The 53311-nt window shown below is 60.5% G+C and carries 66 protein-coding genes and 1 tRNA gene; 55 read left to right on the plus strand and 12 right to left on the minus strand.

Features of this window, described 5'->3' with window-relative positions:
- The 33 genes from FBR05_02940 to FBR05_03100 all read left to right on the plus strand — a co-directional run.
- A partial coding sequence (locus FBR05_02940) for an elongation factor Tu (GenBank protein ID MDL1871140.1) occupies nucleotides 1-115 on the plus strand: 115 nt, incomplete at its 5' end.
- Nucleotides 116-122: 7 nt separating this feature from the next.
- Nucleotides 123-440, plus strand: a complete 318-nt coding sequence (gene rpsJ / locus FBR05_02945; GenBank protein MDL1871141.1) for a 30S ribosomal protein S10 — start codon at nucleotides 123-125, stop codon at nucleotides 438-440.
- 11 nt (nucleotides 441-451) lie between these two features.
- Entirely contained in the window at nucleotides 452-1171 is a 720-nt protein-coding gene (locus tag FBR05_02950; protein MDL1871142.1) for a 50S ribosomal protein L3, read from the plus strand.
- 160 nt (nucleotides 1172-1331) lie between these two features.
- Complete coding sequence (gene rplD, locus FBR05_02955; GenBank protein MDL1871143.1) at nucleotides 1332-1964, plus strand: 50S ribosomal protein L4; 633 nt, start codon at nucleotides 1332-1334, stop codon at nucleotides 1962-1964.
- Between the two features lie 12 nt (nucleotides 1965-1976).
- Nucleotides 1977-2264: a 50S ribosomal protein L23 gene (locus FBR05_02960; GenBank protein ID MDL1871144.1), complete on the plus strand. Its 288-nt coding sequence runs from the start codon at nucleotides 1977-1979 to the stop codon at nucleotides 2262-2264.
- A gap of 45 nt (nucleotides 2265-2309) precedes the next feature.
- Nucleotides 2310-3140 carry a 50S ribosomal protein L2 gene (rplB, locus tag FBR05_02965; GenBank protein ID MDL1871145.1) on the plus strand — a complete coding sequence of 277 codons (831 nt, stop codon included), beginning with the start codon at nucleotides 2310-2312 and terminating at the stop codon, nucleotides 3138-3140.
- A gap of 62 nt (nucleotides 3141-3202) precedes the next feature.
- Nucleotides 3203-3484 (plus strand): 30S ribosomal protein S19, encoded by a 282-nt coding sequence (rpsS, locus tag FBR05_02970; GenBank protein MDL1871146.1) that lies wholly within the window; start codon nucleotides 3203-3205, stop codon nucleotides 3482-3484.
- Between the two features lie 2 nt (nucleotides 3485-3486).
- Complete coding sequence (locus tag FBR05_02975) at nucleotides 3487-3819, plus strand: 50S ribosomal protein L22 (protein MDL1871147.1); 333 nt, start codon at nucleotides 3487-3489, stop codon at nucleotides 3817-3819.
- Nucleotides 3820-3837: 18 nt separating this feature from the next.
- On the plus strand, nucleotides 3838-4530 hold the full coding sequence (gene rpsC / locus FBR05_02980) for a 30S ribosomal protein S3 (GenBank protein ID MDL1871148.1): 693 nt from the start codon (nucleotides 3838-3840) through the stop codon (nucleotides 4528-4530).
- A gap of 22 nt (nucleotides 4531-4552) precedes the next feature.
- Nucleotides 4553-4978, plus strand: coding sequence for a 50S ribosomal protein L16 (rplP, locus tag FBR05_02985; GenBank protein ID MDL1871149.1), 426 nt, complete (start codon nucleotides 4553-4555; stop codon nucleotides 4976-4978).
- Complete coding sequence (locus tag FBR05_02990) at nucleotides 4965-5174, plus strand: 50S ribosomal protein L29 (protein MDL1871150.1); 210 nt, start codon at nucleotides 4965-4967, stop codon at nucleotides 5172-5174. Before rplP ends, FBR05_02990 begins: the two co-directional genes overlap by 14 nt.
- Nucleotides 5175-5177: 3 nt before the next feature.
- Nucleotides 5178-5447, plus strand: a complete 270-nt coding sequence (rpsQ, locus tag FBR05_02995; GenBank protein ID MDL1871151.1) for a 30S ribosomal protein S17 — start codon at nucleotides 5178-5180, stop codon at nucleotides 5445-5447.
- Between the two features lie 3 nt (nucleotides 5448-5450).
- On the plus strand, nucleotides 5451-5819 hold the full coding sequence (rplN, locus tag FBR05_03000) for a 50S ribosomal protein L14 (GenBank protein ID MDL1871152.1): 369 nt from the start codon (nucleotides 5451-5453) through the stop codon (nucleotides 5817-5819).
- A gap of 1 nt (nucleotide 5820) precedes the next feature.
- Nucleotides 5821-6150 carry a 50S ribosomal protein L24 gene (locus FBR05_03005; protein MDL1871153.1) on the plus strand — a complete coding sequence of 110 codons (330 nt, stop codon included), beginning with the start codon at nucleotides 5821-5823 and terminating at the stop codon, nucleotides 6148-6150.
- 110 nt (nucleotides 6151-6260) lie between these two features.
- Complete coding sequence (gene rplE / locus FBR05_03010; protein ID MDL1871154.1) at nucleotides 6261-6752, plus strand: 50S ribosomal protein L5; 492 nt, start codon at nucleotides 6261-6263, stop codon at nucleotides 6750-6752.
- Nucleotides 6753-6826: 74 nt separating this feature from the next.
- Nucleotides 6827-7012, plus strand: a complete 186-nt coding sequence (locus FBR05_03015; GenBank protein ID MDL1871155.1) for a type Z 30S ribosomal protein S14 — start codon at nucleotides 6827-6829, stop codon at nucleotides 7010-7012.
- Nucleotides 7013-7031: 19 nt separating this feature from the next.
- The gene (rpsH, locus tag FBR05_03020; protein MDL1871156.1) at nucleotides 7032-7424 is read left to right on the plus strand and encodes a 30S ribosomal protein S8; all 393 of its coding nucleotides are present in this window, start codon (nucleotides 7032-7034) and stop codon (nucleotides 7422-7424) included.
- 6 nt (nucleotides 7425-7430) lie between these two features.
- On the plus strand, nucleotides 7431-7976 hold the full coding sequence (locus FBR05_03025) for a 50S ribosomal protein L6 (protein MDL1871157.1): 546 nt from the start codon (nucleotides 7431-7433) through the stop codon (nucleotides 7974-7976).
- 2 nt (nucleotides 7977-7978) lie between these two features.
- Nucleotides 7979-8335, plus strand: coding sequence for a 50S ribosomal protein L18 (locus tag FBR05_03030; GenBank protein ID MDL1871158.1), 357 nt, complete (start codon nucleotides 7979-7981; stop codon nucleotides 8333-8335).
- A gap of 18 nt (nucleotides 8336-8353) precedes the next feature.
- Nucleotides 8354-8839 carry a 30S ribosomal protein S5 gene (locus FBR05_03035; protein MDL1871159.1) on the plus strand — a complete coding sequence of 162 codons (486 nt, stop codon included), beginning with the start codon at nucleotides 8354-8356 and terminating at the stop codon, nucleotides 8837-8839.
- 4 nt (nucleotides 8840-8843) lie between these two features.
- Nucleotides 8844-9260 carry a 50S ribosomal protein L30 gene (rpmD, locus tag FBR05_03040; GenBank protein ID MDL1871160.1) on the plus strand — a complete coding sequence of 139 codons (417 nt, stop codon included), beginning with the start codon at nucleotides 8844-8846 and terminating at the stop codon, nucleotides 9258-9260.
- Between the two features lie 3 nt (nucleotides 9261-9263).
- The gene (locus FBR05_03045; protein ID MDL1871161.1) at nucleotides 9264-9725 is read left to right on the plus strand and encodes a 50S ribosomal protein L15; all 462 of its coding nucleotides are present in this window, start codon (nucleotides 9264-9266) and stop codon (nucleotides 9723-9725) included.
- A 23-nt stretch (nucleotides 9726-9748) separates the two neighbouring features.
- Nucleotides 9749-11050, plus strand: a complete 1302-nt coding sequence (secY, locus tag FBR05_03050; protein ID MDL1871162.1) for a preprotein translocase subunit SecY — start codon at nucleotides 9749-9751, stop codon at nucleotides 11048-11050.
- A gap of 3 nt (nucleotides 11051-11053) precedes the next feature.
- Entirely contained in the window at nucleotides 11054-11722 is a 669-nt protein-coding gene (locus tag FBR05_03055; protein ID MDL1871163.1) for an adenylate kinase, read from the plus strand.
- Nucleotides 11723-11749: 27 nt separating this feature from the next.
- Nucleotides 11750-12502, plus strand: a complete 753-nt coding sequence (gene map, locus FBR05_03060; GenBank protein MDL1871164.1) for a type I methionyl aminopeptidase — start codon at nucleotides 11750-11752, stop codon at nucleotides 12500-12502.
- A 59-nt stretch (nucleotides 12503-12561) separates the two neighbouring features.
- Entirely contained in the window at nucleotides 12562-12780 is a 219-nt protein-coding gene (gene infA / locus FBR05_03065) for a translation initiation factor IF-1 (GenBank protein ID MDL1871165.1), read from the plus strand.
- A gap of 22 nt (nucleotides 12781-12802) precedes the next feature.
- Nucleotides 12803-12916 carry a 50S ribosomal protein L36 gene (gene rpmJ, locus FBR05_03070; GenBank protein MDL1871166.1) on the plus strand — a complete coding sequence of 38 codons (114 nt, stop codon included), beginning with the start codon at nucleotides 12803-12805 and terminating at the stop codon, nucleotides 12914-12916.
- Between the two features lie 12 nt (nucleotides 12917-12928).
- Nucleotides 12929-13312 (plus strand): 30S ribosomal protein S13, encoded by a 384-nt coding sequence (gene rpsM / locus FBR05_03075; GenBank protein ID MDL1871167.1) that lies wholly within the window; start codon nucleotides 12929-12931, stop codon nucleotides 13310-13312.
- Nucleotides 13313-13333: 21 nt separating this feature from the next.
- Nucleotides 13334-13771 (plus strand): 30S ribosomal protein S11, encoded by a 438-nt coding sequence (rpsK, locus tag FBR05_03080; protein MDL1871168.1) that lies wholly within the window; start codon nucleotides 13334-13336, stop codon nucleotides 13769-13771.
- Nucleotides 13772-13849: 78 nt separating this feature from the next.
- Nucleotides 13850-14476, plus strand: coding sequence for a 30S ribosomal protein S4 (rpsD, locus tag FBR05_03085; GenBank protein MDL1871169.1), 627 nt, complete (start codon nucleotides 13850-13852; stop codon nucleotides 14474-14476).
- Nucleotides 14477-14505: 29 nt separating this feature from the next.
- The gene (locus FBR05_03090) at nucleotides 14506-15540 is read left to right on the plus strand and encodes a DNA-directed RNA polymerase subunit alpha (protein MDL1871170.1); all 1035 of its coding nucleotides are present in this window, start codon (nucleotides 14506-14508) and stop codon (nucleotides 15538-15540) included.
- Between the two features lie 14 nt (nucleotides 15541-15554).
- Complete coding sequence (locus tag FBR05_03095) at nucleotides 15555-16121, plus strand: 50S ribosomal protein L17 (GenBank protein ID MDL1871171.1); 567 nt, start codon at nucleotides 15555-15557, stop codon at nucleotides 16119-16121.
- 57 nt (nucleotides 16122-16178) lie between these two features.
- Nucleotides 16179-16703, plus strand: a complete 525-nt coding sequence (locus tag FBR05_03100) for a TlpA family protein disulfide reductase (protein ID MDL1871172.1) — start codon at nucleotides 16179-16181, stop codon at nucleotides 16701-16703.
- A 24-nt stretch (nucleotides 16704-16727) separates the two neighbouring features.
- Here the strand turns inward: FBR05_03100 and FBR05_03105 are convergent, their stop codons facing one another.
- Complete coding sequence (locus FBR05_03105; GenBank protein ID MDL1871173.1) at nucleotides 16728-17111, minus strand: aspartate 1-decarboxylase; 384 nt, start codon at nucleotides 17109-17111, stop codon at nucleotides 16728-16730.
- 42 nt (nucleotides 17112-17153) lie between these two features.
- Here FBR05_03105 and FBR05_03110 point away from each other — a divergent pair, with 42 nt between their 5' ends.
- Nucleotides 17154-17465 (plus strand): hypothetical protein, encoded by a 312-nt coding sequence (locus FBR05_03110; GenBank protein MDL1871174.1) that lies wholly within the window; start codon nucleotides 17154-17156, stop codon nucleotides 17463-17465.
- Nucleotides 17466-17485: 20 nt separating this feature from the next.
- On the opposite strand, the gene ptsP is transcribed toward FBR05_03110, so the two are convergent.
- Complete coding sequence (gene ptsP / locus FBR05_03115) at nucleotides 17486-19741, minus strand: phosphoenolpyruvate--protein phosphotransferase (protein ID MDL1871175.1); 2256 nt, start codon at nucleotides 19739-19741, stop codon at nucleotides 17486-17488.
- Between the two features lie 27 nt (nucleotides 19742-19768).
- On the opposite strand from ptsP, the gene FBR05_03120 reads away from it, so the two are divergent.
- The 3 genes from FBR05_03120 (at nucleotide 19769) to FBR05_03130 (ending at nucleotide 24171) form a co-directional block, all read left to right on the plus strand.
- Nucleotides 19769-20017, plus strand: a complete 249-nt coding sequence (locus FBR05_03120; GenBank protein ID MDL1871176.1) for a hypothetical protein — start codon at nucleotides 19769-19771, stop codon at nucleotides 20015-20017.
- 31 nt (nucleotides 20018-20048) lie between these two features.
- The gene (locus tag FBR05_03125; GenBank protein ID MDL1871177.1) at nucleotides 20049-23042 is read left to right on the plus strand and encodes a hypothetical protein; all 2994 of its coding nucleotides are present in this window, start codon (nucleotides 20049-20051) and stop codon (nucleotides 23040-23042) included.
- A 214-nt stretch (nucleotides 23043-23256) separates the two neighbouring features.
- A complete protein-coding gene (locus FBR05_03130; GenBank protein ID MDL1871178.1) occupies nucleotides 23257-24171 on the plus strand; it encodes a hypothetical protein in 915 nt (304 codons plus the stop codon).
- Nucleotides 24172-24216: 45 nt separating this feature from the next.
- Here FBR05_03130 and FBR05_03135 read toward each other — a convergent pair whose 3' ends face one another.
- Both FBR05_03135 and FBR05_03140 read right to left on the minus strand, forming a co-directional pair.
- A complete protein-coding gene (locus tag FBR05_03135) occupies nucleotides 24217-24690 on the minus strand; it encodes a hypothetical protein (GenBank protein MDL1871179.1) in 474 nt (157 codons plus the stop codon).
- 70 nt (nucleotides 24691-24760) lie between these two features.
- Nucleotides 24761-26275, minus strand: coding sequence for a hypothetical protein (locus tag FBR05_03140; GenBank protein MDL1871180.1), 1515 nt, complete (start codon nucleotides 26273-26275; stop codon nucleotides 24761-24763).
- A gap of 170 nt (nucleotides 26276-26445) precedes the next feature.
- Here FBR05_03140 and FBR05_03145 point away from each other — a divergent pair, with 170 nt between their 5' ends.
- Together FBR05_03145 and FBR05_03150 are read left to right on the plus strand one after the other, a co-directional pair.
- Nucleotides 26446-27966, plus strand: coding sequence for an FMN-binding glutamate synthase family protein (locus tag FBR05_03145; protein MDL1871181.1), 1521 nt, complete (start codon nucleotides 26446-26448; stop codon nucleotides 27964-27966).
- Nucleotides 27963-28337, plus strand: coding sequence for a DoxX family protein (locus tag FBR05_03150; protein MDL1871182.1), 375 nt, complete (start codon nucleotides 27963-27965; stop codon nucleotides 28335-28337). Before FBR05_03145 ends, FBR05_03150 begins: the two co-directional genes overlap by 4 nt.
- Here FBR05_03150 and FBR05_03155 read toward each other — a convergent pair.
- From FBR05_03155 to FBR05_03165, 3 genes are all read right to left on the minus strand, one after another.
- Complete coding sequence (locus FBR05_03155; GenBank protein MDL1871183.1) at nucleotides 28267-29067, minus strand: DUF2071 domain-containing protein; 801 nt, start codon at nucleotides 29065-29067, stop codon at nucleotides 28267-28269. The genes FBR05_03150 and FBR05_03155 overlap by 71 nt on opposite strands.
- Nucleotides 29068-29172: 105 nt before the next feature.
- Nucleotides 29173-29598, minus strand: a complete 426-nt coding sequence (locus FBR05_03160; protein ID MDL1871184.1) for a hypothetical protein — start codon at nucleotides 29596-29598, stop codon at nucleotides 29173-29175.
- A gap of 50 nt (nucleotides 29599-29648) precedes the next feature.
- A complete protein-coding gene (locus tag FBR05_03165) occupies nucleotides 29649-30761 on the minus strand; it encodes a hypothetical protein (GenBank protein MDL1871185.1) in 1113 nt (370 codons plus the stop codon).
- A 308-nt stretch (nucleotides 30762-31069) separates the two neighbouring features.
- On the opposite strand from FBR05_03165, the gene FBR05_03170 reads away from it, so the two are divergent.
- The 10 genes from FBR05_03170 to FBR05_03215 all read left to right on the plus strand — a co-directional run bounded on the left by FBR05_03170 (nucleotide 31070) and on the right by FBR05_03215 (nucleotide 42006).
- Entirely contained in the window at nucleotides 31070-31555 is a 486-nt protein-coding gene (locus FBR05_03170) for a VOC family protein (GenBank protein MDL1871186.1), read from the plus strand.
- 471 nt (nucleotides 31556-32026) lie between these two features.
- Nucleotides 32027-32365, plus strand: coding sequence for a hypothetical protein (locus FBR05_03175; GenBank protein ID MDL1871187.1), 339 nt, complete (start codon nucleotides 32027-32029; stop codon nucleotides 32363-32365).
- Nucleotides 32366-32501: 136 nt separating this feature from the next.
- Entirely contained in the window at nucleotides 32502-32948 is a 447-nt protein-coding gene (locus FBR05_03180; GenBank protein MDL1871188.1) for a hypothetical protein, read from the plus strand.
- Nucleotides 32949-33096: 148 nt separating this feature from the next.
- The gene (locus FBR05_03185) at nucleotides 33097-33645 is read left to right on the plus strand and encodes a hypothetical protein (GenBank protein MDL1871189.1); all 549 of its coding nucleotides are present in this window, start codon (nucleotides 33097-33099) and stop codon (nucleotides 33643-33645) included.
- A 43-nt stretch (nucleotides 33646-33688) separates the two neighbouring features.
- A complete protein-coding gene (locus tag FBR05_03190) occupies nucleotides 33689-34891 on the plus strand; it encodes a DUF1016 domain-containing protein (protein MDL1871190.1) in 1203 nt (400 codons plus the stop codon).
- Between the two features lie 121 nt (nucleotides 34892-35012).
- Complete coding sequence (locus tag FBR05_03195) at nucleotides 35013-35261, plus strand: hypothetical protein (GenBank protein MDL1871191.1); 249 nt, start codon at nucleotides 35013-35015, stop codon at nucleotides 35259-35261.
- Nucleotides 35262-35322: 61 nt separating this feature from the next.
- Nucleotides 35323-36135, plus strand: a complete 813-nt coding sequence (locus FBR05_03200; GenBank protein MDL1871192.1) for a DUF1837 domain-containing protein — start codon at nucleotides 35323-35325, stop codon at nucleotides 36133-36135.
- Between the two features lie 9 nt (nucleotides 36136-36144).
- Complete coding sequence (locus tag FBR05_03205; protein MDL1871193.1) at nucleotides 36145-39711, plus strand: DEAD/DEAH box helicase; 3567 nt, start codon at nucleotides 36145-36147, stop codon at nucleotides 39709-39711.
- Nucleotides 39712-40341: 630 nt separating this feature from the next.
- Complete coding sequence (locus FBR05_03210) at nucleotides 40342-40782, plus strand: hypothetical protein (protein MDL1871194.1); 441 nt, start codon at nucleotides 40342-40344, stop codon at nucleotides 40780-40782.
- A 123-nt stretch (nucleotides 40783-40905) separates the two neighbouring features.
- Nucleotides 40906-42006, plus strand: coding sequence for a hypothetical protein (locus tag FBR05_03215; protein MDL1871195.1), 1101 nt, complete (start codon nucleotides 40906-40908; stop codon nucleotides 42004-42006).
- 14 nt (nucleotides 42007-42020) lie between these two features.
- Here the strand turns inward: FBR05_03215 and FBR05_03220 are convergent.
- The 4 genes from FBR05_03220 to FBR05_03235 form a co-directional block, all read right to left on the minus strand.
- A tRNA-Ala gene (locus FBR05_03220) sits at nucleotides 42021-42096 on the minus strand.
- Between the two features lie 85 nt (nucleotides 42097-42181).
- A complete protein-coding gene (gene mutM / locus FBR05_03225) occupies nucleotides 42182-43009 on the minus strand; it encodes a bifunctional DNA-formamidopyrimidine glycosylase/DNA-(apurinic or apyrimidinic site) lyase (protein MDL1871196.1) in 828 nt (275 codons plus the stop codon).
- Nucleotides 43010-43183: 174 nt separating this feature from the next.
- Nucleotides 43184-43627, minus strand: a complete 444-nt coding sequence (locus tag FBR05_03230) for a hypothetical protein (GenBank protein ID MDL1871197.1) — start codon at nucleotides 43625-43627, stop codon at nucleotides 43184-43186.
- Between the two features lie 184 nt (nucleotides 43628-43811).
- A complete protein-coding gene (locus FBR05_03235) occupies nucleotides 43812-44060 on the minus strand; it encodes a hypothetical protein (GenBank protein ID MDL1871198.1) in 249 nt (82 codons plus the stop codon).
- Nucleotides 44061-44118: 58 nt separating this feature from the next.
- On the opposite strand from FBR05_03235, the gene FBR05_03240 reads away from it, so the two are divergent.
- The 5 genes from FBR05_03240 (at nucleotide 44119) to FBR05_03260 (ending at nucleotide 50697) form a co-directional block, all read left to right on the plus strand.
- The gene (locus FBR05_03240) at nucleotides 44119-45504 is read left to right on the plus strand and encodes a M20/M25/M40 family metallo-hydrolase (protein MDL1871199.1); all 1386 of its coding nucleotides are present in this window, start codon (nucleotides 44119-44121) and stop codon (nucleotides 45502-45504) included.
- 29 nt (nucleotides 45505-45533) lie between these two features.
- On the plus strand, nucleotides 45534-45893 hold the full coding sequence (locus FBR05_03245) for a hypothetical protein (protein MDL1871200.1): 360 nt from the start codon (nucleotides 45534-45536) through the stop codon (nucleotides 45891-45893).
- 152 nt (nucleotides 45894-46045) lie between these two features.
- A complete protein-coding gene (locus FBR05_03250) occupies nucleotides 46046-47872 on the plus strand; it encodes an FAD-dependent oxidoreductase (protein MDL1871201.1) in 1827 nt (608 codons plus the stop codon).
- A 297-nt stretch (nucleotides 47873-48169) separates the two neighbouring features.
- A complete protein-coding gene (locus FBR05_03255; protein MDL1871202.1) occupies nucleotides 48170-48415 on the plus strand; it encodes a hypothetical protein in 246 nt (81 codons plus the stop codon).
- Nucleotides 48416-48474: 59 nt separating this feature from the next.
- Nucleotides 48475-50697, plus strand: a complete 2223-nt coding sequence (locus FBR05_03260) for a HEAT repeat domain-containing protein (protein MDL1871203.1) — start codon at nucleotides 48475-48477, stop codon at nucleotides 50695-50697.
- Nucleotides 50698-50708: 11 nt separating this feature from the next.
- Here FBR05_03260 and FBR05_03265 read toward each other — a convergent pair whose 3' ends face one another.
- Nucleotides 50709-52274 (minus strand): multicopper oxidase family protein, encoded by a 1566-nt coding sequence (locus FBR05_03265; GenBank protein ID MDL1871204.1) that lies wholly within the window; start codon nucleotides 52272-52274, stop codon nucleotides 50709-50711.
- 124 nt (nucleotides 52275-52398) lie between these two features.
- Between FBR05_03265 and FBR05_03270 the strand changes: the two genes are divergently transcribed.
- Nucleotides 52399-53184, plus strand: coding sequence for a DUF4239 domain-containing protein (locus FBR05_03270; protein ID MDL1871205.1), 786 nt, complete (start codon nucleotides 52399-52401; stop codon nucleotides 53182-53184).
- Nucleotides 53185-53311 lie beyond the last annotated feature (127 nt).

Consider the following 53311-nt stretch of genomic DNA (forward strand, 5'->3'; position numbering starts at 1 on the left):
GGCGATCACGGTGGAGCTGATCACGCCTGTGGCGCTGGAGAAAGAGATGCGGTTCGCGATCCGCGAGGGCGGACGCACCGTCGGCGCGGGCGTCGTCACCGAGATCATCGAATAGAGGAACTATGGAAACCCCAGGACAAAAAATCCGAATCCGGCTCAAGGCCTTCGATCACAAGTTGTTGGACCAGTCGGCTTCCGAAATCGTCGAGACGGCGAAACGCACGGGCGCCCGCATCGCGGGGCCGGTCCCGCTGCCCACCAAGATCGAGCGCTACACGGTGCTTCGTTCGCCGCACGTCGACAAGAAGTCGCGCGAGCAATTCGAGATTCGGACCCACAAACGTCTTTTGGATATTCTCGAACCGACCCAGCAGACCATCGACGCCCTGATGCGGCTCGACCTGTCGGCGGGCGTCGAAGTCGAGATTAAGATGGTATGAGCAAGAAAACGATCAAACCGGGACTCATCGGCAAAAAAATCGCCATGACCCAGATTTTCGGGGACGGGGGCGATTACGCCGGCGCCACGGTGCTGCAAGTCGGCCCCTGTTTCGTGACTCAGGTCAAGAGCGGCGCGAAGGAAGGCTACAACGCCCTCCAGCTCGGCTTCGGCGAGCTCGAGTTCCGCCGCGTCAACCGCGCGACGCGCGGGCACTTTGAGAAGAAGGGTCTCAAGGCCTTCCGCCACCTGCGCGAGATCCGCGTCAGCGACGCCGGGGCCTTCCAGATCGGCCAGAAGCTCGACGTCTCGGCCTTCCAAGTCGGCGACCGCGTCGACGTGACTGGCGTCTCGAAGGGCAAGGGTTTTCAGGGCGTCATCAAGCGGCACCACAAGGCCGGCGGTCCCGCCAGCCACGGTTCCTGCTTCCATCGCTCGACGGGTTCCATCGGTCAGCGCACCTATCCCGGCAAGGTCTTCAAGCTGATGGGGCTGCCGGGTCACATGGGCGACGAGCGGGTCACGGTCCGCAACCTGAAGATCCTGCGGGTCGACGCCGCGCGCAACCTTTTGGTGTTGAACGGCGCGGTGCCGGGCGGGGAGAACGCGATCCTGCTGGTCCGCAGCGCGGACCCGGGCTTCGAGAAGCGCCTGAAGTCGCAAGAGGCCCCCAAGGCCGCCGAGGCGGCGCCGGCCGAGGCCGCGCCCGCGGAGGAGGCCCCGGCTTCCTAGGGGCGAACCTCGTGTTCGCCCGACGGATGGCGGCGGATTGACAACGCTGTAGGGGCCGTTCGCGAACGGTCCCTACGGAGATTGCAAGATCTCCGGTTTCAAAATTGAGAGAAATCTCGGGTAGATTCGTAAGATTTGCCCCCCATTGACGGAAGATTTTATGAGCACATTAGCCTTATACAGCCAAGCGGGCAAAAAGGTCCGCGACATCGAAGTGGCCGAGGGTCTGCTGGCCGGGCCGATCCGCAAGGGCCTGCTTTACTACATGGTCCGCAATCAGCTCGCCAACCGGCGGGCCGGCACGCACGCGACCAAGACCCGCGGCATGACCACCGGCTCCACCAAGAAGATCTACCGCCAGAAGGGCACCGGCAACGCCCGCCACGGCGACATCAAGGCCCCGATCTTCGTCGGCGGCGGCCGCATCTTCGGGCCGCATCCCAGGGATTACAGCTACACGACGCCTAAGCCGGCCAAGCGCCGCGCCCTGCAGACCGCCTTGGCCCTCAAGAACAAAGACGGAGCCCTGCGGGTGGTCGAAAACCTGACGTGGAAAGAGATCAAGACGAAGCAAGCCGCCGAGTTCTTCAAGGCCCTCGAATGCAAATCCGCCTTGTTGGTCATCGCCGGCGCCGACGACAAGGTCGAGAAATCGGTCCGCAACCTGAAGGGCTTCAAGGTGCTGCGCGCCGAGGGCCTGAACGTCTACGACATCCTGAAGTACGATCAATTGGTTTTAACCGAAGACGCCTTGAAGGCGGTCGTCGAACGCCTCGGCGAGACGATTCAATAGCGAGTTGTTTTTATGGAAATGCACGAAATCATCCGTCGCCCGTTGATCACCGAAAAGGGCACGCAGCTGCGCGAGATCCAAAACCAGTACCTCTTCGAGGTCGACCAGCGGGCGAGCAAGCACCAGATCAAGGGCGCGGTGGAACAATTGTTCAAGGTGCACGTCGAGGACGTGAAGACCCTGGTCGTCCGCGGCAAGATCAAGCGCGTCGGCCGCAGCATCGGCAAGCGTTCCAACTGGAAAAAGGCCTACGTCACCCTGAAAGAAGGCGAAAAAATAGAATTCTTTGAAGGAGTCTAAGTCCGGCCCTGAGCGCGGGACGGAGACCCTAGAACCGAGTTTTTTATGCCAATGAAAGAATACAACCCGATCACCCCCGGCCGCCGGCAGATGAACGTCTCGGATTTCGCCGAGATCACCAAGAAGCGCCCCGAGAAGTCGCTCTTGGCGCACAAGACCCGCTCGGGCGGGCGCAACAACCACGGGCGCATCACCACCCGCCACATCGGCGGCGGGCACAAGAAGCGCTACCGCATCATCGACTTCCGCCGCGACAAGCTGGACATTCCGGCCAAAGTGGCCGCGATCGAATACGATCCCAATCGCAACGCGCGGATCGCGCTGCTCTTCTATGCCGACGGCGAGAAGCGCTACATCATCGCGCCGCAGTCCCTGGGCGTGGGCCGTCAGGTGATCGCCTCGGAGAGCGCCGACATCCTTCCGGGCAACGCTCTGCCGCTGCGCAACATCCCGGTCGGTACCAACATTTACAACATCGAGCTCAAGGTCGGGAAGGGCGGCCAGATCGCCCGCAGCGCCGGCACCTTCGCGCAGCTGATGGCGAAGGAAGGCAAGTACGCCCTGGTCAAGCTGCCCTCCGGCGAGGTCCGCAAGGTCTTCATCGACTGCATGGCGACCATCGGCGAGGTCAGCAACCCCGAGTTCGAGAACACCACCTGGGGCAAGGCCGGCCGCACCCGCTGGCGCGGCATCCGTCCGACGGTCCGCGGCATGGTCATGAACCCGGTCGACCACCCGCACGGCGGCGGCGAGGGTTGCAGCAAGGGCGGCAACCATCCCAGCAGCCCCTGGGGCACCCCGGCCAAGGGTTATAAGACGCGTCAGAACAAGCGGACGCAAAACATGATCGTGAAGGATCGCAGAAGCAAACTGTAATGTAGGGGCCGTTCGCGAACGGCCCCTGCGGAGACCGTAACAACCGCACGTTAGGATTCATTATGCCTCGTTCCTTAAAAAAAGGCCCCTGGGTCGACCCCTCCCTGCAAAAGAAGGTGGACGCCCAGCAGGACCAAAGCAGCAAGAAAGTGATCAAGACCTGGTCGCGCCGCTCGATGATCACGCCCGACTTCGTGGGCCTGACCTTCGCGGTGCACAACGGCCGCAAGTTCATCCCCGTCTTCGTCACCGAGAACATGGTCGGCCATAAGCTGGGCGAGTTCGCCGCGACCCGCACCTTCCACATGCACTCGGGCGACCGGAAGACCAAGGAGGCCAAGTAGCCATGTCCGCCAAAGCCTGCATCAGCTATCTTAGGGTGACCCCGCGCAAGGCGCGGCTGGTGGCCGACTTGATCCGCGGCAAGAAGGTCCAAGCGGCCCTCGACCTGCTGTCCTTCACCAACCGCTACGTCGCCAAGGATTTCAAAAAACTGCTCCGCTCCGCCCTGGCCAACGCCGAGCAGAAGGGCGGCATGGATCCGGACAACCTCATCGTCAAGACGGTGATGGTCGATCAGGGTCCCACGATCAAGCGCTGGCAGGCCCGCGCGCGCGGCTCCGCCTACAAGATCGAAAAGAAGACCAGTCACATCACTTTAATCCTGGAAGAGAAATAGGCAGGAATAGGAAGCACTATGGGTCAGAAGGTTCATCCAATCGGATTTCGCGTCGGGATCACCAAGCCGTGGCTGTCCAAGTGGTACGCCAAGCGCAACTACGCCGAGTTCCTGCACGAGGACATCAAGTTCCGCCGCGAGGTGAAGAAGAAGCTTTATTCGACCGGCGTCTCCAAGATCGAGATCGAGCGCGCCGCCCGCAAGGTGAAGGTCATCATTCATACCGCGCGCCCCGGCCTGGTCATCGGCAAAAAGGGCGCCGGCATCGACCAGCTCCGCGCCGAGCTGGCCAAGAAGAGCAACTGCGAGGTCTTCCTCGACATCCAAGAGGTCCGCAAGGCCGAGATCGACGCCCAGCTGGTCGCCGAAAACATCGCCATGCAGCTCGAGCGCCGCGTCGCCTTCCGCCGCGCGATGAAGAAGGCGGTGCAGTCCGCGCAGAAGTTCGGCGCCAAGGGCATCAAGGTCATGGTCGCCGGCCGCCTGGGCGGCGCCGAGATCGCCCGCACCGAGTGGTACCGCGAGGGCCGCGTTCCCCTGCAGACGCTGCGCGCCGACATCGATTACGCGACCGCCGAGGCCAACACGACTTACGGCCTGATCGGCGTCAAAGTGTGGATCTTCAAGGGCGAGATCCTGGGACCGGTCGAGACCAAGGCCGTTCCGTTCCAGGCCTCCACCACGCCGGCTCCGGCCGCGGCGGAAGAATAGAGCTTATAAAGGGATTTGAATCATGCTGATTCCCAAAAAGGTTAAGTACCGAAAACAACAAAAGGGCCGGATGCGCGGCAAGGCCTATCGCGGCTGCAACCTCAATTTCGGCGACTTCGCGATCCAGGCCGTCGACTGCGGGCGACTGACCTCGCGCCAGATCGAGGCCGGCCGCATCGCGATCAACCGCTGCATCAAGCGCGGCGGCAAGCTGTGGATCCGGGTCTTCCCGGACAAGCCGATCACCAAGAAGCCCCTCGAAACCCGCATGGGAAAAGGCAAGGGCAACCCCGAGGAATGGGTGGCGGTGATCAAGCCGGGACGCATCATCTACGAGATGGAAGGCGTCGAGAAGGGCATCGCGATCGAGGCCCTGACCCTGGCCAAGCACAAGCTGCCCGTCCGCACCAAAATCGTGACCCGGGAGGGATACCGTGACGCCAAGTGAGATCCGCGAGAAGAATTTGAAGGAACTGGCGGTCCTCGAAAAGGACCTGCGGGAAGAGCTCTTCAAGCTCAAGATGCAGAACGCCACCGGTCAGCTCGAGAAAAACCACCGGGTGACCGAGGTGAAGCGCGACATCGCGCGGGTGCTGACCGTGGCCCGCCAAAAGCGCGCCGCCGAGAAGGGAGCGAAGGCCTAATTTATGTCCGAACAGACCCACAAAAGAAAAACCAAAGTCGGCACCGTCGTCAGCAACAAGATGCAGAAGACCGTCACCGTTTCGGTCGACCGCCTCGTGATGCACCCGACGGTGAAGAAGTATTACAAGCGCCGTTCCACCTTCAAGGCCCACGACGAGAAGGGGCTGTGCAAGGTGGGCGATCAGGTCCAAATCATCGAGACCCGGCCGCTCTCCAAGACCAAGCGTTGGGCGGTGCAAGCGATCCTCAAAAAGGCGGAAGGCCTGGAGTAAGCCATGATTCAGCAGCAAAGCATTCTCGATTCAGCCGACAATTCCGGCGCCAAGAAACTGATGTGCATCAAGGTGCTCGGCGGCACGCGCCGCAAGTACGCCACCATCGGAGACGTCATCGTCGTCTCGGTGAAAGAGGCGCTGCCCGACTCGAAGGTGAAGAAGGGCGACGTCAAGAAGGGCGTGATCGTCCGCACCCGCAAGGAGATCAGCCGCGTCGACGGGTCCTACATCCGCTTCGACCAAAACTCGATCGTCCTCATCAACGACGCCGGCGAGCCGATCGGCACCCGCATCTTCGGGCCCGTCGCCCGCGAGCTGCGCGCCAAGAAGTTCATGAAGATCATCTCGCTGGCCCCGGAGGTCCTCTAAGATGCCGAAGCAAGGTCACATTCGAAAAAACGACCAGGTCATGGTCATCACCGGGCGCGACAAGGGCAAGATCGGCCGCGTGCTCCGCGTCCTTCCCAAAGAGGGAAGGGTGGTCGTCGAGAAGGTCAATGTGGTGAAGCGCCACACCAAGCCTTCGGCCAAAAACCGCCAGGGGGGCATCCTCGAGAAAGAGCTCAGCATCCACGTCTCCAACGTGATGTTGCTCGACCCGAAGAAGGCCGAGCCGACCCGCGTCGGTTTCAAGGTGGCGGACGGCAAAAAGGTCCGCGTCAGCAAGAAGAGCAAGGAAGTCATCGAAGCGAAAAAGTAGGGCTGCAAGGTCCCCGAGGGGACATGCAGGCCGAAGCATAAAAAGCAGGTAATCCCGTGGCTACGTCGAAATACGAAGAAAAATACAAAAAAGAGGTCGTTCCGGCCCTGATGAAGGAGTTCAACTACCAGAACGTCATGCAGGTTCCGCGCCTCGAGAAGATCGTCGTCAACATGTCGCTCGCCGAGGCGCTGCAGAACAGCAAGGTGCTCGACGTGGCGGCCGAAGAGATCAAGTCGATCACCGGTCAAAAGCCGGTGATCACCAAGGCCAAGAAGTCCATCGCGTCGTTCAAGCTGCGCGAAGGGCAGAAGCTGGGCGTGATGGTCACCCTGCGCAAGGACCGCATGTACGAGTTCCTCAACCGGCTTTGCAACATCGCCCTGCCGCGCGTCCGCGACTTCAAGGGCATCAGCGGCCGGGCCTTCGACGGGCGGGGCAACTACACCCTGGGCATCACCGAGCAGATCATTTTTCCGGAGATCAACTACGATCGGATCGACAAGATCCGCGGGATGAACATCACCATCGTGACCACGGCGGTCAACGACGAGGAAGGCAAGGCGCTCCTGAAACACCTGGGGATGCCGTTCAGAAATTAATGGTAGGGGCGAACCTTGTGTTCGCCCCCTAGCACGGAGGGCGAACACAAGGTTCGCCCCTACAGGAAGAGACAATGGCTAAAACATCGTTAATGGTCAAAGCGGCTCGCAAGCCGAAATTCAAGGTGAGGGCTTACAACCGGTGCCCGTTGTGCGGGCGTCCCCGGGCGTTTCTTCGCAAGTTCAAGATGTGCCGCCTTTGCTTTCGCAAACTGGCCCGACAGGGCGAAATTCCCGGCGTGACCAAGGCCAGCTGGTAAGAAATTTGGAGACAGGCAGATGACAGATCCCATTGCAGACATGCTAACCCGAATCCGCAACGCGGCCCGCGCCCGTCACGAGGTGGTGGAAATTCCCGCCTCCAAGATGAAGGTCGCCGTGGCGCAACTGCTCAAGGACGAGGGCTTCATCAAGGACTTCCATGTGGTCGAGCACAAGAACCAGGGGAAGATCCTCGTGAACCTCAAATACCGCGGCAAGAACCAGTCCTGCATCATGGGACTGCGCCGCATGAGCAAGCCCGGTCGTCGCGTCTACGTCGGATACGAAAAGATTCAACCCGTGCTCAACGGTTTGGGCGTCGCCATCCTTTCCACCCCCAAGGGCATCTTGACCGACAAGAAGGCCCGTGAGTTGAAAGTCGGCGGAGAACTCCTCTTAAGCGTTTGGTAAAAAACTATGTCGAGAACTGGACGAAAAATCATTCCGATCCCGGACAAGGTGAAGGTGAAGCTGGCGGGCGAGGCCATCGAAGTGGAAGGCCCGCTCGGCAAGCTGAGCCGCAAGATCCATCCGATCATCAAGGTGGTCCAAAAGGACAAGAGCCTCGAGGTGCAGCGCGGCGACGACCAGCCGCAGACGCGTTCGCTCCACGGACTCACCCGCGCGCTGGTGGCCAACATGGTCCACGGCGTCACCGAGGGTTTCACCCGCGAGCTCGATATCCAAGGCGTCGGTTACCGCGCCGAGGTGAAGGGCAACGATCTCAATCTGACCCTGGGCTTCTCGCATCCGGTCGTTTTCCCGATCCCTACCGGGATCAAGATCACTGTCGACAAACAGACCCACTTGGTCGTGAAGGGGCAGGATCGCGAATTGGTCGGGCAGGTCGCCGCCAACATCCGCGAGCTGCGTCCCCCCGAGCCCTACAAGGGCAAGGGTATCCGTTATTCCGACGAAGTCGTGCGCCGCAAGGCGGGCAAGACCGCCGCGGGAGGTAAATAATCATGAGCGCCAGCAGCAAAATCAGCGGCCGCATCCGCCGCAAACTCAGGATCCGCAAAAAAATCACCGGCACCCAGGAGCGCCCGCGCCTGACGATCTACCGCAGCCTGAAGCACATCTATGCCCAGGTGATCGACGACAGCACCGGCCGCACCCTGGTCTCGGCTTCGACCAACGAAAAGGGCCAGCCCGAGGGGCGCCGCAACAAGGTCAGTGCGACCGACTTGGGCAAGCGCATCGCCGAGAAGGCCAAGTCGGCGCAAGTAGAGAAGGTTGTCTTCGACCGCAACGGATACATCTATCACGGCTGCGTGAAGGCCTTCGCCGACGCCGCCCGCGAAGCCGGACTGCAATTTTAAAGAGAAAGAAAAAAGCTTATGGCAAGACGATTAGAATCGAACGACAGCGAACTCACCGAACGCCTGGTCAGCATCAACCGCGTCGCCAAGGTCGTGAAGGGCGGACGGCGCTTCAGCTTCAGCGCCCTGGTGGTCGTCGGCGACGGCAAGACCAAGGTCGGCATCGGCCTGGGCAAGGCCAACGAGGTCCCCGAGGCGATCCGCAAGGCCACCGACCAGGCCCGGAAGACCATGGTCTCGGTGCCGGTCATCAAGGGGACGATTCCCCACGAGATCGTCGGCAACTACGGCGCGGCGCACGTGCTGCTCAAGCCGGCCGGCGACGGTACCGGCGTCATCGCCGGCGGCGCGGTCCGCGCGGTGGTCGAGTCCGCGGGCATTCACAACATCCTGACCAAGTGCATCGGCACGAACAATCCGCACAACGTGGTCAAGGCCACCCTCAACGGCCTCACCATGCTGCGGTCGGTCGAGCAGGTCCAGGCGACGAGAAGGGCGGGTTGACGTCATGGCAGGTTTCCTCAAAGTCGAGATGATCCACAGCGCGATCGCCCGCGACCAGCGGCAAAAAGATACCCTGCGAGGGCTCGGCCTGCGGCGCCGCCACCAGCAGCGCATCCTCGAGGACACCCCCGCGGTGCGCGGCATGATCCGCAAGGTTTTCGATCTGGTCCGTTTCGAGCCGGTCGCCGGCAAGCCGGTCCAGGCCGCGGCGGTTGTCACCTACAAGCTCGGGCCCAAGCCCGACGCCGCCCAAGTCAAGGTCTCCAGGACCCAGGCCCGCAAGGCCGCGCGTCTCGCCGCCGCGGCCCAGGGCGAGGCTCCGAAGAAATCCAAGACGGCGAAGTCAAGCGCCGCCAAGGCCGAGGCCGCCAAGCCCGCGAAGGCCGCCAAAAAGGCCCCGGCGAAAAAATCCAAAGGATAGGTTATGGGAAAATTCTTAAGCGAGATGAAGCCGCCCCGCGGGGCCGTCAAGAACAAGAAACGCCTTGGCCGAGGCGACGCCTCCGGCCACGGCGGTACCTCCACCAAGGGACACAAAGGGCAGAGGGCCCGGGCCGGCGGTTACCACAAAGGTCCGACTTTCGAGGGCGGTCAGATGCCCCTGGTCCGTCGCGTTCCGAAGCGCGGCTTCACCAACATCTTCCGCAAGGAATACACGGTGGTGAACTTGGCCGACCTCGAGGGAATCCCGGCCGGCACCGTCGTGGACGCCGCCTATCTCAAGGCCAACCGCCGGATCCGCAAGCTGCGGGACGGCCTCAAGGTCCTGGGGGACGGCGAGCTGAAGGTGGCCCTGACCGTCGTGGCCGAAAAGTTCTCCGAGACGGCCAAGCAGAAGATTGAAAAGTCAGGCGGCACCGCGAAGCTCGCGCAGGCCGCGTCTTAACCTCCATTGTCTCTTAAAAATACATGTCCAGTATCGGAAACATCACCAAACTGCCGGAGTTGCGCAAGCGCATCCTTTTCACCATCCTGATGCTGGGCGTCTACCGCATCGGCGTCTACGTCCCGACCCCGGGCGTCAACCCCGACGCGATCGCCAAGCTGGTCAACCAGGGCACCGTCTTCGGCATCTTCAACCTGTTTTCGGGCGGCGCGCTCGAGAACTTCTCGGTCTTCGCGCTGGGCATCATGCCCTATATCAGCGCCTCGATCATCTTCCAGCTCCTGGCGGTTGTCATCCCCGCCCTCGAGAAGCTGCAGAAAGAGGGCGAGTCCGGCCGCAAGAAGATCACCCAATGGACCCGCTACGGCACCATCGTCCTAGCGATCATCCAGGGCCTGGGCATCAGCTACGGCCTCGAACAGCAGGGCGTCCTGTTGCCGGGCGCGGGCGGGCTTTCCTTCTACATCCTGACCGTCACGACCCTGGCCTCGGGCACCGCCTTCATCATGTGGCTGGGCGAGCAGATCACCGAGCGCGGCATCGGCAACGGCATCTCGCTGATCATCTTCGCGGGCATCGTCACGCGCATCCCCGGAGCGATGCGCGACGCCTGGAACGTCAAAGAACAGTTCGGCAGCCTGCTGGGCTTCCTGCTGCTCCTGGCCTTCATCGCGGCCGTCATCGGCATCATCATCTTCTGTGAGCGCGGGCAGCGCCGCATCCCGATCAACTACGCGAAGCGGGTGGTGGGCCGAAAGATGTACGCCGGGCAGTCCAGCCACCTGCCGCTCAAGATTAACACCTCGGGCGTCATCCCGCCGATCTTCGCCTCCTCGCTGATCCTGTTCCCGGCGACCATCGCCCAGTTCGTGCAGAATCCCAAGATCCAGGCATTGGCCAGCAGCCTGTCCACGGGCTGGCTGCACACCGCCCTCTACGTCTCGCTGATCATCTTCTTCTGTTATTTCTATACCGCGGTGACCTTCAACCCAGTCGACGTCGCCGACAACATCAAGAAGTTCGGCGGCTTCATTCCCGGCATTCGGCCGGGCAAGCCGACCGCCGACTACATCGACCGCGTGCTCTCGCGCATCACCCTGGGTGGCGCGATCTACGTGGCGGCCATCTGCGTGCTGCCCGAGATCCTGATCACCCGCTTCGGCATTCCGCAGTCCCTCGCCGTGACCTTCGGCGGCACCTCGCTCTTGATCGTCGTCGGCGTCGCGATGGACACCGTCGCCCAGATGGAATCGCACCTGCTCACCCGCAACTACGAGGGCTTCCTCGGCGCCAAGGCGGGCAAGTTCAAGGGAAGAAGGCGATAGACGATGAACCTCATTCTCCTAGGCGCGCCGGGGGCCGGCAAGGGCACCCAATCGAAATTGCTCCAGGAGAAGTGGAATATCCCGCAGATCTCGACGGGCGACATGCTGCGCGCCGCCAAGCAGGCCAAGACGCCGCTGGGGCTGAAGGCCGAGACCTTCATGAACGCCGGCAAGCTGGTCCCCGACGAGGTGGTGATCGGCCTGATCCGCGAGCGGCTAGCGGCGCCCGACACCGCGCGAGGTTTCATCCTCGACGGCTTTCCGCGTACGGTCGCCCAGGCCGAGGCCTTGGGGGATTTGCTGAAGGATTTGAATCGCCGCCTCGACGCCGTGGTGAACCTCGAGGTCCCCGAGGCCGAGTTGGTCGAGCGCCTCACCGGCCGCTGGACCTGTTCGAACTGCGGCACCGGTTTTCACCTGCGTTTCTCTCCGCCGCGGCAAGCGGGGGTCTGCGACCGTTGCGGCGGTAGCCTGATCCAGCGGGAGGACGACCAAGAGGCCACCATCCGGCGCCGTTTGAAAGTTTATCTCGAGCAGACGGCCCCCCTGGTGGCCTATTACGAGAAGGCCGGTCTCCTGAGGGGCGCCTCCGGGATCGGCTCGACCGAAGAGGTCTTTGCGCGTTTGTCCTCCATCGTGGACGGCCTTTCCATTGCGGGGGCCACTGGGTAGAATTTGCGGCATGTCGAAGGTGGTAGCGTGATTACCCTGAAGTCCAAGGATGAGATCGAGAAGATCCGGCGCGCCGGCCAAGTGGTGGCCGAGTGCATCCTGCGCACCGCTGAGCAGGTCAAGCCGGGGGTCACGACCCTCGACCTCGACCGGATCGCCGAGGAGTTCATCGTCTCCCAGGGCTTGAGGCCGGCCTTCAAGGGCTATTTGGGCTTCCGGCACACCCTCTGCCTCTCGATCAACGAGGAGGTGGTCCACGGGATCCCCTCGAAGAAGCGGGTCCTGAAGGAGGGGGATATCCTGGGGATCGATTGCGGGGCGATTTACGAGGGATTTTATGGGGATAGCGCCCGAACCGTCCCCTGCGGCAAGGTGGACCCCGAGGTGCAGCGCCTGATGGACGTCACCCGGGAGTCCCTCGACCGGGGTATCGAGCAGATGCACCCCCATAAGCGTCTGTACGATATCGGGGCGGCCGTTCAGGCCCATGCGGAGGGGCAGGGTTTCAGCGTGGTCAAGGAGTACGTCGGCCATGGGATCGGCCGGGCCCTCCACGAGGACCCCCAGGTCCCCAATTACGGGACCCCGGGGACCGGGATGCGGCTGAAGGAGGGGATGGTCCTGGCCATCGAGCCCATGGTTAATCTGGGGGGGCAGGAGACCTATATTTTAGGGGATGGTTGGACGGTGGTGACCAAAGACGGCAGTTTTTCGGCACATTTTGAAGACACCATCGCCATCACAGAAAAGGGCCCTGAGATCTTGACGCGTTTAAAATAAATGTGTATAGGGCGAAACCTTTTTTTTAAAGGCTTACGCCCACTTATATCGCGAGGTTTATGTCCAAAGAAGAGTCTATCGAGGTCGAAGGGACGGTTTTAGAGCCCCTTCCCAACGCCATGTTTCGGGTCGAACTCGAGAACGGACACAAAGTGCTCGCTCATATTTCTGGCAAAATGCGGATGCATTTTATTAAGATTCTGCCCGGCGATAAAGTGAAGCTTGAACTTTCTCCCTACGACTTGAGCCGCGGTCGCATCACGTACCGCGCGAAGTAGAAGAAACGACAAAGAGAATCCTATGAAAGTCCGTTCCTCGGTGAAAAAGATTTGTCCCAAATGCAAGATCATCCGTCGCGAGGGTGTGGTCCGCGTCATCTGCGAAAACCCCCGGCACAAGCAGAAACAAGGTTGAGGATTTAGATTTATGGCACGTCTCGCGGGAGTCGATCTCCCCAGCAAAAAGCGCATCGAAATCGCCCTGCAATATGTCTTCGGCATCGGCCAGACCCGTGCCAAAGAGATCCTGAAGGCGACCAACATCGACCCCAACCTGCGCGCCGAAAAGCTGAGCGACGCCGAGGTCGCCCAGATCCGCGCCTACATCGATTCCAATTTCAAGGTCGAAGGCGATCTGCGCCGCGAGATCTCGATGAACATCAAGCGCCTGGTCGACCAGGGCACCTACCGCGGTTTTCGGCACCGCAAGGGCCTGCCGGTCCGCGGGCAGCGCACCAAAACCAACTCGCGCACCCGCAAGGGCCCGCGCAAGACCGTGGCGGGCAAGAAGCAGGCGCCCTCGAAAGGTTAATCTCTCATAAAGGCTTAAATCATGGCGAAAGAGCAGGCCCCGGCGTCCGCAGCCCCCGAAGCGGCGGCGAAACCTGGGAAGAAAGTCAAAAAGAAGAAGAAGGTCAAAAAGAACGTCGCCATCGGCGTCGTCCATATCAACGCGACCTTCAACAACACGATCATCACCGTGACCGATCCCTCCGGCAACGTCATCGCCTGGAGCACCTCGGGCGCCAAGGGCTTCAAGGGCTCCCGCAAAAGCACGCCCTTCGCCGCGCAGATCGCCGCCGAAGACGCCGTCCGCAAGGCGATGGAACACGGCTTGCGCACCGTCTCGGTTCTGGTCAAGGGCCCGGGAGGCGGCCGCGAGTCCGCGCTGCGCGCCATCGCCAACACCGGAGTGCGGGTCACCTACATTCGCGACGTGACGCCGATCCCGCACAACGGCTGCCGTCCGCCGAAGAAGCGAAGGGTATAGTTTTAAGTGCCTAAGTGTCCAAGTGCCTAAGTGTCTAAGTATTTTTTTGGGACACTTTAGAATTGATAGAGGTTTTGAATGGCTAGATATAACGAATCTGTTTGCAGGTTGTGCCGGAGAGAAGGCGTAAAGCTCTTTTTGAAGGGCGACCGCTGCTACACCGACAAGTGCGCCATCGAGCGCCGCGCCTACGCCCCCGGCCAGCACGGCCAGGCCCGCACCAAGTTTTCCGAGTACGGCACCCAGCTTCGCGAGAAGCAGAAGGTCAAGCGCATCTACGGCCTGCTCGAGAAGCAGTTCCGCCTCACCTTCGGCGAGGCCGAGCGCCGCAAGGGCGTCACCGGCGAAAACCTGCTCAACCGCCTCGAGTCCCGCATCGACACCTTCGTCTACCGCGCGGGCTTCGCGAACAGCCGCAACGAGGCGCGCCAGCTGGTGCTGCACGGGCATTTCAAGGTGAACGGCCGCAAGGTCAACACGCCTTCCACCGTGCTCCGGGCGGGCGATGTCGTCGAGCTGCGCGAGAAGAGCCGCAAGGTCGAGCGCATCGTCAAGGCCCTCGAGGCTGTCGACCGCCGCGGTCTGCCCTCGTGGGTCGAGCTCGACAAGGGCGCCTTCAAGGCCACGGTCAAATCGACGCCGGTCCGCGCCGAGCTGACCTTGCCGATCACCGAGCAGCTGATCGTCGAATTGTATTCGAAATAAAGAAATAGAAAATCGGAGGATGGATCGACATGGCTAATGCGATCGTCGCGAAAAATTGGCGCAGTCTGATTAAACCCAAAATTCTCGAGGTCGAGAAGGAAAGCCACACCTCGACCTACGGCAAGTTCATCGCCAAGCCGCTCGAGCGCGGCTTCGGCCTCACCATCGGCAACGCCCTGCGCCGCATCCTGCTTTCCTCCATCCAGGGCGCCGCGGTCACCTCGATCAAGATCGACGGGGTGTTGCACGAGTTCTCGACCGTCCCCGGCGTGAAAGAGGACGTTACCGACATCATCCTCAACATCAAAGAGCTGAAGCTGAAGCTCCACACCGTCGACGAGGACGTCATCCGCATCGAGACGAAGGGCGACAAAGAAGTCAAGGCCGGCGACATCGTCACCACGCAGAACGTCGAGGTCCTCAACCCCAACCTGCACATCGCCACGCTTTCCCCCGACGCCAAGCTCAACGTCGAGATGAAGGTGAAGATGGGCAAGGGCTACGTCGCCGCCGAGTTCAATAAGACCGAGGGCGACCCCGTCGGCACCATCGCGATCGACGCCCTGTTCGGCCCCATCCTCAAGGTCAACTACAACGTCACCAACGCCCGCGTCGGCCGCAGCACCGACTACGACCGACTGACCCTTGAGGTCTGGACCGACGGCAGCGTGCTCCCCGAGGACGCGGTGGCCTATGCCTCCAAGATCCTCAAGGACCAGCTGTCCATCTTCATCAACTTCGAGGAAGAGGTCGAGCCCGAAGTCATCGAGGTCTCCGAGGATCGCCCCAGCTTCAACGAAAACTTGAGCAAGCGGGTCGACGAGCTCGAGCTGTCGGTGCGTTCTGCCAACTGCCTGCAGAACGCCAACATCAAGTACATCGGCGAGCTGGTGCAGAAGAGCGAGAGCGAGATGCTCAAGACCAAGAATTTCGGCCGCAAGTCCTTGAACGAGATCAAGGAGATCCTCTCCGAGATGGGCTTGGGCCTCGGGATGAAGGTCGAGGGCTGGGTCATGCCGACCGGCGGCTCCGAAGAGCCTCCGCCTCCCCCGGAAGACATCTAAAGTAAAGGTTCGTTATGCGTCATCAAGTCCGTAAAAAGCGCTTCGGCCGCACCACCTCGCACCGTATGGCTATGTTCCGCAACATGGTCACCTCGCTCATCATCGAAGAGCGGATCACCACGACGGTGGTCAAGGCCAAAGAGCTGCGCCGCTTCGCCGAAAAAATGGTCACCCTCGCGAAGACCGGCACCCTGCACGCCCGTCGTCAGGCCGCCGCCTTCGTCCGCACCAACGACGCGGTGAAGAAGCTCTTCGCCGAGCTGGGCCCTCGCTTCCAAGAGCGCAAGGGCGGCTACACCCGCATCCTCAAGCTGGGCAACCGCCTGGGCGACGGGGCGCCGATGGCGATCATCGAGTACCTGGGCTATCAGGCCAAGCCGAAGAAGGCGAAGGCCGAGGCCGGCCAGGGCGCCGAAGAGGCCCCGAAGGCCGAAAAGAAGGCGAAGGCCCCCAAGAAAGAAAAAAAGGCGGAACCGAAGGCCGAGAAAGAAGCCAAAAAAGAAGAGAAGAAGCCCAAGGCCGAAAAGAAGCCCGCCAAGAAGGCCGAGAAGCAAGAGAAGCCCAAGAAGAAAGAAAAATAGGGCTCGGTATTCAAGCTTTAAAACGCCCCGCCCGCGCGGGGCGTTTTCATTTTCGCTATGAACCAACGCGCCGTCATCTTTATCCTGCTTTTCGCGATCGCCGCCTCGGGGATCTACCTGCTCTTTCGGCGGGACTTCACCAGCGGCCCCAAGCTGGGCGCCTTCGCGCCCGAATTTACCCTGAAGGACGCCCAACAGCGGGATATCCCGCTCGCCTCGCTGCGCGGCAAGGTCGTCCTGCTCAACTTCTGGGCCACCTGGTGCGGGCCCTGTCAGGAGGAGATGCCCTCGCTGGAGGCCCTCTATCAGCGCTACAAGGACAAGGGCTTCGTGGTGGTCGGCGTCAGTCTGGACGAAGAGGGCTGGCCCGCGATCGAGGCCTTTACCAAACGCATCCCGGTGAGCTTCCCCGTCCTCCTGGACGCGCAGCAAGCCACCAGCGACCTCTACCAGGTCTACCGCATCCCCGAGACCTACCTGATCGACCCCAGCGGGAAGATCGTCGACAAGTTCGTCGGGCCGCAGAATTACGACAAGGAGATCTTCTACAAGAAGGTGGAGCGGCATTTGCCGTCTTCGTAGGGGCGAACGAAGGGTTCGCGGTTGTTACTTTTTGAAGTACTTCAGCCCCTGCGACTTCTCCGGCACGATTTGATTGTGGGCGTCGACCAGGACCACCTTGGGCTGGTGGCCGGCGAGCTTCTCTTCCGGGAGGCTGACAAAGCTGGTAATAATGACGATGTCGCCCTTCTTGGCAAGATGGGCGGCGGCGCCGTTGATGCAGACGGTGGCCGAGCCGCGGGGGGCGGCGAGGGCATAGGTCTCGAAGCGGTTGCCGTTGGTGACGTCCCAGATATGAACGTGCTCGTGGGGAAGGATGTCGGCGGCCTCGAGAAGATCGAGGTCGACCGAGACGCTGCCTTCGTAGTGCAGGTCGGCGTCGGTGACCGTGGCCCGGTGGATTTTGGATTTTAGTAGATTTCGAAACACGCTTTCAGCCTAATATGTCCCGAGAATGGGTGTCAAGTCGGCATGATGATTAGGAAAATCCTCCAGCGCGCTTCCAGTTGGGCCCACAGCCTGAGCCATTTCGGCAACTTGGGCAAAACCGCCGCGACCCGCGCCTTCCTCCGGAAAGAGCGCAAGAAGCTATTAATGAAGCTGGGAGAGCGGGTGGTGCTGTGGGTGCAGGACCATTCCGAGGCGCCGATGGAGGTCCGGCGCGCCGTGGAGCAGATTCGCAAGTTGGACGCCCTTTTGTCCAAGCGCGATTTTGGGGGAGAGAACGGCGCGGACTTCGTCCCCGCTCCCAAGTCCCGCGGGTCGAGAAAGCGTAAGCCCTGACCCTCCTCGCTCAAGCCGTCTTACTTACTATTGTGGAACTCTTCCAAAACGGCCTTAACCTCCTGAATCGTCGTTGCGAGCAAGGCTTGCTTGGCCATTTCCTCGGCCTTCCGGTGACTCAGTGCCCGAATGACCCGCTTGGCCGCCGGAATGAAGGCCGGCGTCATCGAGAGGTGGGTGATTCCCAATCCGACCAATAGAGGGATGATGGCGGGGTCGCTGGCCGCCTCTCCGCAGACCGCAACGGGTTTCTGCGCCGTCGCTCCCGCCTCCGCCACCCGCGCGATGCCGGCGAGGACGCCGGGGTGCAAGATCTCGAAGTACGAGGCGACATGTTCGTTATTCCGGTCCACCGCCAAGGTGAACTGGATCAAATCGTTGGTTCCGATGCTCAGGAAGTCGGCGTGCCGGGCCAGCAGGGGGGAGAGATGGACGGCGCTGGGAATCTCGATCATGACGCCCAGCTCGATCCTCGGGTCGAAGGGAATGCCCTGCTCGGAAAGATCTTGTTGGATCGCCCCCAGCATTTTCTGGACCTCGCGGATTTCCTCCATTCCCGAGACCATCGGGATGAGCAGGCGCATAGGCCCGAAATGCGAGGCCCGAAGCAGGGCTCGGAGCTGGGCTCCCAAGATGTCCGGCCTGGACAGCAGGAGGCGGATCGATCGATTGCCCAGGAAGGGGTTCTCTTCCTGGATGGCGTGGAGCGCCGCGATCGGCTTGTCTCCCCCGGCGTCCAGGATACGGAAGGTGATGGGCAAGCCGTCGGCGTCTTCCACCATTCGCCGGTAGAGATTGAATTGCTCCTCCTCGTCCGGGAGGGTCGACCGCTTCAGGAAGAGGAACTCGGTCCGGAACAGGCCGACGCCCTCCGCGCCGAGATTGCGGAGGGTTTTTAGGTCGGCCGCGAAGCCGAGATTGGCCTCGAGGCCTATCCTTCGCCCGTCGCGGGTGGCGGCCGGCTGGAAAGCGACGGCGTCGAACTCGACCATCGATTCGATGCGCCTTTCTTCCAGCGCCTCGTATTCGTCGAGCGTAGCGGGGTCCGGGTTGAGGATCACCCGCCCCTTGTCGCCGTCCACTATCAGCAGGTCTCCCGGAGTCGCGCTCTCCGCGATGCCCGGAACCCCCATCACGGCGGGCACGCCCAGCGAACGCGCCAGGATGGCGGCGTGGGAGGTGGGGCCGCCCGTCGTCGTGACGATGCCCAGAATTTTTTGCGGATCCAGCCGCGAGGTGTCGGAGGGGCCGAGGGATTTTGCCACCAGGATGCCCGACCAATCTTCCCTCAGGCCCTGAACGCCGATTTTTAAAAGATTCCCCAGGGTTCGTTCCCGCAGCTCCTCGAGGTCGACGGCTTTTTCCTCGAAACCGGGACTGGGGTTCGACCGGATCGCGCTGATAAACTCCGAAAAGACGTCACCGGCGCTCTGGAGCGGGCTTTTTCCGTTTTTCACCTCGGTTTCCATCCGGAGCAGGAAGTCGGGGTCGGAAAGCATCATCCGGTGGCTGCCGAAGATATCGGATTCGCGTTTCGAGGACTCCTTTTCCACCCTCCGCTCGAGGCCGAGCAGGTCCTGCGACGCCTGCTCGAGGGCGCTTTGCAGGAGTTCCCATTCGTGCGCGACGTCGTAGGATCCTTGCGCGACGGGCGTCGCAAGGCCCCCGCCACGGAGGAGCAGCGCGGGGCCGATGCCGAAGCCGGGGGAGGCGGCTATTCCTTCGAATACCACCTGGCCCGGCTTGCCCCGCACTTGACGTTTGGCGCGTTCGAGGGCCGCAATGGCCGGCAGGGTGCCGGCGAGCTGCAGCGCGATGAATTCGAGGAATCGCGCCTCCTCGGGCTTGAGGGGCTGGGGACGGGCGCTTTGCAGCACCAGCAAGCCCGAAATTTCTTCCCGATGGACCAAGGGAACGGCGATACAGGAGCTGTGGCGGTCTTCCAGGAAGGCCGTTTCCATTTTCCGGGTCGCGAGCTCTAATAGCTTCAGGTGGGTCGCCGGGAGCACATGGCCGACGGCGCCGAAATCCACGGCGTCGGTCGCGACCAGCTTCAGCTGTTCCTGGTTGAGCTCGTAAAGGGAGCACAGCTCCACCTTGAAATGGCCCCTGATTACCTTGACGATTTGGGTCAAAGAACTCGATGCATGGCTGGAGACCTTGAGGGCCTCCATGATGAGCGAGAGGGTCCTGGCGGCTTGCGATTGGGGGGACATAAAACACTTTATCATGATTCCGAGGGAAGATATAGGTAAAGCCAGCCGCGCGATTTTCATGTATGGTCTTCATAGGACGGAGGATTCGTGATCCTGAACATCGACAACCTGAGCGTCTCCCTGCGGAATGCCTGGGCGGACCTTGCCGCCTCTTTGGAGAGACTGGGCTACGACATCAAGGTCTTTTCCGGCAGCAAGGGCGCCAAGGTTTTTGCGAAAGAAACCGGCGCCGAGGCCGGCGAAATCAGCGCGGAGATGGCCGCGGATGAAGAGATCGACTACATTCTTTATTCGAGGTTGAACCTCAAGCGAAAGGCCGAAGAAACCGGGGGCTGAGCACGCCTTCCCACCACATCGTCGGGCCTTCATCGGACTCATCCGGAGGAATGGATCACTCTTGGCACGGAAGCCCAGCCGCAAGAAGAAAGGAGCTCCGCTCGAAATCGCCGGGCGTTACCGGGTGGTGCGCCCCTTGGGCCAAGGAGGAGGCGGCGCGGTTTACCTGGTGCAAGACCGCCTTGCCGGCGAGCGGCCCATGGCCCTCAAGCTGGTGGAGGGCCTTTCCGAAAGCGCCCCGGCCGTCGCCGACCTGAAGAACGAATTTTCCACCTTGAGCCTGCTGCGGCATCCCCACCTCGCCGCCGTCTACGACCTCGGCGCGACGGATCGCGAAATGTTCTTCACCTCCGAGTGGATCGACGGCCGCGACCTCCTGCAGGCGACGGGGGAGGCCGACCTCAACACCGTCTTTCAGCTCTTGGTCCAGGTCTTGCGGGCCCTCGACTTCCTGCACCAGCGGGGCGTCTTGCATCTGGACCTCAAGCCCGCCAACATCCTGGTGACGGCCCCGGACCGCACCGGCGAGCTGACCGTCAAGCTCATCGACTTCGGCATCGCCCAATGGAAGCGGCGGGGCCTCGCGCAGGCCGGGGGATTTTCCGGGACGCCGCCCTACGCCGCGCCGGAATGCCTGCAAGAGCGCGAGCCTTCCCCCGCCGCCGATATCTATTCCCTCGGGATGCTGCTGCATCAAATCTTCGCGCGGCGCTTTCCCTTCGCCTCGCAAGATCCCTTCGAGATCCTTCCGCTGCAAACCTATAAGGACCCGGAGCGCGTCACGGGCCTGGATCCGGCCCTGCCCGACGCCTTCGCGGACCTGCTGCGCCGGATGGTGCTGCGGAAGCCGGAAGAGCGCTTCGCCAGCGTGCGCGAGGTGTTGGAAGAGCTCAACCGGATCTTGGGCGAGAACTTCAGCCTGCGCGGCCAGCAGGCGCCGGGCCGCATCCTGGAAGAATCCGACCATCTCTTTTACCCCGAGATCCTGGAGGCGCTGTCCGCGGCCCTCGCTGCCGGACGATCGCTCTGTCTCTCCGGACCGGAGGGCGCGGGGAAGACGCGCCTGGTCGAGCGGTTGAAGGCGCAGCTCCAGCTGCAGGGGCGGCGCCCCTGGTACTTTTGGGATCGGAAGGCCTGGGAAGAATTCGCCGCCGCCGCGGAGGCGGCGGACGACCGGCCCATCCTGTTGGATTTAGAAGACACGTCTTCCGGCGACATGGCGGCGGGGCGGGGCGGGGCTCCACGAGTTTGGACGAGCCGCGATGCGGGAGCGGCTTTGCCCGGCGAGGATCTTTTGCGAGTCCCGCCTCTCGACGAACCGAAGGTTCGGACCTTTTGCGAGGCGGAAATCCAAGGCGCCCCCGCGGAGCTCGCGGGGCAGTTGGCGCGCAGCACGAAAGATCTTTACCCAAGGCGTTTCGGCGAGCTCCTGCAGGCCCTGCGGGAGGAGGGGGCGATCGCCTGGGAGCAGGGCGGCTGGCATTGGCGGGGCAGCCTGCCGGTGGACGGCGAGGCCTTGCTGAAGCGCCAATCCCATCGCGAGGCGAAACGAAAGTCCGAGGTTCGCGAGTTCTTGGCCGGCTCGGGCCTCAGCCTGCCCGCGGCGGCCTTGGAGGGCATGCTCGGCTTCGAGACCGGGGCCCTGCGGGACGCCTTGGCGGGCTGGATCGGCGAAGGATGGCTGCGCGCGGAGCTGGTGAACGGGGTGCTCTGCTACTCCATCGGCGCCGCGGGATCCGATCGGGCCTCCGCCCGGGCCGCGGATCCGGCGGGCCTCGCGGAGTCGCTGAACGCGCTCTACGACCAGGGCAAGTTCGCCGCCGGCATCGCCTGGTTCGAGGAGGCGCTCCAGGCCTCGGGCGGAGCGGCGGTCCCGCCGCCGGTCCGGCTCGCCGGCGCGCGCCTCCACGTCGCGGAGGGCCAGGCCGAACGGGCCTTGGAGCTGCTGCAAGACCTGTCCTTCGATGCCGCCGACGCGCAAGGCCTGCTCTTCGAGACGCGGGCCCGCGCCGAGAACCTCCTACACCGCTTCGATCGGGCCAAGGCCGACCTGGCCGAATGCGAGCGGCGTTACTCGACCTCGCAGAACCTGCGCGGCCTGGCGCGCGCCTGCAACCTGCGCGGCCTGCTCTTTCGCGTCGAGCGTCGCTGGCCCGAGGCCGAGGAAAACCTGCGCCTGTCGGTGCAGCACGCCGTCGCCGCGGGCGATCTGTACTGTGCGGGCATGGCCCAGACCAATTTGGCCCTGATCTTCCAAGAGCAGGGCCGGGTCGAGGACGCCTATGCCGGCTACCAAGAGGCCTGGGACTACGCGCGGCGCGAGCCGCACCCCTTCCTGCTGCAGTCGCTGTATCAGAAGTGGATCAACCTCCTGCATCACGGCGGCAAGTCGGCCGAGGCCGAGGCCGCCTGCTACGAATGGATGAAGCGGGCCATCCAACACGGTTACCGGGACCAACAGGCCATCGCGCTGAATTATCTCTCGCTCATCGCCGGGAGGCAGGGGCGCCCGGAGCTGCGGGTCTCCTACCTGGACCAAGCCATCGCCCTGCTGGACGGGAAAAAGCACCCGCGCTTCCGCGCGCAGTTCCTCGTCAACCGCGCCTACCTGCACTGGAGCCAAGGGCGTTTCCTCCCCGCGCAGCTCGACGCCGAGGCCGCCCTGCAGCTGGGGCGTCTGTGGCCGGACGACCGGCTCTTGGGCTGGCTTTACATCATCCTGGGGAAGGTCTACCGCGATCGCGCCCAGCCCGACCTGCCGAAGAGCGAGGAGTTTTTCGAAAAGGCCCGCGACAATATCCTGAAGAACGACAATCGCGAATCGCTGTGGGAGGTGGAGTACAACCGCGGCCTCCTCGCGAAGGCGAAGGGCGAGATCCCGGAGGCGCGGGAGCGGCTCCTCGCGGCGAAACAGGCCGCCCTGGCCTACGCGGAAAAATTACCGGAGGCCCTGCGGGCGAGCTACCTGAGGGACCGCAAACTCGAGAGCGTCCTGCAAGAGCTGGCGGCCCTGGAAGCGGAGTGATTCCGGGGCCCCGGCGGCGGGGGCAACTCTAGGAGCCGATTCTCCGATAAACCTTGTGGGTTCCTCCGAGCAGCGCTTTACTATAAGCTTATCGGAGCATCGGATTGCCGAATGGGGGGCTTCCTTGACGTGGATTTTACCAAATAACTTATCGAAATTATTTAACAATTTAGCCATCGGCGGCTTTGTCGCCCTTTTGGTCGGCTGCGGGGCCATGTCCGGCTCTTCCAATCAGGCCGACGGCGGCGGCCCCCAGGGCATGGCCTTGGACGACATCGCCCAAAACGGGGTCGGTGGCATCGGCTCGGGCGGCGCGATGGCCGGCGGGGGCGGCTTGCCCGGCCTCGACCCTCGCAATCCGGGAGGCGGCGGCGCCTTTCCCCCCGCGGGGGGCGGTTCCTCCGATCCCTTCAGCGACGTCGGCGGCGGCGGGAGCAGCGGCCACGCGAGCGGCTCGGGAACCGAGTGCAGCGGCGGGGTTTGTGCCGGCGACACGCCCGTGGGCAATCTCTTCGGCGCCATCAAGATCTCGGTGAAGCTGCACTTCAGTCCGGAGAATCCGACCGGGGATTGCAATACGCTGTGGCCGCCGAAGGAAGAGCGCGAGGTCTGCGGCTTCGGCGAGTATCGAACGCAACCCAGCGGCGGCGGCCTATTTTCGAATTTATGGATCCGCGAGGCCCAGGCCTTGCCGGTGGGCGGCCGCGACATCCGGACCGAGCCGACCAAGGCCGTGGTCTGCGGCACGGAGACCGTGCAGCCGCCGATGGACGCCAACCTCGTCCCCAAGGTGGCGGTCGAGGCCCAGCGGCCTTTCTATTCGTATTCCAGCGAAACCTACAAAAAGACGCTCGTCGCCACTTGCGGCGCCGACGGCAAATGGCTGGCCGAGACGGAAAACATCCGCGTCCCCTTCAGCCCCTATCCCGACGGCAACAACACCTGGGATTTTAAGATCGACGCCCTCTTTCCCCAAGAGGGAGTCTGGATCAGCCGCGGGACCCGCGACTTGAAGATCAAATGTTCCTGGGAGCCTCACCCGACCGAGACCCGCATCAAGTGCGAGGAGCAGGTCGTCCTTCCCGCCGTCAAGGGGGATATGACCTTGCCGGTGATGCAGCTTCGCTAGCATCTTGCCGGTAAGAGGTCTTTGCCCGAATAGATTATCCGATTTTCACGACGTCCTTTCGGGCAAGTGATTCTCGGCATTTTCTAAACCAGTCCCGTCCAAGCGCAGGCCGCAATTCAAGCAAGTCCGACCGAAGACGTTCATGTTCATTCGGGTCCCCGTATATCCCAGCTGGGAAGGTGGGTAGCGCGGGTTGTAATCCATGCGTCGGAAGAAATTATTGCCGCAGCGGGGACAGGGCCAGACCATGGCCAAGATCGCCGCCGCGCCGCCGGCCACGAGCAGGTAGAAGAGGCCCGACCAGAAATAATGGGTCCACCGGGCCCCGCTGACCATAAATTTCATGCCGCCGCCGGTCAGCTTGCCGACGAGGACGATCGCGAGAGTCAGGAGCACCGGGAAGGAGAGGCCGAAGATCGCCAAGTTCCGCAGGCAACGCAGTCGACGAAGGCGGGTCCTAAGCTTGACAGAATTCTCGAAGGAGGTTGGGGCGTCCTCTTGCATCGCGGGTATTTTCATTTAGGAGGGCCGGGAAACCAAGCCATTTCATAGCGGCGGGTATTGCCCATGGGATCTGACGTGCGAAAGGCTAACCGGCCTTGGCCCTATGCCGACGGATGCCGATGGAAATAAGGAGCCAGGACAAGAGCGGGGAAACCAGCCATGACGTGATTGGATATTCTGGGGTGGCCTGCGTAGTTCCTAAGGAACAGGCTCCGCCCGCCACGGCTCCGCTGCTTTTCGCGGTCTCGTCGGAGGATGCCTGCGGAAGGGGCGCTAGGGGCGGCCTTGCCGCGACCGTCGCGTCTTGGAGGCCGTCTGCATTCGAGGCCGGTAAATCGGGGTGGAAGGGTCGAGACGAATCGCCGTCGCTTCGACCTGAGCCTGTATGGGAAGACGCCTCATCTGGCTCGGCCGCTCGCGGGGGTTCCCCCAATCTCCCCTCGGGGTTTTCCCTAGCTTCGCCATCCGACGCCCCCGTTCCGCCCTCGGGCGAACTCCCTTCGCCGCTTGGAGGTATCCGAAAACTTGCGTTGGCCTGGGCCTCCCTCAGGGCCTCCGGATGAATCCCGCTGAGCAGGGCCTGCATCGAAACCGGACGCTGGGGCGCAAAGTAGGCCAAGCAGGTGGGAATATCCCAATTTTGGCCGCAAAACCCAAGGTAGCGTCCCAGCATCCAGGGCATGAAGGTGAAGGCCTTTTCATCCAAGGCCCAGAGGTCCCGCACCAGGCGCCGGTCTTCCGGGCGGGAAAGGTCTTCGTTGCGACAGGCTGCGTAGCTTCGGGTCATGAGATTGCATATGGCGCGCGCATTGTAGACGATGCTCTCCAAGCTGCGGAACAAATCGAGCGACAAAGGTTGGCGGTTGGCCACCGGGGAAGGCAGGAGATTTTTGTTCAGGAGGCATTGTGCCGGCGAGGCCTCTCCACAGAGTTGTCGGTAGGGAGCTACGGCCGGGATATCGTTGAAACTCGGGTCCCGATTGGCACAGGCGGCGGGCTTCAGCCAATGACAGGCCTCGGCGAAATTGAAAATGGCGTTAATTTCGGCATTGCCCGAGCTGGGACGTCGGGGCGCGAAGGATTCCGAGCAGGATTGGGGATCGAGGTGCATCCCGCAGAAGGCCGCGTAGCGAGCCAAGAGCCAGGGCCAAAAGACATACCACTCCTGGGGGTCCTTAGCGGCCAGCGTACGAACCAGGCGCCGGTCGCGTTCCCAAGGCCAGTTGGGGGCCTGGCGAGCGGCACGGTCTTCGTCGATGCAGCCCTGCACCCCTTGGTCGAGGTTGCACACCGATTTGGCGGCGGCGATAAAGACTTCCAGAAGGCGGAAGGTCTCTACGGGCAGGGGACCTGCAGCATCGCCCGCCGGTATCAGGCCATCCTGAAGGCAGGCGGCGGGGCGTTGGTCGCCGCAGAGAGTGCGGTAGGGCGCCACCGGGGAAAGGTCGGCAAAATTCGGATCCAAGTTGGCGCAATCGGAGGGTTTCAGCCAACGGCAGGCCTCGGCATAGTCGAAGATCCGATCGATTTTTTGGGAGACGCTCAAGGATTGCGAGTGGAGACGGCCGCAAGGCAACAGGAATAGGGTTATCAGCGCCACTTGACCGATCTTTCTAGATAAAACCGAGGTCATCTCCACTCCCGTGTTTTGGCGCCCCCAGCAGTTTCCTTAAGGCATCATTCTGGCGGCCTCGTGGAAAATTGGCAAGAGGAGGAGGGGGTCTTGCTCTTTTCTTCCCTTTTTCGGGGTAATTCTTCAAAATTCCCCCAATGGCCGCCTCCTGGACCGTCAATCTCGAGAAGATCTCGCGGGTCGTCAATTTCGGCCTTCCCGCGCTGACCCTCGTCTTTTTCTTGGCGGGGTATTTTTCCTCGTTTTACTTCCACTTTTTGACGGTCTTTTTCCTACTGATGACGCTCATCAATATTTTCTACCGCCGCGTCCAGAAGGACCATGCCCTCTTGACCAACTTCGGCTGGGTGGCGCAGGGTCGCTACCTTCTGGAGAGCATCGGCCCGGAGCTGCGCCAGTACCTCTTCACCACCGACACCGAGGAGCGGCCCTTCTCGCGGGTGGAGCGAATGGAGGTCTACCGCAAGTCGAAGGACATCGACGCCTCCTCGGCCTTCGGCTCGCAGCTGGAATTTGACGGCAGCGAGTACAAGCTGCGGCATTCGATGTACCCGACCCTGGTGGCCGAGGCCGAGCCCTATGCCCTGACCTTCGGCGAGGAGCGCGGCCTGGCCGAGGCCTATACCATCACCAAGCCGGTGATGATCAGCGCCATGAGCTACGGCTCGCTGGGCAAGAACGCGGTGCGGGCCCTGGCGCGGGGCGCGCGGAAGGCCGGGATCCCGATGAACACGGGGGAGGGCGGCCTGCCGAGGTATCACCTGATGGAGGGCTGCGACCTGATCTTCCAGATGGGGACGGCGAAGTTCGGCTGCCGCAACGAGGATGGGTCCTTGCACGAAGGGCGCCTGCGGGAGATCGCCCGGCTGCCGCAGGTGAAGATGATCGAGATCAAGTTCTCCCAGGGGGCGAAGCCGGGGAAGGGCGGCCTGCTGCCGCGCGAGAAGATCACCCGCGAGATCGCCGAGCTGCGCGGCGTGCCGATGGACCGCGACGTGATCTCGCCGCCCGCGCACGTGGAATGCACGGACCCGGACGCGACCGTCCGCTTTATCGGACGGGTCCAGGATATCTCCGAGTTGCCGGTCGGTATTAAATTCTGTTTGGGCCGCGAGGCGGAGTTTCGCGTCTTGGTGCGGGCGATGGCGCGGCACCAGATCTTCCCCGACTACATCGCCCTGGACGGCGCGGAGGGGGGTACCGGCGCCGCGCCGAAGTCCTTCATGGACGACCTGGGGATCCCGATCCTGGCGGCGCTGCCGGCGGCGCATCAGATCTTGAAGGAGGAAGAGGTGCGCGATCGCCTCAAGCTGGTAGCGGCCGGAAAGCTCATCAATCCCGGAAAGCAGCTCATCGCGCTGTCGCTGGGCGCGCAGGCGGTCTACACCGCGCGGGGCTTCATGCTGGCCCTGGGCTGCATCCAGGCCCTGACTTGCAACCGCAACACCTGTCCCGTCGGCATCACGACGCACAACCCCGCCCTGCAGCGGGGCCTGGACATCGAGGTGAAGTCGGAGCGGGTGAAGAACTACGTCGTCAACCTGGTGCACGACCACTACGAGCTGCTGACCTCGCTGGGGAAGCGCTCTTTCCGGGAGCTGAACGAGGACAACCTCCTGCTGCCGACGGCGGCGGGGACGGGACGGGGGAGGCCATGAAGAACAAGCTGCTGTGGATCTTTCAACTCGTCCCCGCGGTGATCTTGTTCGGGACCGCCTACGGGAAGCTCAGCTCGAAGCCCAACGAGGTGCAGTTGTTTTCCGTCTTGGGCATGGAGCCGACGGGCCGGTTTATCATCGGGATCATCGAGGGTCTGGCGGCCTTGCTGTTGCTGTCGCCCCGCTATTCGGCCGCGGGCGCCTTCCTGGCCCTAGGCACCATGTTGGGCGCCCTGATCGCGCACCTGACGGTGATCGGCTTCGACCTGAAGCACACCCTCTTGCTGTCCTCGGTATTGGTCAGCAGTCTGGTCGTCCTGGTCGCCCGTTACCGGCACCTGCCGCTGCTGGGGCCGAAGGCGCGGGATTGACCCGCTTCGGCGGCCAGACAAGGACGTGGATCTTGTTCACGAAAAGCAGATGGGGCGCCTCCTCCGGCAGGCTGAGGCCGAGGGGGTCGAGCATGGTGTTGGCCTGCGCCTGAAGCCGGGCGGGTTGGAGCTCCCAGGGCTTGTGATGGATCTCCGCCCGCAAGACCTCTTGCCGGGCGTTGAGGGTGTAGAGGCAGTAGCGGGCCGTCAGGAAGTATTCCAGCGAATCCCGTTCCGCGAGGAAGACGGGTCCCGTCGGCGCGTATTGCGCCCGCAGGACGGCGGCCGTTCCGCGCGGATCGCTACGCGTCGAGCCGTATCGGACCTCGCCCTCCCGCGCGCGGCACTCCATGGTCGCCTTGAAGTAGGGGAGGTGAAACCAGGCGCGGGCGATTTCCACTGCCGCGCGGTTTCCGGCGTCGAGGGAGAAGAAATAGACGCCGGGGCGTTGGTCCAGGGTGACGTAGGTGCGGACGTTCAATTCGGGGAAGAAAGACAGCCAGGGCAGGGGCGGCAGGAAGCGCGGCCTCACGTTGGCCATGCGGAAGGGGACGACGCCGACGTAGGCCTCGCCGCGGAAGGTGTCCAGCGGCAGGGACGCGGGCACCAGAGCCCTTAAGAGCTCCGCGGGGACGCGGTAGTGGATGAAGAGCAGGTCGTGCCAGGACTGGTGCATCACGAAGGGGGAACGCGGCGCGGGGTAGGGGCGGTAGGGGTCGTCGAGGTTCATGAGATAAGTCTCTCCCAGGCCGGAAATGTTTCCCCTTAGGGAATGAATTGTAGGGGCGAAGCTTGTGTTCGCCCTCCCCCTCGAGGGCAATGGTTGTTATCTTCTTTAGGGTAGGACGGCAAGCAAGTGAATCAAGCCGAGGCCCGCGAAGCCCGCCAGGATCCACCAGTCGCCCCGTCTCCTTCCCATCTTTAATTGCGTGATCGCGCGCAGGAACCAGAAGAGGGCGATCCACACCGCGATGTAAGGGCCGTAGCTCGAAGGCAGCCACCGCTGCCAAGTCAAGTCCAGCAGGCCGACCGTGAGGATCGCGAAGCTGGCGGCGTGGTTCATCACCCAGACGAGCCCATAGATATCCCGGCGCGTGGTCGGGTAGGCGCCGACGATCAGCGGAAAGGGTTTCAGCGCCTCCCCGCGCTCTGGAATCGCCCCGCGAAAATCGAACCAGCGCGGAAACCAGAAATGCAAGAGGCCGAGGAGGACGGAGAAGATCCCGGCGGGGTAGAGGGCGTAGGGGAGGTAGTGGGCCATGGGTCGGCTAGTTTTAGCACCTCATGGTCCGGGCCGAAAATAAAATTGTGTCAGGGACACGCGCCCTTGCCATGGGCGCAGGCCATGATCGCGCCGGCCAGGGCGAAGTCGAATGCCAGTTTGGGCTTGCCCCTTCGCGGGGCGGCAAATTTTCGGTTGTATTCGTCGACGTAGGAGCGCGCCAGGTCGAGCCACCTGCGGGCGGAGCGTGAGGAATGGCCCTTCGCCGCGCCCTTGGCCAATTTGAAGTTGTCGGCAATGCCGTTGACGAGCGCGGCCTCCAAAATCGCATCGGCCTGCTTGGCGTCGAAGGGCAGGCTTAACTGAAATTGAGAATTCGCGTTGCTGATCTGGTTTTCCAGATGGCGGAGCCGGTGCCTCACCAACATTGTTTGGCCGCGCAAGGCGGCTTGGCGGATGTTTTGATAAAGCTGGGAATTTCCGATGATAAAGGCGTTTTCCACCGCCTTGCGCACGAGGATCGGGTTGTAATTAAAATGAAGCCCAAATTTTAGATTGGCCGCCGGAATCAAGCGCTTCAACTCCCGAAAGCCCGATACGGCCCCAAAGAAGTCGCCCGCCGCGGCCTTGCCGTGGGCGTCGAGCTCGAGAATGGGAATTCCATTCTGGTAGGCGTCCTTGAGGATGCCGTCGGCGCGAACCTGATCGAAGGGGAGGGGGAAGTTAAATTGGGATTGCAGGCGCCGGTGGTAGCCGGCCGCATCCTGCAACAGGGCCTCGACTCCATGGATGTCTTGCCCGGCTTGGGCCTTCGCATCGGCATTCTGAAAATTCTCCGCCATGCCGGTTTGCAGGCCCGATTCTAGAATGGTGTCCGCCCGAGTTTGAGGGAAGGGCAGCCCAAGCCTCTGCGCCCCGAGCTCGGCCTCTTTCAGACGAAGTTCCACCATGGGGACATTGCCTAGCTGGGCGTAGGCGGTCGCATCCCGAAGCCCGTTGACCATCGTGGCCGCGTCCGAGAGCAAAATGCCGCTCCAGCCGGAAGTCCCTAATTCCTGGGTGATTTGATGAAGCTCGGCGGCTTCGCGGGCCGGGGAAAAGGGCTGTCCGGAGGGATCGACGACCGCGTCCACGCCGGGGTCGAAGAGATTGTTTTGATTGAGGTCTTGGATGACGACGGGACCGATTGGGATGTCGCTCATGTGCTCCCCTATCTTCTTGTCCTGACATATCCATCGTCGGGATGGGGGAATCGTTGCGTAGTGGGTAGAGAGTTAATCTTCGAACGAATCAAAGTCGTCAAAACGGGAGGTATAACTATAAGTGTGAAGAAATTATATTTTGGTTATGCTTCGGCTAGCTTACCATGACTTAAATGGCGTCTGGATGATTGTATTTGCAGAATTTCTTTTGGTATTAAAGTTTACGCCGGGCAAATTAAGAAAGCCGTGATTTCGGCATTAATGCTTCCAGCCCTGCTTTGGGCGGCTTGTCTCAAAGGAGAAATGTCATGATGGATCCAGCAAAGAACACGATCTGTCTTTGGTACAACGGCGACGCCGAGGAGGCGGCGCGATTTTATGCCAAGACCTTCCCCGATTCGTCGGTCGGCGCCGTGCACCGCGCACCGGCGGACTTTCCGTCGGGGAAGAAGGGGGACGCGTTGACCGTCGAGTTTACCGTGATGGGCATCCCGTGCCTTGGGCTCAACGGCGGACCCGCGTTTAAGCACAGCGAGGCGTTCTCGTTTCAAGTCGCCACTTCCGACCAGGAGGAAACGGATCGCTACTGGAACGCAATCGTCGGCAACGGCGGCCAGGAGAGCGCGTGCGGCTGGTGCAAGGACAAATGGGGATTGTCCTGGCAGATTACGCCGATCGTCCTGACGAAAGCGGTCACTAATCCCGATCCCGCCGTCGCCAAGCGCGCGTTCGAGGCGATGATGCAGATGAGGAAGATCGACGTCGCGGCGATCGAGGCGGCTTGTCGCGGGTGAGGAAGATTTCAAAAAAAGCGCTGGATAAAATTGGTACCGGCCTTCTCAACCGCGAAGGTTTTATCAAGATGAGAAAATAGGGCGGAGTAGTCGGCGCCCTCCCATCATTCCAGGGCGCATTGGATTATCGCATTCGATTTTCGAGGATTTTTTCCATCGGAAAAATGGTGGAGACGAGCGGGATCGAACCGCCGACCTCCTGAATGCCATTCCCCCTGGGAATTTTTCCTTCATTTGGGTGCTTCTGCTAACTAATTGAAATAACTAACTAATATAGATCTCGTTAATGATGATTTTTGTACAAGAATGGTCATTATGAGGTCAATTTGGGGTCGTTATGGACTCATTCGTGGGAGGATTGTGGGATAAAATTGCAGTACAAGGTATAAGAAAATCGCTAAATGTACTGTAAAAGGGCGGCCCGAGCACTCCCTTTCCAATAGGTGGAGAATCCTATAGAGTTGAGCCGGTATGTTGAATAAGAACGCCAATCCTCAAATCATACGACTTCGGGAATTATTTGAAAAAAATATTTCCACCCGACAGGCTTTATCCAAAATCAAAGAACAGTTCGCTCCTTCAGCAACGAAAATAATTTTGGATTTCTCCGATATCGATTTTGTTTCTCGTTCCTTCTCCCACGAGCTAATCCGCTTTTCTAAATCTTGGGAGAAGCAAATTGAATTCAAAAATTTAAACCCCACCATTCAAGCTTTATTCTCTAAAGTTCAGGCCGCCAAACCAACTTCTCGATCGGCTTCGGCCCCGATCAAAATTACTTCATTTGAAGAATCAGCAACGATTTTTTGAGGCATTTTCCGCATCATTAGGAGCCCGATGTTAAAATGCACTAAAAAGTGCGTTTTATGCAATTTTTAGTGCACATCGAAAGTTGTTACCAATTTTCAAGACGACTAGGATAACGCTAAGTGCAAGGGATTTTTTCATGGAAACTCAAGATTCACAGACACAGGAAAATCAAAAAATATTTGATAAAGCCAAACAATGCTTGCCGGATTTAAAAAATCTTTTTTCGGAAGTTTCCTCCGAGTGGGGTTATGAGGATGCTATCTATCGCTTTTATCATTACTCCTTTAAAGTTTACGGCATCCAAGCCATGACCGAAAAAATTGTGGAAGGCCTTCAAAGGCTTGCCCCTCATCGCCCATTGAATTCTGATTTTCAAAAGATCATCAAAGAGGGAACGGGTCATACTTTCGCTTTGTCCCATAATAGGAATTGGTTGGCCCATACTCGCCCAATGCTTGAGGCCTTTTTTCACGCCCGCTACATGCTGGAAATGATCTGTAAGTACACCGAAGAGTTAGAGGAACCGCCGGACTTGCTTCCTTCCGGTTGGGCTGCGGTTTTGCATTTGTATAATCTAAGATAAAAACACGCTTTAAATTCGGCCATTTATCATCCAATAAGAAGTTGAAATTTGTTAACAATTTCAAATTATTAGCAAAATAAACTAGAAATGGTACAGCATGAAAAACGAGAAATAGTACGACACAATAAACTAGTAATGGTACGGGCCCATGTTTCTCCATTGCACCAAAAAGCTGCTCGAACAGCTCAACATGTCGAAGGCCGATCTTGATGACAGTTCGCCTGTTCAACGAATTTTTTCATGGCATGCGCATATTGTTTCTATCGCCCGCGGAAAAACGCTGGTCGCAATAAACGATCAGACTTTTTACGCGCTCATCATGCCGCAGTTAAAAAAGAAAAATTTGTTGAATTTCGCCTCCGAATTTTATTCGGCCTTATCTGCCAGCCTAAAAAGTGAAGGTTTCAACGGCTCATCGATTGAATTTCTATTCGGCGGGAATATTTCCTACACAAAGTCCTATAGCCGCCAAATTTTGGGAATTATCAACGACGCCGTTAAGCACGTACGGTATCATGTTGAAGACCGAGGCGGTTGGGAGCACACCGATATCGTTGAGCTTACCAAGAGAATCAATCGTATCCCGTGGCTCGCCGGCACCCGGGATTGCATCTTCGCGATTCAGAAGATTGCCGAGGATCTTAAAATTCTAGGAAAGGCAGGGGATATTTCCCTTGAACGGGAAAAAGCCTTCTAAACACTTTATCCTTTGTAGAAGGAGCCCCCCAGAGAAGAGGACTATGATCGCAAAGAAGCCGAAAAAACGTCCCGGCGAATTGGCCACCCAATACAATTCCATTTTGGGGGACATCTCCAGCGTCATCAATGAAGCCAGGAGATCTGCCGCCCGATCAGTCAATTGCATCATGACAGCTGCTTATTGGCTGATCGGCAGGCGTATTGTGGAATCCGAACAAAAGGGGGAGAGCCGCGCAGGGTATGGGGAAGAGCTGCTGGAGCGGTTATCCGCCGATCTCAGTCAGAGTCATGGACGTGGCTTCTCCCGGCAAAACCTCCAGCAAATGAGGCAGTTTTACCTATGTTACCCGCTGGAACAAATTCGCCAGACACCGTCTGGCGAATTCGGCCCTCCTTCCAATGTAATCATTCGCCAGACAGAGTCTGGCATTTTGCAGACACCGTCTGCAGAATCGATCCTTTCCAGTATTTCCATAAAATTTCCGCTCCCCTGGTCGGCCTACGTTCGCTTACTGGGGGTGAAAAACGAATCAGCCCGAAAGTTTTACGAGGCCGAAGCCCTGCGCGGCGGCTGGTCGGTGCGGCAACTCGACCGGCAGATCAATTCCCAGTTCTATGAACGCACCGCCCTGTCGAAGAACAAGGCCGCCATGTTGAGTAAGGGGGAAAAGGCTTCGCCTGGGGACCATGTTCTGCCGGAAGAGGAAATCAAGGACCCATTCATGCTGGAATTCCTCGGGCTCAAGGACGAATATTCGGAAACGGATCTGGAAGAGGCGTTGATCCGCCACTTGGAAGCCTTCCTTTTAGAATTGGGCGGCGATTTCTGTTTCATCGGCAGGCAGAGACGCTTGCGGATCGATGACGAGTGGTATCGTGTGGACCTTTTGTTTTTCCACCGTCGCTTACGATGCCTGGTGATCATTGATCTCAAGATCGGCAAGTTTACCCATGCCGATGCCGGGCAAATGCACCTCTATCTCAACTATGCGAGGGAACATTGGGTGCGCGACGGTGAGAATCCGCCCGTCGGGTTGATTCTCTGCGCCCAGAAAGGCGATGATCTCGCCAAATACGCGTTGGAAGGACTGCCCAATAAGGTCATGGCTTCGGAGTACCGAACAACCCTGCCCGATGAAAAAAGACTTGTCGCCGAGATTGAGCGGACCCGGGCGGTTCTGGAAGGCAGAAAACCTCCTCCCCTTACAGGTCGAAACTCCGTGAAGAAAAAAGGGAAGCAATGACTTTCTGGCCTTTGGAAAGGGGCCTTTGCGGCCCCTTTCCATTCATACTTTGACAAGGTCCCCAAATTAGGAAAAAATATAGTGTTTCCCCCGGGTAAGGAGCGTTTCTGAAGGGGAACCCATGGTCCGAGGCAATCAAATCGCGCGCCAATGGGCGGTCATCAAGACATTCGGCGGCCGTTCCAAAGGGATTATCATCGCGGATCTCTCCAGCAATTTAAAAATAAATTCTTCTCGTATCATTTACGCGGATCTTAATTGTTTTCAGAAAGCTGGAATGCAATTCGATTCAGCTAATTCATTTCAGTGGTTGGTAACTTTTTTTTCTGCTGCGTCAATTTTTTTAATTAGCTGGCTTATATGCCGCTGACAAATAGGGAAATTAAGGAATCATTGTCAAATCGTAAGTTTCATTGGGAGGAACACAAAAGTTGGATTACCCCGAATCAGAAATGCCCCTAGCGACCGACCCCGTAAGCCGGGACAACTTTGATGCTCATTGGCTTGAAGCTGGTGTATCCATCACTTACCCCGACCTCCGGCATCATCCCATGAGAGAGATCAGCGGAAGCCGACCTCGAATTCGAGATTCGCTTTCCCGAGCCATTGTTGATCACCACGTACATCGCCAGAGAGTCGCGGACCGACTCCAGGCCCTCGGTCATGTGGGCGCGGCAGCATTCTTTCGAACAGAGTTACCTCGCGATGACCGTACCCGTAAGGGCAATTTCGGAGAGGTCGTTGCATCTGAGCACTTAATCCAGCGTTACGGCTACGCAATGCCAGTTTTCAAGCTACGCTACCGCGACAGCAATCTGGCTATGAGGGGAGAGGACATCGTTGCATTCAAGATCGATAATCAGCAACGGATCACGTGCGTTATCATCGGGGAGGCCAAGACAGTCACTACCTACAATGCTGACACGGTACATCGTGCGCACGAGCGATTGCATAAGGCTTATCACCCTCGCCCGATGACGCTTGGGATGCTCGCCGAGATTCTCTACATGAATGGGAGCTCGGCCCTCGCTTCCCAAATAGACGATATCGCCATACACCTCGCCAAGGATGACTTTCCCCGGGAGAACTGGATATTCCTGATTTGCCAGGACTGCCCGGTTGAGCCATTCGCGTGCCTGAATGGCAATGGCAACATCATACCTGACCTTCATTGCGTTAATCTGTCCCTCTCGGACTTGACGAATTTTGTGAACCACCTATTTGACCATCCCGTTCTGGAGTAGCACTATCTAATGCCGATTCGCGACCTACAGCAATTGAGCCAACAAATGGAAACACTCCTGCGCGACGGCACGCGACGCAACCTCCACGCCCAAGCGCACGCGAGAGCGATTCTTAAACAACTCGGAACGCCGGAACGTGAGTGGCCAGCTTTTAGCCCCGTACTCGATGAACGCCTCATGTATTTCGCAAATGCTTCGATGGTTATGGCCTTGGACCTTGTTGACGCGCCGATGTACCAAGACCTCGCAACGGAGTTACTAACCCAGGGGGCCGAGGCTATCGAGTTTCTATGTGTTGTCGGGCGGTTCAAAGCATGCATACCGGATGAGCTGCTCAAGGCAGCGACGGCCTACCACATCGCTGGCCATCACGCCCGCTCCTACGTCCTGATGCACACGCTGACAACTAGCAATGACTTTAAGCCGGATTCATTCATACAGGCAATCATTGCCCTTGTGGCTCGTGATCTCACGCGTGCTAGAGAAATCACGCTGGCGATCTTTAATCAACCTCAGTTCGTAGATGCCAATGTTGCAGAGGCCCTCGCAGGTGGTGCGACTACGGATGACAATGCAATCGCGGATCTTGGACGACGCAGCCTGACTGAAGCGATTTCGTGGTTTTTGGAATTTCTTAAAGTCGGTTCAATGCCTTTTCGTGATACCGCCACCAAACAGTGCCGCGCCGTCGCAGCGCTTGGGCGGGAGGCTCGCCATGTTGATCTCTGGTGGTGGGGAAAGGTTCTGGAACGTTTTTTCCGCGAACTTGGCGACTCAAGCTTTTGGAGCTGCATTGGCGATATTGGTCCGCGCTTCCCTTCGGGCGCCCCAATCCAGCGCTACATCGAAAGCCTGTTACTGAAGCACCCCGCCACCATATCGCTGTGGCCATCCCAGCAGAGCGCCATAGCCATGATCAAGCGAGCAGATGCTCCAAGCTTCTGCGTGCGAATGCCCACCAGCGCGGGGAAGACTCGCATAGCCGAACTCTGCATCGTGCGCGCCATATTGGACAGTCTCAACAGTCCTAACGCTAAGTGTGTGTATATCGCTCCGTTCCGCTCACTAGCAGCTGAAATCGAGCGCACCCTCACCAGTGGACTACAACCATTGGGAGTTCGCGTTTCCGAGGTCTATGGCGGATTTGATATGACGGCCAATGACGAACGGCTGATCCAGGATACCCAGGTACTGATTGCTACGCCGGAAAAGCTGGATGCGGTTCTGCGAATAGCGCCGGAGCTGCTCTCGGACATCCGCCTCGTGATCTTCGACGAGGGCCACCTCGCAGGCGACACTTCTTCGCGCGGCCTACGCGCTGAGTTCCTGATTAACCGCCTCTTGTGGCGCCTGGGGCGTCAGCAATGCCGCCACGTCTTCCTGTCCGCAGTTCTCCCTAACCCGGAAGACTTCGCGCGATGGATCGGCGGCGGCGCCGACCATCTTGTTTCATCGACATGGCGTCCGTCGCGGCTGCTCGTAGGGCAGTGTTTGTGGAATGGCACACGTGTTCGGCTCGATTATACCCATTCCAGTGATACGCCGTTGGATCATGAAACCTTTGTGCCGCAGTTTGTGGGCCGGCGAGAGGTCCGGGGCATCCAAGGAGTAGGCGGACGTCGGAGGCCGTTTCCCGCCAATTGGCAGGAAGCCTATGCATCGGCTGCTATACATCTGACTTCCATCGGAACGACTTTAGCCTTTGTTCCTCAAGCCCGACACGTAGAGTCGACGGCCAAGACTATTCTTGATGCATTGCAACTTTCACATGCCCTGGCTCGGTCCGAGGGTGCGACGTTGCACTTTCCTTCTCCCGATCCCGTGAGTGCGCTTATGCAGGATTGCCTGACTGCAATTCGCGATGAGCTTGGCCCCGATTCAGTAATTTCATCGTTCATCCGGGCCGGCATTGCCATTCACCACGGCAACCTTCCTTCTCGAGTCAGGCTGGCAATCGAGCGGCTCGTTCGAGATCGACAGCTCGCCCTCATCGTAGCGACAACGACGCTCGGGCAGGGAGTTAACCTGCCGATCCGGACAGTCCTAGTGCGAGGCGTCCAACAGGACCAGCACCACCAGATTGACAGATTGGGATTCTGGAATATCGCCGGGCGAGCGGGGCGCGCCCTCCACGAGAACGAAGGTCACGTGCTCTTCTTCTTCGACGAAACGGCACCAACCCATCAGTTGCGGAGCCGCCGAGCTGCAATCCGCGAATTGATCCAGCGGACAAGCGTGGAGGCAGTAATTGGGGTGCTTCACCGCGCGCTCTCTTTCCTGCGAAAACTCTGGCACAGCACAACGCCGAATATCCCATTTGAAACATTGTGTCTTCGCATAGCAGAAGACGACTTCACTTGGGCTCCCGAGGATAAGCGCCAAAGCCTCGCCTCACTTTTCGGCCTGGTGGATCAGAATCTGCTCGCTATGGCCGTGGAAGCAGTCTATACGCCCGAGCAGCCAGATCGGCTCCAGGAGGTCCTGCGCGAATCGCTACTCTTCTGCCAGCTGGAGACTCGCCCGATCGATGGCATCACCGCTCCGGCAGCTATTAATATTATGAGTGCGCGCTTGAGGTCCATCTACCGTCGTTTCCCCCAGGAAGATCGCCGGGCAAAATTCTACAAAATGGGGTTCGACTTGGACGACTGCTTGACCGTGGAAAAAAATCGGAACCAGATTATGGATATCCTCAGGAACGTTGCTGATTGGGACAGCGGGACGGAAGATACCCGGCTCGATACTCTCCTCTCTTTGGCAGCACTTGCCTTGCCGCTCAACACGATGCGCGAGGCGACAGACCTGGACCCTCTGGTACTGCTGCCAGCCATCAAGGGCTGGCTCAGAGGACAAAGCTGCATCGAAATCATCGCCGCCGGACAGGCTGACGATATTTCGTCCGATCCTGGCGAACTGTCGCGTATCATAGAGCGGGTCTGCGTCTATGGACTCGCGTGGGTCATGAATGGAATCATTACTTTTAGCCGTCCCGAGTTTGAAAACCACGGCATCCCCTTCCCGGAGGCGGCTTCTCATTTTCCGGCCATGTTCAAACTAGGAGTGCCTTCTCCACTCGCTTCAGCTTTTGCTGGCTATCTGCAACTTGATCGAAGCCTGGCTATTGAGGCTGCTGCGAAGTGCCCATATAGTATCACAGAAATCGACCGAGCCATTGCCTGGCTGCATGCGACCGATGCAGCCAGCCTTCAGGAGCAGGGTATGTCGGAAGCTGCTGCCACTAGGGTCGTCCGGCTCCGTAGAACGGGAATCGACCCCCTCGCCCAACTGAATACGGAGGCCACTGATACGCGCCGAGTGATTGTGAATGGCAATCGATTGGACGACGAAACGGCCGCTGGAGATGCAGTTTTGTGGCTACCGCGCGCAAGCGCCGGGCCCGAGTGGCTCGACCTTGCGCGTCCTGACGGAAAGCTACTCGGCACGTATCGCTTTCAGCAACAGCCTGTCCCTGAATGGCTGTCTCGAACTTCGAAGGTTGTCTCGCGGCTTACGGACATCTCGCCTCATTCCAAAGGGGCTGTTGTAACCGTTGAGAGCCGTCGACTCGGTACGTGACAATTTCGCCTGTGTATTTTGCGACGAGTAACCGCACTCCACGGCGATTTGGCTGTCTGGCGGCATTCAACCGGCGGAGTTTCATTCGTTACCTCTTTGGTTCCCGCCTTCAATCAAAGGGCTCCCCCAGATTACGGCTTTCTTTTGGAGCCGGGATCGACCGATTTTCGAAATCCAAGGTATGATTCTCCTCTTCCAGGCCCCAAGAAATTTGAATCACGTGACCTCAAGCACTTCGCAGCAACCCACGAAAATTTAAAATTCCAGCGTAGAATGGGCGACTTTTTAACTTTCCCTCCCTGCCATTGTTTTTGCAATTTCCGGCCCAATCCTTGCTTAAGAGACAGATCATGTCTCCTAAGACTCCCCCCATAATCCTAGAAAAATCGTTTCGTGGTTTCATTCCCCTCCGTCGAGGAGATGAACCCACTCAGTCTATTTGCGAGGTCATGGGCTCCGCCCATACCCATAAATGCCTACACACCGGACGCAATCCGGTGTTTTGCAGAATAATACATGAAATCAACTGCTTAAGGCGCCGCTCTGGGGAGGCGCTTTGAATATCAGGAGCGGCGCTTTTCGCTAAGATATTCAAATCATTTGCCTTTCGGAGCGGCGCTGGGGTGCAGGATGTACGAGAAGCTTACAATTCGAATTCGAAAAATTGACTACGAAATTTTGCAAGTAGAGGCCGCAAAATCGGGCCTTTCGAAGGCGGAGTTGGTTCGACGATTACTGGAAAATTTTCAGCTGCCCTCTCAGAAATTCGCAGGCGAGGATTTGAATAAATTCTCCGAATGTAAAGCCCAGGAGGCATTGAAATCCACGCATCTCCTCATTCAAGAGAACAACCTTCTTCTCCGAAAAATTGCCCGTTACACCAATACCCAAATCGTGATCGAGACCGATGAGCAAATGAATCAAAAATTCGGGCAGGATTTTAAGAAAAATGTTTTGCAATACGCTGCTTCATCACTCAACCTCCTTGACCAAGGACGCCCTTTATGGCTTCCTGCAAGCACCAACCTTTCCCGAAAGGAGGTGCCCACGCCAAATCCTTCCCGCGAATGAGACATGCGACCCTGCACAGGAGGTGCTATGCAGGTAAATGTCTATCTTCGGGACTACAAAACGAAACAAGGAGAAAAGCGGTACTATCTGGTCGTCCGCCAAAATTGACGGCGCGACTGCTTTGTGAATCTTGGTCCGATCCGCAGGCGAAAGGCGGAGGAACGTAAGAACCTCATCCTCAAAGAGCTCCTTAACGGGACCTTCGAGGATACTCCCGCCGCCCGGTTATACTTCAGCGAATTTTGCGACAAGTTCATCAGCAAATTCGCGCAAGGCTCCCGGGCGCCGGCGACGGTGAGGCAATACGAATACTGCCTTGCGCAAGCCAAGGCCCGGTTTCGCGGGCTACGCTTGGACCAGATCCAACGGGAAGACATCGAAGTATTCTTGAGCGAGCTGCCGATTCAAAATCGCACCAAGAATATCTTCTTGAACGCCCTGCGGATGGTCTTTCGCAAGGCCCGCGAATGGCGCTATCTGAAAACCTCTCCCGCCGATGGAATTCGGCCTTTCAAGGAATCCAAGGTCGGGAATCGTTCCTTGACCCTGAAGGAATTGGGTCAAGTCCTGGATGCCGCCAAGCCCTGGACCCGATCACTCATCAAGGTGATGGTCTATACCGGCATGCGACCGGGCGAAGTCACCCAGTTCAAGTTCGAAGACATCGATTGGGAGACCCGCCAGATTCGCATCGTGTCCGACAAAGTCCGCCAAACCAAAAATCGCAAGACTCGGGTTGTCCCCATGTCCGACGATCTTTGGGAGGAGCTGAGGTTCCTGCAGGAAAATTACCCCGTCATGCATTACGAGGGGAGCTCCAAGGAAAGCATCCTGCCAAGAACTCCAGCCCAGCGGGCCTACGCCTTCTGCCACACCGACGGCCGGCCGATCCGATGCATCCGCTTAAGCCTGAAACGACTCTTTAAAAGACTCGGCATTGAAGGAGTGATGCCTCACGGTCTGCGCAAGACCTTCTGCATCTTGCTGGCGCGCAATAGAGTCCATCCTAAAGTGGCCCAGGAGCTCCTGGGTCATTCGCGAGTGCAACTCACGATGGATATCTATACCGAGGTCAGCGATGATCAGAAAACCGTCGCCGTGGCGTCCTTGCCGACGTGCCGAGAGTTGGCGATGCAGATTTCCAAGTCGTGGAAGGGAAGAAATTCTAAACTTGTGGGAGTATTGTGGAATAGAAGCTCCGCCGCCAGCGGAGCAAAATCCTAACTACTTGAAAAAAATGGTGGAGACGAGCGGGATCGAACCGCCGACCTCCTGAATGCCATTCAGGCGCTCTCCCAGCTGAGCTACGTCCCCATTTTCAAAAACAAATTTTACGGCGGAACCTCTATAAGGGCCAAGGTTTTTAGTCAATCATTATCACTATTTTTGGCCCGCCGGGCTAGCGCTGCACCTCCGGGCAAAACCAGGTCGACCGGGCCTGCTGGACGATCCGCTTCACCATGCCCCGGCCGTCCAAGGTCGGCTGCCCCTCCCGATCGTAGACCTGCAAAAACTCTTTCATCACCCCACGATTGCCCAATCCATCAAAGTAATCTCTCAGGCTGCTGCCCCCGTGCCGAATCCCCAGCTCCAAGGTCTCCCGGGCCGCCTGCAGCAGCGCCGCCAGCTCTGCGTCCTTCGTCCGCCGCACCCGCCGCCGCGGGTCCAGGCCCGCCTTATACAGCGACTCGCAGGCGTAGATGTTGCCTAGGCCGGCGCCCACGCCCTGGTGCAGGGTCAGGGCCTTCAGGTTCAGGCCCGGGTGGCGGCGGCAGCGCGCAAGGTAGGCCGCGGCGTCCAGCGCTGGGTCGAGGTAATCCGGCCCCAAGCGCCGCAAAAAGGCGTTGTCGCCGCCCTCCGGTTCCGCGCTCAGCGACAGCGTCCCAAAGCGCCGCGCGTCCTGATACGCCAGCACCGAGCCGTCGTCGAATTTCAATTTGAGATGGGTGTGCGCCTCGAAGCGCTCGGGAGGCCGGGGAAAGTAGGTGAGACGGCCGCTCATCCCCAGGTGAATCACCAGGGCCGCGCCGCCCTCCGAGCGGATCAGCAGGTATTTGCCCCGCCGCTCCAGGCGCCGGATGGGCCGGTCCGCCAGGGCCCGCCGAATCTGCGCCGGCCGGGTGGTCTCGACGGGGGCGAGTTTCGAAAAGTCGAGCCCCACCACTTGCTTTCCCTCCACCAGCCTCAGGCTGCGGAGGATGGTCTCGACTTCGGGCAATTCGGGCATGAGGCTTTCTATTCTGTTGAAAAAAAGGTTTTATTCCTGCCGGAGTAAATCCGGCTCCATATACCGCCCAAAAATCTTTCAGATTTTTGGGGCCCGCCAATCCGCCTTCGGCGGCTTGGCCCAACCACCGGTGTTTTTTTCAACAGCCTATAAGCCCGAGGGCCCCGCTTCAATCTATTTTGCCTTCCTTTGGATGCTGGGGTTGAGGCCCCGCTCGTGCACCAGCTCCAAGAGCGGATACCCGGAACCCAGGCGCTTGTTGATCGCCTCGAGGTAGCCCCGCATCTCCGCGCGCTCGAGGAAGAGCTCGGGGTGCAGGCTGTGGATCCGGTAGCGCCCCTCGGCCAGGCTGAAGCCGAACTGCAGCAGGAACTCCCCCGAGCTGCTGTAGAACGACCACTCGATCTCCCGCGAGGCCTCGTCGAAGCGCTGGAAGACGTCCAGCACCGGGCTTAGGTCCTCGAAGGTGAGGGCGATCTGCCGGGGGCCCTGCGGGCGCTCCCGCGTCTCGGGGAAGGGCGGGGGGTGCGGCGATTGACGGCGGATTTCGTCCAGGCGCTCCTGCCGGCGCTGCGAAACCAGCTCGGCCAAGGCCTGGAATTTAGGTTGTTGGGTCATGGTTGCCTCCTTGTGGCCATACATTACATGGCACATAAGTTACAAACAGCATGCCAATAACCTTGTGGATAAAATTTTCCTTACAGAATGATTTCAGAAGCTTAGCGTCTGTGGATAAACTGGGGATTTCTCAGAATGAAAAACGATTTTGAGAAATTCTCAAATTGGCGTGGGTTTTGGGGGGCTAAAGCGGGCCGACGTCGCCATTTTCGCGGATTTTTTCATCCTCGTAGGGGGCGGCCCAGCGGCGGTAAAACTCCTGCGTGACGCAGTTCAGCACCCCCATGATTTCATTGATGGTTGAGTATTTTTTCCCCTTGGCCTCGAGGTAGCTCAAGAGCTGCCGGGTGATCAGGTAATTGAGCTCCCCGGCGTCGCCGGGGCGGGGGTCTTTGTCGAGTTTTTGACGCTGTTCCGGCTTGATGTAGGGCATGGCCGCTCCTCGAGAAGAAAGACTTGGTCGCGATTTCGCTTTGGCGTAGCTTGCCAGCATGACGAATCCCGAGCAAGCCATTCAATATATCCACACCAACTTCGAACGCTTCATCCGGGAATTGTCCGAATACGCGACGATCCCCTCGGTGAGCTTCCCCGGCTACCCGCCGGAGCCGCTGAACGAATCCGCCCAATGGACCGCGCGCAAGATGAAAGACGCGGGCCTCGAGCACGTCGAGATCCTCGAGATTCCCGGCGCGCCGCCCTTCGTGGTCGGCGACTGGCTGCACGCGCCCGGCGCGCCGACCGTCCTGCTCTACGCCCACCACGATGTGCAGCCGCCGGGCCGCCCCGAGAAGTGGCTCTCGCCGGCCTTCGCGCCCCAGCGCCGCGGCGACCGCCTCTACGGGCGCGGCGTGGTCGACGACAAGGCGGGGGCGCTGATGCACCTCTTCGCCCTCGAGGCCTATTTGAAGACCTCCGGCAAGCTGCCGGTCAACGTGCGCTTCCTGATCGAAGGCGAGGAAGAGACGGGCAGCGAGCACCTGGGCGAATTCGTCCGCCGCTACAAAGACCGCCTCAAAGCCGACGTGATGGTCCTGACCGACACGGCCAACCTCGACCTCGGCCTGCCTTCGCTCACCTACCGCCTGCGCGGCTTGGTCGACGCGATCGTCGAGGTGCGCACGCTGGACCATCCGGTGCACAGCGGGATGTGGGGCGGGCCCACGCTCGACGCGCTCAGCGCGCTCAACCGGATCCTCGCGCGGCTCACGACGGAGGACGGCAAGATCGCCATCCCCGATTTCTACGAGGGCATCGAGCCCGTGGTCGGCCTCGAGAAGGAACGGCTGCGCGCCTTGCCCTTCGAGGAGAAGAAATTTTTAAATGAGGTCGGGGCCGTCGAGTCGCTGCAGCTCGCCGGCGAGCGCGACTTCAGCGTCTACGAGCGCATCTGGTGCCGGCCCGCCTGCGCGATCTTGGGCATCGACGCGCCGCAGGTCGCCAAGACCAGCAACCAGATCGTCGAGTCGGCCCGCGCGAAGGTCTCGATCCGCATCGTCAGCGGGATGGATCCGGAAAAAAGCCGGCAACGGCTCTGCGATTTCCTTAAGAAGGACCCGCCCTACGGCGCCCAGGTCACGGTGAAGCCCGGCACGGCGGGGCGGCCCTGGAAGGTCGACCCGGTGGGGCCCGCCTACGAGGCCGCGGCCCGGGCGCTGAAGAGGGGCTTCGGCCGCGACGCGGTATTCATCGGCTGCGGCGGGTCGATCCCCTTCGTCGAGCCGCTGACCCACGAGTTCGGCGGCATCCCGGCCCTGCTGATCGGCCTCGAGGACCCCTTCTGCAACGCCCACGGCGAGAACGAAAGCCTCTACCTCCCGGATTGGAAGAAGGGGATGGAGTCGGCGGTGTGGCTTTTTTCGGAACGAATCGTCTAGGCTGTTCATCAAGCTCATTGGGAGGATCTATGAAGCACACCCGAGTCTTTCTCACGCTGTTCAGCATCCTGGCCTTGGGCGGCCTCGCCGCCTCCGAAGGGCTGGCCAAGTCCGTCGAGCCGAAGGAAGAGACCTACCAGGCCCCCAAGCAGGGCAAACAGCGCCTCGCTTACTGCTACGAGCCCGAAAAGGGCTGCGGCAAAAAGGCGGCCGACGCCTGGTGCAAGACCAAGGGCTACAAGACCGCCAAGGAGTGGAAGGTCTTGGAGCAGAACGGACGCAAGGTGAAGGCCACCCGCTACATCGGCAGCGAGGGGACCTGCCGCGCGCGCGGCTGCCACACCTTCGAATCGATCACCTGCCGCATGGGACCGCCGACTTTCTTCTAGGATCCGGGCCGGGCGCTCCGCCTTTGGCCCTTCAAACCGAATCGAGGTCGGGGCCGTCTCTCGACGCCATAGGTTTTTCGAGCGCATGCTCCTATTTGCCATCCCGGGCGGCTCAACATTTCTCTTTTCAACTTTGTAACTGATCGGTTACTATGATCGCCAAGGAGCGAGGCGCCGGCTGTTCAGCGCCCCATGCGACGATGGCGGGATCTTCCCAACCTTACGACGTCCTCATCCTCGGGGCCGGGCTCTCCGGCCTGGCCACCGCCTATTATCTCAAGAAGACCAAACCCGAATGGAGCATCCTGGTCGTCGAGCGCTCCGGCACGGCCGGGGGCCTGACCGGCAATTGGATCGACCACCGCTTCGGCCCCGACAAGAAGCTCCAGATGCCGATGCACATGGTGTTCCGGCAGAAGTACAAGAACCTGCTCAAGCTGGTCGACGAAGAGATCGGCGGCTCGCTCTCGCCGCTCTACAAGGGCTACACCATCATCACCGGCGACGGGCAGCGCCACCGCCTCGCGATGGAGGACTGGACGGCGCGCCGCCTGCCGCCGCCCTTCCACGCCCTCGGGATGTTCGCCAAGCTCAAGATGCCGCTGCGCGAGAAGTGGGACCTCTTCAAGCTGGCCTGCGTCTCCACCTACTGCGCCAAGGAAATCCTCGAGGGCAAGCAAGAGCCGCGGCGGGTGCCCAACACGCTCAGCCTCGAGAGCCTCGAGCTGATCCTCAACATGGGCGCGAAGTCGCGCGACTTCCTCGAGGCGGTGACGCCCAGCATCTACAACCTGCATCCCTGGTACACCAGCGCCCCGCGCATGGCGGGCGTGATGGCGGGGACGATGACGCTCTCGCAGGACTCGCTGCACTACCACGTCTTCGCCAAAAATTATAACGCCGCCTTCATCGACCGCTTCGTCGCGCGCCTCCAAGAGATGGGCGTTGAGTTCCGCTTCTGGACCGAGGCGCGGCGCCTCGAGGCCGACGCCGACGGGCGGCGCGTCGAGCGCGTCTGGGTGCGGCCCTACGGGCCCGAGCACCCGCAGGCGCGGCGCTACGTCTGCGTAAATTGCGGCGCCGAGAATTACTTCCTGGACCGCGCCTTCTGCACCCGCTGCGGGCGCGACACCACCCTGGACCGCGTCCGCTCGGGGGAGATCGCCAAACCCGTCGCCCGCGAGCTGTGGCTCGACGCGGAGGCGGGCGGCTGCGTGCCGCTGGAGTGCCGGCGCCTCGTGACGGCCATGTACCCCCACATGATCGCGAGGCTTCTGCCCGCGGGGTCGCCGCTGAGGCGCCACCCCTACGTGCGCTCCTTCTTCTCCGCGCGCGGCAACCAGACCCAACTCTCGGTGGGCCGAGTTTACTATCGCAAGCCGGTCACCCGCGGCGACGGCGAGATCACCGGGACGCACAATCCCTACCTGTGTTTCAACGGCTGCCAGTCGGTCTACAACAACTTCGGCGGGGCCGACTTGGGCTACGAGGGCGACGTGGTCGACGTCCTGCTCGACGTCGGAGTGATCCGCGACGCCCACACCCAGGAAGAGCAGATCCAGCGCATCCTCTTCGACCTGCAGCGCGTCTACCCCGACGCCGATCCGGCGCTGGCCGAGCACGTCTCCTTCGCCGACATCTATCCTGACGTCCTCTACTTAAGCGAGCAACCCGCGGTCGCCGGCCTGCACCGCTTCTTCGACACCCACCGCACCGGCGCCGAAAACTGGTACGTCGCCGGCTGCCACAGCGGCACCATCGGCATCGGCATGGAGTCGGCCGTGCAAAGCGGGATGGCGACGGTCAACTGCCTCCTCGAGGACGCGCGCCTGCCCGACCGCATCCCCATCCAGAGCTACGAGATCCACTGGGGCAGCCGCATGACCGCCGGGCTCGGCAACGCCATCGTCTGGTGGAAGGGGAGGGGGCGCTCCTTGGGGCGGCTGGCGGGGAGCACCTATTCGATGCCCCCGAAGTGAAGCCCCCGCCGCCGGTATGGAATTCCTAGCCCGCAGATTTCTCGGCGCCTCCAATTATTCTCCAAGATACTGAAAACTTTAGAGATTTACTGCAGCGCCCGGCTGGAGGTCCGCCCCAGCTAGGACGGTATAGGGCACCCGAGGCTCCTGTATGAATGAATGTCATTTTTTGACGGATTATGGACGAGCTGCAACACTTTGGACACTGAGCTAGTTAGATAACATCATGTAATTAAATAGAAAAATGCACTCCTCGCTTGGCAAGCCCTTTGCTTTATCTAAGTGCAGGAGGACGGAATGGAAGCGCTGGTCAATCTCATTATTCAGAACTCGAAGGCCCAAGCCAAGGCGATGAATCCCCGCCAGGTTTTCTTCCAGGAATTCGACCGGGCCCTCCAGGCCGCCAATGCCGGCGCCTCCGTGCCGGGTTGGGAGACCCTCCTGAACCACCTCGAGGTCTGCAGCCGCGCCGCCGGCCTCTCCGCGACGGACTGGGCCCAGCGCAAGAGCACCCTCCTTTGGGCCGCGGCCCAGGCGGCCTAAGCTGTTTCCCAGCCGATTTCATGGACTCGCCCCGACTCCGCTCCTAAAATGAAAGGCTCATGCAGCCCTTCCGTTGGCGGGATCGTTGGAACCTGTTTTTCCATGAGGCGGATCGCCGTTCCCTCGCCTTGGGCGGATTGGCCTTTCTGCTTCACTTGGGCTTCGGCTGCGGCATGGCCTCGGCCAACGCGCTCTTCGTCAGTCGCGTCGGGACGGAGCCGCTGTTCTATGCCTACCTCGGCGCCTCGGTCCTGACCTTCCTGTTCGCGGCGGCGATCTATTACGGGGTGGACTCCCGATTTCGTCATTGGATTTTCCTGCTCAGCTTTCTCTTTTTCTCCAGCGGCGTGTTCTGCTTATGGGCGCTGATCGGCCGTCGCCCCGAGCTCTTGTGGCCGGTCTTCGCGGCGCGGATCGCCTCGGACGTCCTCTTCGTCCTGGCGCTGTTGCAGTTTTGGCTCTTGGCCGGGGACCGCTTCACTCACTTCGAGGCCCGCCGCCGCTTCCCCTGGTTCGTCGCGGTCGGCGGTCTGGGTTACATGGCCGGGGCCTGGCTGCTCCAGGCATTCTCCGGAAGCATTCCGGCCCTCGATTTCTTCCTGGTCTGGGCGGGGGTCCTGGCGGCCGCGCCGCTGTTTTTGGTCCTGCTGCCGCGCCAAGAGGCGCCGCCGGCGGTCGCTCCGGAGGCCGAGGCCGCCGCGGCCGTAAGCACCGCCTCCGCCCACCGGCTGCTGAAGACCTTGTTCGTCTTCTGCTTTGCCTTCACCTTTTTTCTCTACGGCGTGGATTACCTTTTCAACACGGTCGCCTTGCAGGCCTTGTCGGACGAGAACCGCTTGGCCGCCTTTTACGGGCGCGTCTCATTCTTTTCCCTGCTGGGGGTCCTGCTCTTTCAGGCCCTGATGGCCGGCCCGCTGTCGCGGGTCCTCAGCGTCGACCGTTCCATGCTGGTGCTCTGCTTCGCCTTATTTCTAGGTATCGCCCTCTTGACCTGGCATCCCTCGCTGGCGACGGCCGCCTTCGCCGAGGGCCTGCTGCTCTATTTTTTGGATTCCAAGGCGGTCGGCCTGCTGCAACCGGTGGGCAATCTCTTTCCCGATCGCCTGCGGGGCAGGGCCAAGGTGCTGCTGGACGGCTTCGCCCCGCCTTCCGGGGACTTGGTCCTCCTGCTCGTGGCCACGGCGCTCGCCGCCACCGTCGGCGCCTTTCGCCTCGCCTACGTCTTGGCGGCGGGGAGCCTGGTGTTTCTGCTCTACCCCTGGCTCTTTCGCCGGCATTACCTGGCCTATTTGCTGGATTGCCTGGCGAGTCCGGACGCCAACCAGGTGCTCAACGCGGTGCAGGCCTTGGGCGAGCCCGACAAGAAATCCGCGGCGCCGGCCTTGCTGCGCTTGCTCGAGGACTCTTCGGATCCGGTCTTGAAGCGACACCTCATCCTCAGCCTGGGCCGGATGCGCAGCGAGGCGGCCCTGCCCCAGCTGATCGCGCAGTTCTCCCAGCCCCATGAGGCCCTGCAACTCGCGGTGGTGGAGGCGTTGGGATATTTTCGGAATTATCCGGCGCTCTTCGCCCTCCACGAGCTGATGAAATCGCAGGACAACGTCAGCTTCCAGGTGCGGATGAACGCCACCCGCCTCATGACGGAGATGGTCGGGCGGCGCATGATCCCCTTGCTGCGCGAGGCCCTGGCCGAGGACAACCCGCGCATCCAGGCCAACGCCCTCGAGTCGCTGGCCCTGTTGCGGCGCAAGGAAATCGTCCCGCTGGTCCTTCCCTATCTGAACAGCGGGCACCGGCGCCTGCGGGCCAACGCGGCGATCGCCCTCTATCCCTTTCGCGCGCATTGCGAGGCCGCGCGGAAGACGGTCGCGGAGTTGTTCCAGTCGGCGGATCCCTTGACGCGCTTCGCGGGCATCTACGCGATCGGCGAGTTGAGGCTGGCGGAGTACGAGACGGATCTGAAGGGCCTGCTGGGCGCCTCGGAGCCCCGGCAGCGCCGCGCCGTCTTGACCGCGCTGGCCAAGTTGGGCGGGGCCGAATACGTCCGGGGCTTTTCGCGCGGCCTGGCGGAGGAGGACGAGGTCGCGGCGGCGGAGTCCTTGCAGGCCTTGGCGCGCTTTCCCGCGCCGAGCCGGTGGCGGGTCTTCGAGGAGGTCTCGCGGATGGGGGCGCCCGAGCGGAAGCGAATCCTGGCGCGCCTGGACCAAAGCCCCTTCGACTTCTCCCAGGAGCGGAGCCTGCTGGTCAACCGCGAGGCATTGATGTTTTTACCGAAACGCTGAGGCCTCTGGAATCAGTGCCCCATGTGCCCGGCCGTGACGTTGCACACCGCGCGCTCCGCGGGCGTCATCGCCTCGCGGTCCGTCGAGGAGGGCGAGCCCATCTCGCAGGCGCCGGCCGTTTCGGAGACGGAGATCCGCTGCATCATGCCGTTGTCCTCGTGCTCGCCGATGTGGCAGTGGTAGACGAAATCGCCCAGGATCACGGGGTTGGTGAAGGGGACGCGGATCTTCACCGAGCCGCGCGGGTCGGCGGGGGAGGGGCAGGTGCAGTTCGCGCAGTTGCCCGAGTCGTCGCACTGGCAGCGGTCGGGGTTTTGTGCGTCGGCCGCGCGGAAGTCCAGGGCCACGGTGTCCTGCCGCCCGATGAAATCCACCGGCTGACCGTTCTGCTCGATCACCTGAAAATCCAGCTGATGGATGTGGAAGACGTGGTTCTCGCCGGTGCAGTTGTTCAGCGTCCACTCCTCGACGCAGCCGAGCTGCACGTTGGTATTGGTGAAGCTGGGGTCGAACTGGGTGTTGTTGATGCAGAACTGCGAGCCGTCGCCCGTCTCGGAGAAGTCGAAGGTTCGGCTGCAGCAGAGCGGGGCGTCCCGCAGGTCGGCCACCTGGGGGAAGCTCTGCGGCAGCGGGACCTCGGGGACCGCCTCGCCCTCGGAGACCAAGGTGGCTAGGGTGGTCTGCGGGTAGGTGTCGCCCTGCGGTCCCATCGAGATGCCCCGCGTAATGAAGGCGTATTCGCCCGGCGGTCCGCCGACCACCAGGAACTCGCTGCGCGCGCTGGTCGGCAGCAGGATGTGGTCGCGCGGCACCAGCTGGTTGTGCAGGTTCCCGTCGCGGGCGATCTCGTAGAGGGTGTGCCCCTCCAGCTGAATGTCGTAATAGATGTCGGCGCCGATATTGCCCACGCGCCAAAGCTGCACCTCGTTGGGCTGGATGGTCACGGTGGGGTTCACCTGGCCGTTGAGCGTGCGCATCGTCGGGTTGGCGCTGACCGGAGGATTGGGCACCAGGCCGTCCACGATCTGGATGTCCTTGAGCATCATCACGCGCTGGGTGATGCCGCTGAGCTCGGGAAAGGGATCGAGGATCCCGTCGACGATGAGGGCCCCCGACATCCCGCTGCCCACCTGAAATTCGGTCAGGCCGTGCATGTGCGGGTGGTAATAGAAAAGCCCCTCGGGATGCTCCGCGGGCACGTGCACCTCGTAGTCGAAGGCGTCGCCCGGCGCGATGGTGAGAAAGACGTTGTCGCCGGGTTCGAGCGGCGAGACGTTCATGCCGTGGTAGTGGAGGTTGGTGTCTTGGTCGATGAAGTTGTTGAGCTTGAGGAAGATCGTGTCGCCGGGCCGGACGACCAGCGTGGGCGGGACGAAGAGGTCGTTGTAGACGCGCGTGGTGACGGTGACGCCGCCGACCTCGATCTTCCGCTCTTGGGCGGTGAGGGTGGTTTGCAGGACGCCGTCCTTGCTTTCGACCCGCGGCGGCTCTTGAAAGCCGGCGGCGCCGTTGGAGCAGGCGAGGGCGGTCCAAGACAGCCCAAGCAGCGCGAAATATCGTCCCCGTGGAAGCCTCATGGTCCCCTCCTTGCCGATTCCTCCCAAATCTTACCGGGCTAGGCAATCCTTTTCGGACGCCGCTTTTTGAATTGGCCCTTTTCCCGGAGGGGGATTATGATGGGAGAAAATACTTCGCTCGAACATGATGCAGATCTTCGTCGGAAAAAACTCCCTGCTTTTTTGCCTCCTGTCCTTCGTCTTGTTCATGGCCTTCATCGAGGTCGGCTACGCTTTCGGCCTGCGCTACGCGAAAAAATACCCTTCGCGGGAAAGTTGGGGCGGCGGCGCGATCGAGGCGGCCGTCCTGGCCCTGTTCGGCCTGCTGCTGGCCTTCACCTTCGCCGCGGCTCAAGGCCGTTTGGAGGAGCGCCGCAAGCTCATCGCCCAGGAGGCCAACGCGATAGGGACCGCCTACCTGCGCCTGGACCTGTTGCCTTCTCATGAGCGGGAATTCCTAAAAGGAAAGTTTCGCGAGTATTTGGACGCCCGGCTTCGCGCCTACGAGGCCCTTCCGGATTTGAAAAAGGCCTATGAAGAGCTGCAAGGTTCCGAGCAGCTTCAAAAGCAAATTTGGAGCGAGGCGCAGGCCGCGGTGCGCCGCGAGGTCTGGCAGCCCGCGGCGATCCTGCTTTTGCCCGCCCTCAACGAGATGATCGACATCACGACCCTGCGGACCATGATCGCGAAGAGCCATACGCCTTCCGTCGTCTTTCTGCTGCTCTACGTGGTGGGCATGATCACCGCCGTCGTGTCGGGCTTTGGAATGGCGAAAACGCCGGGACGCAATTGGCTCCACCGCTGGGTCTTTGCCCTGGTGGTATCATTGACCCTCTATGTGATCCTCGACCTCGAATTCCCCCGCCTGGGCCTCATCCGCCTGGATGCGGCCGACCAAACCCTTATTCAGCTCCGAGAATCCATGAATTAGGCCGGCGCATCCGCAGCCCCTCTTGATTTATCCGATATTCAAATTTCGGAAAACGACCGGGGTAATTTCATTTTTTAATCGTGTAAATTTTAAATCCCTCCGGCTTCAAATAATAAATATAATTATT

The organism is Deltaproteobacteria bacterium PRO3 (genome assembly GCA_030263375.1).
Lineage (GTDB): Bacteria > UBA10199 > UBA10199 > DSSB01 > DSSB01 > DSSB01.

What these genes read in the sequence shown, in the direction of transcription:
- rpsJ (MDL1871141.1), top strand. Translation starts at nt 123, where the DNA reads ATGGAAACCCCAGGACAAAAAATCCGAATCCGGCTCAAGGCCTTCGAT.
- rplD (MDL1871143.1), top strand. Translation starts at nt 1,332, where the DNA reads ATGAGCACATTAGCCTTATACAGCCAAGCGGGCAAAAAGGTCCGCGAC.
- FBR05_02960 (MDL1871144.1), top strand. Translation starts at nt 1,977, where the DNA reads ATGGAAATGCACGAAATCATCCGTCGCCCGTTGATCACCGAAAAGGGC.
- rplB (MDL1871145.1), top strand. Translation starts at nt 2,310, where the DNA reads ATGCCAATGAAAGAATACAACCCGATCACCCCCGGCCGCCGGCAGATG.
- rpsS (MDL1871146.1), top strand. Translation starts at nt 3,203, where the DNA reads ATGCCTCGTTCCTTAAAAAAAGGCCCCTGGGTCGACCCCTCCCTGCAA.
- FBR05_02975 (MDL1871147.1), top strand. Translation starts at nt 3,487, where the DNA reads ATGTCCGCCAAAGCCTGCATCAGCTATCTTAGGGTGACCCCGCGCAAG.
- rpsC (MDL1871148.1), top strand. Translation starts at nt 3,838, where the DNA reads ATGGGTCAGAAGGTTCATCCAATCGGATTTCGCGTCGGGATCACCAAG.
- rplP (MDL1871149.1), top strand. Translation starts at nt 4,553, where the DNA reads ATGCTGATTCCCAAAAAGGTTAAGTACCGAAAACAACAAAAGGGCCGG.
- rpsQ (MDL1871151.1), top strand. Translation starts at nt 5,178, where the DNA reads ATGTCCGAACAGACCCACAAAAGAAAAACCAAAGTCGGCACCGTCGTC.
- rplN (MDL1871152.1), top strand. Translation starts at nt 5,451, where the DNA reads ATGATTCAGCAGCAAAGCATTCTCGATTCAGCCGACAATTCCGGCGCC.
- FBR05_03005 (MDL1871153.1), top strand. Translation starts at nt 5,821, where the DNA reads ATGCCGAAGCAAGGTCACATTCGAAAAAACGACCAGGTCATGGTCATC.
- rplE (MDL1871154.1), top strand. Translation starts at nt 6,261, where the DNA reads ATGAAGGAGTTCAACTACCAGAACGTCATGCAGGTTCCGCGCCTCGAG.
- FBR05_03015 (MDL1871155.1), top strand. Translation starts at nt 6,827, where the DNA reads ATGGCTAAAACATCGTTAATGGTCAAAGCGGCTCGCAAGCCGAAATTC.
- rpsH (MDL1871156.1), top strand. Translation starts at nt 7,032, where the DNA reads ATGACAGATCCCATTGCAGACATGCTAACCCGAATCCGCAACGCGGCC.
- FBR05_03025 (MDL1871157.1), top strand. Translation starts at nt 7,431, where the DNA reads ATGTCGAGAACTGGACGAAAAATCATTCCGATCCCGGACAAGGTGAAG.
- FBR05_03030 (MDL1871158.1), top strand. Translation starts at nt 7,979, where the DNA reads ATGAGCGCCAGCAGCAAAATCAGCGGCCGCATCCGCCGCAAACTCAGG.
- FBR05_03035 (MDL1871159.1), top strand. Translation starts at nt 8,354, where the DNA reads ATGGCAAGACGATTAGAATCGAACGACAGCGAACTCACCGAACGCCTG.
- rpmD (MDL1871160.1), top strand. Translation starts at nt 8,844, where the DNA reads ATGGCAGGTTTCCTCAAAGTCGAGATGATCCACAGCGCGATCGCCCGC.
- FBR05_03045 (MDL1871161.1), top strand. Translation starts at nt 9,264, where the DNA reads ATGGGAAAATTCTTAAGCGAGATGAAGCCGCCCCGCGGGGCCGTCAAG.
- secY (MDL1871162.1), top strand. Translation starts at nt 9,749, where the DNA reads ATGTCCAGTATCGGAAACATCACCAAACTGCCGGAGTTGCGCAAGCGC.
- FBR05_03055 (MDL1871163.1), top strand. Translation starts at nt 11,054, where the DNA reads ATGAACCTCATTCTCCTAGGCGCGCCGGGGGCCGGCAAGGGCACCCAA.
- infA (MDL1871165.1), top strand. Translation starts at nt 12,562, where the DNA reads ATGTCCAAAGAAGAGTCTATCGAGGTCGAAGGGACGGTTTTAGAGCCC.
- rpmJ (MDL1871166.1), top strand. Translation starts at nt 12,803, where the DNA reads ATGAAAGTCCGTTCCTCGGTGAAAAAGATTTGTCCCAAATGCAAGATC.
- rpsM (MDL1871167.1), top strand. Translation starts at nt 12,929, where the DNA reads ATGGCACGTCTCGCGGGAGTCGATCTCCCCAGCAAAAAGCGCATCGAA.
- rpsK (MDL1871168.1), top strand. Translation starts at nt 13,334, where the DNA reads ATGGCGAAAGAGCAGGCCCCGGCGTCCGCAGCCCCCGAAGCGGCGGCG.
- rpsD (MDL1871169.1), top strand. Translation starts at nt 13,850, where the DNA reads ATGGCTAGATATAACGAATCTGTTTGCAGGTTGTGCCGGAGAGAAGGC.
- FBR05_03090 (MDL1871170.1), top strand. Translation starts at nt 14,506, where the DNA reads ATGGCTAATGCGATCGTCGCGAAAAATTGGCGCAGTCTGATTAAACCC.
- FBR05_03095 (MDL1871171.1), top strand. Translation starts at nt 15,555, where the DNA reads ATGCGTCATCAAGTCCGTAAAAAGCGCTTCGGCCGCACCACCTCGCAC.
- FBR05_03100 (MDL1871172.1), top strand. Translation starts at nt 16,179, where the DNA reads ATGAACCAACGCGCCGTCATCTTTATCCTGCTTTTCGCGATCGCCGCC.
- FBR05_03110 (MDL1871174.1), top strand. Translation starts at nt 17,154, where the DNA reads ATGATGATTAGGAAAATCCTCCAGCGCGCTTCCAGTTGGGCCCACAGC.
- ptsP (MDL1871175.1), bottom strand. Translation starts at nt 19,741, where the DNA reads ATGAAAATCGCGCGGCTGGCTTTACCTATATCTTCCCTCGGAATCATG.
- FBR05_03130 (MDL1871178.1), top strand. Translation starts at nt 23,257, where the DNA reads ATGTCCGGCTCTTCCAATCAGGCCGACGGCGGCGGCCCCCAGGGCATG.
- FBR05_03135 (MDL1871179.1), bottom strand. Translation starts at nt 24,690, where the DNA reads ATGAAAATACCCGCGATGCAAGAGGACGCCCCAACCTCCTTCGAGAAT.
- FBR05_03145 (MDL1871181.1), top strand. Translation starts at nt 26,446, where the DNA reads ATGGCCGCCTCCTGGACCGTCAATCTCGAGAAGATCTCGCGGGTCGTC.
- FBR05_03150 (MDL1871182.1), top strand. Translation starts at nt 27,963, where the DNA reads ATGAAGAACAAGCTGCTGTGGATCTTTCAACTCGTCCCCGCGGTGATC.
- FBR05_03155 (MDL1871183.1), bottom strand. Translation starts at nt 29,067, where the DNA reads ATGAACCTCGACGACCCCTACCGCCCCTACCCCGCGCCGCGTTCCCCC.
- FBR05_03160 (MDL1871184.1), bottom strand. Translation starts at nt 29,598, where the DNA reads ATGGCCCACTACCTCCCCTACGCCCTCTACCCCGCCGGGATCTTCTCC.
- FBR05_03165 (MDL1871185.1), bottom strand. Translation starts at nt 30,761, where the DNA reads ATGAGCGACATCCCAATCGGTCCCGTCGTCATCCAAGACCTCAATCAA.
- FBR05_03170 (MDL1871186.1), top strand. Translation starts at nt 31,070, where the DNA reads ATGATGGATCCAGCAAAGAACACGATCTGTCTTTGGTACAACGGCGAC.
- FBR05_03175 (MDL1871187.1), top strand. Translation starts at nt 32,027, where the DNA reads ATGTTGAATAAGAACGCCAATCCTCAAATCATACGACTTCGGGAATTA.
- FBR05_03180 (MDL1871188.1), top strand. Translation starts at nt 32,502, where the DNA reads ATGGAAACTCAAGATTCACAGACACAGGAAAATCAAAAAATATTTGAT.
- FBR05_03185 (MDL1871189.1), top strand. Translation starts at nt 33,097, where the DNA reads ATGTTTCTCCATTGCACCAAAAAGCTGCTCGAACAGCTCAACATGTCG.
- FBR05_03190 (MDL1871190.1), top strand. Translation starts at nt 33,689, where the DNA reads ATGATCGCAAAGAAGCCGAAAAAACGTCCCGGCGAATTGGCCACCCAA.
- FBR05_03195 (MDL1871191.1), top strand. Translation starts at nt 35,013, where the DNA reads ATGGTCCGAGGCAATCAAATCGCGCGCCAATGGGCGGTCATCAAGACA.
- FBR05_03205 (MDL1871193.1), top strand. Translation starts at nt 36,145, where the DNA reads ATGCCGATTCGCGACCTACAGCAATTGAGCCAACAAATGGAAACACTC.
- FBR05_03210 (MDL1871194.1), top strand. Translation starts at nt 40,342, where the DNA reads ATGTACGAGAAGCTTACAATTCGAATTCGAAAAATTGACTACGAAATT.
- mutM (MDL1871196.1), bottom strand. Translation starts at nt 43,009, where the DNA reads ATGCCCGAATTGCCCGAAGTCGAGACCATCCTCCGCAGCCTGAGGCTG.
- FBR05_03230 (MDL1871197.1), bottom strand. Translation starts at nt 43,627, where the DNA reads ATGACCCAACAACCTAAATTCCAGGCCTTGGCCGAGCTGGTTTCGCAG.
- FBR05_03235 (MDL1871198.1), bottom strand. Translation starts at nt 44,060, where the DNA reads ATGCCCTACATCAAGCCGGAACAGCGTCAAAAACTCGACAAAGACCCC.
- FBR05_03240 (MDL1871199.1), top strand. Translation starts at nt 44,119, where the DNA reads ATGACGAATCCCGAGCAAGCCATTCAATATATCCACACCAACTTCGAA.
- FBR05_03245 (MDL1871200.1), top strand. Translation starts at nt 45,534, where the DNA reads ATGAAGCACACCCGAGTCTTTCTCACGCTGTTCAGCATCCTGGCCTTG.
- FBR05_03250 (MDL1871201.1), top strand. Translation starts at nt 46,046, where the DNA reads ATGATCGCCAAGGAGCGAGGCGCCGGCTGTTCAGCGCCCCATGCGACG.
- FBR05_03255 (MDL1871202.1), top strand. Translation starts at nt 48,170, where the DNA reads ATGGAAGCGCTGGTCAATCTCATTATTCAGAACTCGAAGGCCCAAGCC.
- FBR05_03260 (MDL1871203.1), top strand. Translation starts at nt 48,475, where the DNA reads ATGCAGCCCTTCCGTTGGCGGGATCGTTGGAACCTGTTTTTCCATGAG.
- FBR05_03265 (MDL1871204.1), bottom strand. Translation starts at nt 52,274, where the DNA reads ATGAGGCTTCCACGGGGACGATATTTCGCGCTGCTTGGGCTGTCTTGG.
- FBR05_03270 (MDL1871205.1), top strand. Translation starts at nt 52,399, where the DNA reads ATGATGCAGATCTTCGTCGGAAAAAACTCCCTGCTTTTTTGCCTCCTG.